This window comes from Haemophilus sp. THUN1690 (assembly GCF_059704375.1).
Genome location: NZ_AP046583.1, coordinates 288,357 through 346,027, shown reverse-complemented (window position 1 = coordinate 346,027; position 57,671 = coordinate 288,357). Strand labels below are relative to the sequence as shown.

The following is a 57,671-nucleotide window of genomic DNA, read 5'->3' as shown; positions in this document are numbered from 1 at the left end:
ACCCAGAAAATAAATATTCATTACCTTATGTTTACGGACTTACTGGTATTGAAGTTAATGCGGATGAGATTGATCCTAAAACCATCACCAGCTGGGCGGATTTATGGAAACCTGAATTTAAAGGTAAAGTTCTTATGACCAGTGATGCACGTGAAGTGTTCCACGTAGCATTATTACTTGATGGTAAATCGCCTAATACCACCAATGAAGAAGACATCAAAACAGCTTATGAGCGTTTAGAAAAACTTTTACCAAATGTGGCAACCTTTAACTCTGACTCACCAGAAGTCCCTTACGTACAAGGTGAAGCTGCAATTGGTATGATTTGGAATGGTTCTGCTTATTTAGCACATAAAGAAAATCCATCTCTTCAATTTGTGTATCCAAAAGAAGGCGCAATTTTCTGGATGGATAACTATGCGATTCCAACTACAGCAAAAAATGTTGAAGGCGCACATAAGTTCATTGACTTCTTACTTCGTCCAGAAAATGCCAAAGTTGTGGTAGAACGCATGGGCTTTTCTATGCCAAATGAAGGAGTAAAAGCATTACTCAGCCCTGAAGTTGCCAATGATCCTAAACTATTTCCACCAGCATCAGAAGTAGAAAAAGGGATTATGCAAGGAGATGTTGGTGAAGCGGTTGATATTTATGAAAAATATTGGGGCAAATTAAAAACCAATTAATTTCTCAATTTAGAAAACAAAAAAGTGCGGTGAAAATTCACCGCACTTCTTATATCAGAGAAGAAAATATTTAAAGAATAAAACGACTCAAATCCTCATTTTCAACCACTTCACCAAGTGCATCCGCAACATAAGCCGCATCAATATTGACTGTTTGACCATTCATGTCGCTTGCACTGAAAGAAATTTTATCCATTAAACGTTCCATTACCGTATGCAAACGGCGTGCACCGATGTTTTCCGTTTTTTCATTCACACGGAATGCAGCCTCAGCAATTTTCTTCACTGCGTCGGTTGTGAATTCAATATTCACCCCTTCTGTTGCCATCAATGCTTTGTATTGTTCGGTTAAAGAGGCATGTGGCTCCGTTAAAATACGCTCAAAATCAGCCGCACTTAATGCGGTAAGTTCAACACGAATCGGCAAACGCCCCTGTAACTCTGGAATTAAATCTGAAGGACGAGCAACTTGGAATGCACCCGATGCAATAAATAAGATATGATCAGTTTTAACCATTCCGTGTTTGGTGCTAACGGTCGAACCTTCTACTAACGGAAGTAAATCACGTTGCACACCTTCACGCGATACATCTGCACCGCTATATTCACCTTTCTTACAAATTTTGTCGATTTCATCGATAAAGACGATACCATTTTGTTCTACCGCATCAATCGCTTTTTGTTTAAGTTCTTCAGGGTTAATTAATTTCGCTGCTTCATCATCAATCAACGCTTTCAACGCATCTTTAATTTTCATTTTGCGTTTTTTCGTTTTATCTGAACCTAAATTTTGGAACAATGATTGCAGTTGATTTGTCATTTCTTCCATGCCTGGAGGAGCCATAATTTCAACGCCCATAGACACGCCTGCAGACACATCAATTTCGATTTCTTTATCATCTAATTGACCTTCACGTAATTTTTTACGGAACGCTTGGCGAGTACTGCTGTGGCTATCATGGCTTTCAACTTCGCCCCATTGATTTTTTGCTGGAGGAAGTAAAGCATCCAAGATACGCTCTTCAGCCGCGTCTTCAGCTCTTGCTCTGTTCTTCGCAATTTCCTGCTGGCGAACAAGCTTCATCGCGCTATCCGTTAAATCACGAATAATGGAATCCACCTCTTTCCCCACATAACCCACTTCGGTAAATTTCGTTGCTTCCACTTTGATAAATGGCGCGTTAGCTAATTTTGCCAAACGGCGCGCAATTTCAGTTTTACCCACACCAGTTGGACCAATCATTAAAATATTTTTTGGGGTCACTTCATGACGCAAAGGTTCTTGAAGCTGCATACGACGCCAACGGTTACGCAATGCAATCGCCACAGCACGTTTTGCATCGGCTTGACCAATAATATGTTGATCTAATTCAGAAACTATTTCGCGAGGAGTCATTTCAGACATGGCTTTTTCCTTAATTTGGTAATTCTTCAATAGTGAAATTGGTATTTGTGAACACACAAATATCACCAGCAATTTTCAAAGATTTTTCAACAATTTCACGAGCAGAAAGTTCGGTATTTTCCACCAATGCACGTGCTGCAGACAACGCATAGTTACCACCCGATCCGATTGCTAAAATTTGATCTTCTTCTGGTTGAACTACGTCGCCAATACCCGTGATGATTAAACTTTCTTTTTCATCCGCCACAATTAGCATCGCTTCTAACTTACGAAGTGCACGATCTGTACGCCAATCTTTTGCTAATTCCACCGCACTTTTTAGTAAGTGCCCTTGGTGCATTTCAAGTTTACGTTCAAATAATTCGAAAAGTGTAAATGCATCTGCAGTACCACCCGCAAAACCAGCAATCACTTTGCCATTATATAAACGACGCACTTTTCGTGCATTGCCTTTCATCACGGTATTACCCAAAGAAACTTGTCCATCACCACCTACGACGACTTGCCCATTGCGACGTACGCTTACAATCGTTGTCATTGTTCTGTCCTTTATAAAGTGAAAAGTTGTTCGTTATATGGCGGTAAATTAACAAAATTCAAGGGAAAATACTCTTTTGCCGATTTATTCGCCAAAAATAATCAAAAAATGTGAGCTTGATCATACTTCAAGATAGCAAACGTTTGCTTTAAATTGATATAAAGCATAAAATGTGTATGATACATGCATTCAATGACCATCCAACTAGGAGTTTTTTATGAAAAAGATGATCAAGCTATCTGTTGTAGCTTTATTAACCGCTGCAGCAATTCCAGCTATGGCAGGAAAAACTGAGCCTTATACTCAATCAGGTACAAATGCACGTGAAATGTTGCAAGAACAACCAATTCACTGGATCTCAGTAGATCAAATCAAAAAAGAATTAGAAGGCAAAGGCCCAATTAATGTCAGCTTTGATATTGATGATACCGTACTTTTCAGCAGCCCTTGTTTCCATTATGGTCAACAAAAATATTCTCCAGGTAAACAAGACTATTTGAAAAATCAAGATTTCTGGAATGAAGTTAACGCAGGTTGCGACAAATACTCAATTCCAAAACAGATCGGCGTTGATTTGATCAAAATGCACCAAGAACGTGGAGACCAAATTTATTTTATTACAGGCCGTACTGCAGGGAACGTGGATGGCGTAACTCCTGTATTACAAAAAGCGTTTGATATTAAAAATATGCACCCTGTTGAATTTATGGGCGGACGTGAACGCACAACTAAATACAACAAAACCCCAGGCATTATTGCACACAAAGTTACCATTCACTATGGCGACAGCGATGATGATGTATTAGCGGCTAAAGAAGCGGGTATTCGTGGTATTCGTTTAATGCGTGCAGCAAACTCAACTTATCAACCAATGCCAACTTTAGGTGGCTATGGTGAAGAAGTGTTAATCAATTCAAGCTATTAATTGACCGCACTTTAACAACAAAAAAGGCAAGTTAGGATTCCTAGCTTGCCTTTTGTTTTACCACTTAATTAGTGTTTAGTTTGACCTTCTTCAGATTTTTCTTCTGCATTTTCTGCTTGTTGACGATTCATATATTCAACAAACAATGCATCAAAGTTTACTGGAGATAAATTCAACGCAGGGAATGTGCCGCGATTGACTAGGTTAGACACTAATTCACGCGCATAAGGGAAAAGCATATTTGGGCATTGAGAGGTTAAACAATGCGCCATTTGAACATCTTCTAAACCGCTAATCGTGAACACGCCCGCTTGTTTTACTTCACAAATAAATGCGACATCACCACTATCTTCAAGTGTAGTTTCAACAGAAATGTTTAATACCACTTCATATAAGTCATCACCAACTTGGGTTGTTTCGGTGCTTAAATCAAAACCAAGTTTTGGTTTCCATTCTTGTTGGAAAATATGTGGCAGATTTGGTGCTTCAAAAGACACATCTTTCACATAAATACGTTGAATTTGGAGAACGGGTTGTTGTTCTTCTGTTGCTGCAACGTCTTGTTTTTGTTCTGACATTTTCGATTCCTTATTTATGTTTTTTAACTAAAGGTAAATTTGCCGCAGCCCATGCAGAAATGCCTTCTTTTAACACAAACACACGATTAAAACCTTGTTTCGCTAAAAGTGTAGCTGAAGCTGGTGCGGAAACACCGTTAATATCTACCAACACAATTGCTTTTTCTTTGTGTTGTTCAATTTTACCGATGTTTTGATTTTTAATTTCGCTTGGAAGTAAATTAATGCTATCAATGATATGACCACGTTGAAATTCTTCAATACTACGTAAATCCACCACAATAGCTTCATCCGCGTTGATTAAACGAATCATCTCATTGTGAGTAATTACTTTAAATTTACTCGTTGCGCCTTTATAGAAGGTATAAATTACCATCACGAAAATCGCAAACCAAGAAACCGCTAAAAGAGTATGTTTTTGAGCAAACTCTGTTGCCATTGGGATAAATTCTTGCATTGTTTTCTCTACTGATTAAGTACGTCAAAATAGGGCTCAAGTATAACCGCACTTGGATTATCTTTCAAAAAAATTATGCTTAAATTCCGTACTTGCATAAAGGTTATACAATCAACAAAAAATTATGTGATCGGGATCATAAATTTACTTTTTCATTATTCAGAATAGCTCAATTTAGTTAGATCATTAGAAAGGAATTTTTATTCATTAGGAGAAATCTATGAAATTAACTAAATTAGCCTTATGTACTTTATTTGGTCTAGGTGTTTCAATAGCAAATGCAGCTGACTTACCAAATATTACAATCTTGGCAACGGGTGGTACCATTGCAGGAAGCGGGCAAAGTTCGGTAAATTCTGCGTATAAATCTGGACAATTAAGTATTGATACTTTAATTGAAGCTGTACCAGAAATGAAAAATATTGCCAACATTAAAGGTGAGCAAATTGTAAAAATAGGCTCACAAGACATGAATGATGAAGTCTGGCTAAAACTTGCAAAAGCCATCAATGCTCAATGTAAAAGTACTGATGGATTTGTCATTACCCATGGTACAGATACCATGGAAGAGACGGCTTATTTCTTAGATTTAACCGTAAAATGTGAAAAACCGGTTGTTCTCGTAGGGGCAATGCGTCCTGCAACAGAAAAAAGTGCTGATGGTCCATTAAATCTTTACAATGCTGTCGTTGTCGCAGCAGACAAAAAATCGAGTGGCCGTGGCGTTTTAGTCGCAATGAATAATGAAGTACTAGGTGCTCGCGATGTCACAAAAACCAGTACGACCGCAGTGCAAACTTTCCATTCACCAAATTATGGCTCTCTAGGCTATATTCATAACAGCAAAGTGGACTATGAACGTTCCCCAGAAAGCAAACATACCATCAACACTCCGTTTAACGTAGAAAAATTAGATAGCCTACCAAAAGTGGGAATTATTTATGCTTATTCAAATGCACCAGTTGAACCACTAAACGCATTACTCAATGCTGGCTATCAAGGGATTGTATCTGCAGGAGTTGGCAATGGAAATATTAATGCTGCACACTTAGATCGCTTAGAAAAAGCCGCGAAAGATGGCGTCGTTGTAGTTCGTTCTTCTCGTGTACCAACTGGCTATACAACTCGTGATGCTGAAGTTGATGATAGTAAATATGGCTTTGTAGCATCAGGTACTTTAAATCCACAGAAAGCCCGCGTGCTGTTGCAATTATCTTTAACTCAAACTAAAGATCCAAAAGTAATTCAACAATATTTCGAAGACTTCTAAGATCAATTGTAATAAACAAAAGTGCCGTTATAAATAACCGCACTTTTGACCACAATTTATTGATCCATGTTATGGAATCGATACCTATTTGTTGCTATATTAGTCACTGTTTTAACAAATAAAACAAAGATGTTTTTTAATTAACTTAGGGGGCAGTATGTCTGCAATGTTCTTACTACAATTTGCCATCGTATTATTGTGTATCTTTGTGGGTGCACGTGTAGGTGGTATCGGGTTAGGTGTATTTGGTGGTTTAGGCCTTGCTATTCTTTCTTTTGGCTTTGGTCTAAAACCAGCAGGTTTACCTATTGATGTTATGTTTATGATTATGGCTGTAGTGGCAGCGGCAGCGGCAATGCAAGCAGCTGGCGGTTTAGACTACATGATCAAAATCGCAACCAAAATCTTACGTCGTAATCCTAAACACATTACGTTTATCGCTCCAGCAGTAACTTGGTTATTCACTTTCTTAGCGGGTACTGGCCATGTAGCATATTCTGTATTACCAGTTATCGCTGAAGTGAGCCGTCAAAATGGTATCCGTCCAGAACGTCCAATGTCAATGGCGGTAATCGCATCACAATTTGCTATCGTAGCAAGCCCTATTGCGGCAGCTGTTGTAGCGGTCGTAGCTTACCTTGAACCTCAAGGCATACATCTTGGCGACGTATTAATGGTAACTATTCCTTCAACCATCTTAGGTATTTTTATTGCTTGTTTATTTGTAAACAAAATGGGTAAAGAATTAAAAGATGATCCAGAATATCAACGTCGTTTAAATGATCCAAAATATGCAGATATTTTTGCTTCTACCACTTCAGTCAAAGAAGTAGAAGTGAGCAAAACAGCTAAAATTTCTGTTTCTTTATTCTTATTTGGTTCATTACTTGTTGTAATCATGGGTGCGGTTCCATCTTTACGTCCAGTATTTGATGGTAAACCAATGGGGATGGCACACACTATCGAAATCATTATGTTAGCGATTGGTGCGTTAATTATCTTAACTTGTAAACCAGATGGCACTGAAATCACTAAAGGTTCTGTATTCCACGCAGGTATGCGTGCAGTAATTGCAATCTTTGGTATTGCATGGTTAGGCGACACATTGATGCAAGCGCACATGACCGAAGTAAAAGAAATGGTGAAAGGCTTAGTTGAAACTGCACCATGGGCATTTGCTTTCGCGCTATTTGTGCTTTCAGTATTAGTAAACAGCCAAGGTGCAACAGTAGCGACATTGTTCCCACTTGGTATCGCATTAGGTATCCCAGCACCAGTATTAATCGGTGTATTTGTGGCAGTAAATGGTTACTTCTTTATCCCTAACTATGGCCCAATCATCGCATCTCTTGACTTCGATACCACTGGTACAACCAAAATCGGTAAATACATTTTAAACCACAGCTTTATGGTTCCTGGTTTATTAAGTATGCTTTTCTGCTTATTAATCGGTTTAGGTCTTTCTCACGTTATTCTTTAAAATGTGATTCGATAACAAAGAACGGTGCTGAAATAGCACCGTTTTTTATTTCCCAAATATAAACAGAAAAGAGATAAAAAAATACCGCACTTTACTATCTCAAAGTGCGGTAATTTTTAGCGATATTTTTAACTACACATCATAGGTGGTAGAGGCTGTATTCCCACCACGACCAGTCCAGTTAGTGTGGAAGAATTCACCGCGTGGTTTATCAGTACGCTCATAAGTGTGTGCACCGAAGTAGTCACGTTGTGCTTGCAATAAGTTTGCCGGTAAACGTGCTGAAGTATAACCATCTAAGAAGGTGATTGCAGACGCCATACAAGGCATTGGAATACCCACTTCGATAGATTTTGCCACCACTTTACGCCAGTCGCTTAATGCATTTTCTAAAATGCCTTTGAAGTAACTATCTGAACCCAAGAAGATTAAATCTGGGTTCGCTTCGTACGCATCGCGAATGTTACCTAAGAAACGGCTACGAATGATACAACCTTCACGCCATAATAACGCCGTTGCACCGTAGTTAATATCCCAACCAAATTGTTCAGAGGCTTCACGAATCAGCATAAAACCTTGTGCGTAAGAAATGATTTTTGACGCCAATAATGCTTTACGCACTGCTTCAATCCAAACTTTCTTATCACCTTCAACTGGAACAACTGTTTTATTGAATAATTGATTTGCTGCAACACGTTGATCTTTAAATGAAGAAACACAGCGTGCAAAGACGGATTCAGTGATTAAGGTTAATGGAATACCGAAATCTAATGCGTTGATACCAGTCCATTTACCGGTCCCTTTTTGACCAGCGGTATCTAAGATTTTTTCAACTAATGGCTCACCATCGGAATCTTTATAACCAAGAATGTCGGTGGTAATATCGATTAGATAACTATCAAGTTCAGTTTTTTTCCATTCTGCGAAGATGGCTTGCATTTCGTCATAGCTCAAGCCTAAACCTTCTTTTAAGAATTGGTAAGCTTCACAGATTAATTGCATATCGCCGTATTCGATACCATTGTGAACCATTTTCACAAAGTGGCCAGCGCCTTCACCACCAACCCAGTCACAGCAAGGTTCGCCTTGTTCTGTTTTAGCTGAGATTGCTTGGAAGATTGGTTTAACATATTGCCATGCTTCGTGGTTACCACCTGGCATAATAGATGGCCCATGACGCGCACCTTCTTCACCGCCAGAAACACCAGAACCAATAAAGCGAATGCCTTTTTCAGCCAATGCTTTTACACGACGATTTGTATCTGGATAGTTTGAGTTACCACCATCAATAATAATGTCGCCTTCTTCTAAGTGCGGTAATAATGCCTCAATGAATTGATCCACTACATCACCCGCACGCACCATTAACATCACTTTACGTGGTTTTTCTAATTTAGAAGCTAAATCTTCTAAAGAGTATGCACCGATAATATTCGTGCCTTTTGCCGCACCTTGTAAAAATTCATCCACTTTTGAAGTGGTACGGTTATATGCCACCACTTTAAAGCCATGATCATTCATATTTAAAATGAGGTTTTGCCCCATTACGGCTAAGCCGATAACACCGATGTCGCCTTTTACTGACATTGTTTTCTCCTGTTGTAGGGCAGGGATTATCCCACCGTTATTTTTAAATAGTTAATAGTGGGATAAATCCCACCTTAAGATATAAACTATTTATGTTTATTTTTTATAATATAATCAAAAACATCTCTATTAAAAAATCCAGAATTATAGCTATTTGTTCTTTCCCGCAAAGGAGTAATAATTCCTTCATTTATATATTCAGGTAAGTTTTCAATAAAAATCACATCTGAAGGATCTTTGTGGTATCCCAGATAAATTAAAATTTGAGCTTGTATGTCATTTATCTGAACTAGCTTTACTCTATCAAATTTATATTTTTGATAATCAATAGCGATAAGATAGCCAATAGCATCTAAATATTCTTCAAATTTTTCTTTGCAAAAAAAAGAATTGTGACAAAAGTCGTGTAAAAAGCTATTAGGAGTTTCTTCATAATTATCATCAATAATTTTTTTCGCATTTTGAAGCTGTGTTGTGGACATCAAGATTTCCTTTATACAATTAAATTAACTCTTCGTCCATGCACTCATATGCTGCGTAAATCCAATATGCGGATAATAATCCACGGCTTGTGGCGCCGATAACAGCACGATTTTGGCTTGTGGATGTAAGGCTTGTTTAGTATGTTCAATTAACTGTAAACCGATACCTTGTTTTTGATATTGTTCATCAACTGCTAAATCAGATAAATAACAGCAATAGGCAAAATCCGTCACCGAACGCGCCACACCCACTAATCGTTCACCATCCCAAGCGGTGACTAATAAATCCGCATGATGCAACATCGCTGCGATGCGTTTTTCATCCTCTAACGGACGGCGTGCTCCGAGCGTTGTTTTATTTAGCAATTCAATAAATTGTTTAACTGAAATCGGTTCATTCACTTTGTAGTCTATCATTTTGCAAGCCTGTAATATTTGATGCCAACCTGTTATAGCAATTTAGCCGCCGCTTTATCTAAATACCATTCCGTCACGCCGTTTTTCGCCTGAATTTTGGCAGCAGGATAAGGCAGTTTTTCTGATGTCGTGCTTTGGATTTCTTTTAAAATATCCGCTTTGCTTTCGCCGGTGACCAAGTAGGTGATGCGTTTGGCTTGTTCGATGAGTTTGGCTGTTTTAGAAATGCGGATTTGACCACTTTCAGGGTGTTTAGCAATGACAGCTAGGTTTTCATCATCAAAATTGGTTTGATGTGGGAAGAGAGACGCGGTATGACCGTCTGTTCCCATACCTAAAATAATCCAATCAAAAACACCGTTTGGAATGACCGCACTTAATTCTTCTTCGAAGCGTTTTAACTCAAAGTGCGGTTCATTTTCGCCACGAATTCGGTGAATATTTTCTGCTGGAATTTGAATATGATCGAATAAAAGTTTTTGCGCTTCACCATAGTTGCTTTCAGGATTAGATGGCGGAACCATACGATCATCTCCCCACCAAAAATGCAGATTTTTCCAGTTAATTTGTTCCGCATAAGGTGATTTGGCTAAAGTTTTAAATAACAACTTAGGTGTTGAACCACCAGAAAGGGAAATATGCACAGGATGATTTAATTGGCTATAAATCACAAATTCTTGTGCAATTTTATCGACTGCGTGTTGAGCCGTTGGGAAGCTGATATAGTTCATTGATTTTCCGCTGGGCTTTAGCCCACAATTTATTATGTTCGATATTAAGAGAGGTGGGCTAAAGCCCACCCTAGATTAGATGAATTAAACTTTTTTCTTCATTAATCCACTTGGTTTACGCCAAACCTTACCTTGTTTTGCGATTAATTTATCGGCAGCCACAGGGCCCCAAGTGCCAGCTTCATATTCATGAATACGACCACCATTCGCTTTGTAATCTAAAATCGGTTGCACAAATTTCCATGCAGCGTGAACAGCATCAGTACGCGCAAACAAAGTTGCATCGCCTTTCATCGCATCAAGCAATAAACGCTCGTAAGCGGTCAGCACTTGTGCGCCTGCTAAATCGGCATAACGGAAATCCATTGATACTTCTTTTGCTTCAAAACCTGCACCTGGTTTTTTCAAACCAAAACGCATTGAAATCGCTTCATCAGGTTGAATACGAATAATCAATTTATTCTCTGGTGCATTTTGACTGAATACAGGATGTGGCGTAGTTTTAAAATGGATCACAATTTCAGTTACGCGAGCAGGTAAGCGTTTACCCGTACGGACATAGAACGGCACACCAGCCCAACGCCAGTTTTCAATTTCACAACGTAATGCGATGTAGGTTTCAGTGCGAGAATCTGCTGGTACGCCTTTTTCTTCTAAATAGCCGTTTTCCATTTTGCCGTTAATTTCAGCCGCAGTGTATTGACCTAAAACAAGGTTATGCTCCATATCTTCGGCAGTTAATGGACGCAAACTATGCATCACTTTTGCTACTTCATCACGCATGGAGTTCGCATTAATAATCGCTGGCGGCTCCATTGCTACCATCGCTAATACTTGCAATAAATGGTTTTGGAACATATCGCGCATTGCGCCAGAACCATCATAATAGCCACCGCGCTCTTCCACGCCTATAGATTCTGCACCAGTAATTTCCACATAATCAATGAAATTACGGTTCCAAAGCGGTTCAAACCAACCATTTGAGAAACGTAATACGAGCAAGTTTTGAACGGTTTCTTTACCTAAATAATGGTCGATACGATAAATTTGGTGTTCTTCAAAGAAACGATGGATTTGTACGTCTAACGCTTGCGCTGTTTTTTCATCGTAACCAAAAGGTTTTTCAACAATAATACGTTTCCAGCCATATTCTTCCGTATTTAAACCATGTGCAGCCAAACACTCAGGAATCACGCCATAAAGACTTGGCGGAGTGGACATATAGTAAAGGGTGTTACCACAGGTTTGATATTTATCGTGAAGCTCATCCAAGCGTGGAACAAGTTTACCGTAATCTTGAGCATCCGAAGTATTCACAGCTTGGTAATAAAGATGAGAGCAGAAAGCATCTAAGGTTTCTGGTGTTGTTTCTTCATTATGGATTAAGGCCTCACGCATTTTTTCGCGGAAAGTTTCATCGTTCAATTCAGAGCGAGCAACACCTAGAACGGAAAAGTTTTCACTCAAACGCCCGATTTTGTAGAGATTATAAAGAGCTGGAATGAGTTTACGGTGAGTTAAGTCACCAGACGCGCCAAAGATGACGATACAGTTATTATCAGTTTGCATAATTATTCCTTATAAGATTCCGAGTAATGTCGAAAATAATGCCGTATTCTAGAGAAAAAAACCAATCGAACCAATCAATTAAATTGAAAGATAGAACGCCAATCGAGCGATTGATCGCCCACCATGACAAAATGCGGATTAATCAAGGTTTCACGTTGGTTATAGGTTAAAGGCTCAAAATGAGAATCAAAAATAGCACCGTGAGTTTCACCTAGCAGCACTTCAGCACCAGCGGTATCCCATTCGCCTGTTCGTCCTAAACGGACATAACAATCTACTGCACCTTCAGCCACTAAACCGCTTTTTAAGCTACTTGAACCCACCACAACAAATTCACTAGGAAAATCCTTCGGTAAAATCGATCTCACTTTTTCTTGTGAAGTGGTTGCACCTACCGCAATTCGTAAAGGGCGGTCAAAATTAATCGTGGTTTTAGTGAGTTTTTTTACCTGATCCACTTGTTTTTTAAATGCGCCAAAATCACGCATTGCATAATAAGTCGTCGATAAAATTGGTGCATGAATAACGCTTAATACTGGCTTATTTTTACGAACTAAGGTTATCAACACAGAAAATTGATCGGTACGATTAATAAATTGTTGTGTGCCATCAAGAGGATCGATCAACCAATATTCTTTCCAATTTTTACGTTCTTCAAAGGAAATATGACAATTTTCTTCCGAAAGAACAGGGACATTAGGGAAAAGTGCGGTTAATTTTTCTGTCAAAAATTGGCTCACAAAAAGATCCGCTTCCGTCACAGGCGTGTTGTCTTCTTTCAATTCAACATGAACCTGTTTTTGATAAAACTGTTGCAAATGCTTACCCGCTTGATAAGCAATCAGCAATACTTGGTTAAGTAAGTGTTCGTTTAGCATGAGCATAAAATTATTCTCTTGTTTTTGGCAGCAACCACGGCATCACAAATAGAGCATAAAACACCATTCCGCATGTGCTTATTAGCCCGAGGGATAATCCCCCTTCGGTCAACCATCCCCAAAAGGAAGTTTCTTGTTCGCCGAGCAATAACAAATAAAAATAAGATGCCATATTGCAGTAAACAAATGAAATGATCGATGAAACTAATACAATCGAAGCAATGTTATAACGTGTGTAACGGAATTTTACAGCTAAAAGTGCGGTTAAAAATGCGGGGATTGTGGCAAGAAGAAATGCTGTGAGAGCATAGCTAGAAAAAGGAACGATAACGCCACTTGAATCATCATCGAACCAAATCAAAAGTGCGGTGACGATTACTTGTAAAATTAGAGGGAAAAAAATAAGTGTTTTTAAGTAAGATTTCATAATAAAAAAATAGGCTATCCAAAAGGTAGCCTATTCTAAAATAAATTTAAGGATTAATCAGATTTTTTCGCACGTAATACGCGAGATGCAAAAATCACAATGCCCACGATAAATACGATTAAACCTAACCACTCGCCAATAGTATCCCAGTTTTCAAGATTTAAGGATAATGGCGCTTCAGAACCGCCAGTGGTAACAGAAGCCGCAATAATGAATGCTAAAATCACACCCATTAAGCTTTCACCTACAATTAAACCTGCAGAGAAAAGCGTACCGAAACGTTCTGCTTTAGCAGACACTTCTTTGTTACCAAGTTTTGCAATATGACGAGTCATGATCCATGCTAAGAATGCACCGACAATCACAGGCATATTAATTGATGGTGGTAAGTAAATACCAATCCCCACAGCAATAACTGGCAAGCCAAAGACTTTGTTGCTGACTTTTTTCAAGAATGCATCAATCGTAATTAACACCGCACCTAAGCCGACACCAGTTAAGATATAAGTCCATTCCAATTTATTTGTGAAAATACCTTGAGAAATGGTGGTCATTAATGTTGCTTGTGGTGCAGATAGGGCTTGTGAAGGATCCATATCTGGACGTGGTAATGCACCGCTGAAACCATACGCGTGATATAAGATTTCTAATACTGGCGCGATAACAAGCGCACCGACAAAGCAGCCGATAATTAATGCGACTTGTTGACGCCAAGGTGTCGCATCCACTAATAAGCCCGTTTTTAAATCTTGCAAGTTATCGTTAGAAATCGTTGCAGTGGTTAATACAATTGACGCAGTAAAGAGTGTAAGTGCGGTCAAAAATTTCTGACCATCCACGGTTTCAAATAAGCCAGATGCATTACCGATTGACACCAATACCAATGAAATCACGATAACAGAAATAATCCCGATACCAGAAATTGGGCTTGAAGATGAACCCACTAAACCTGCCATATAACCAGAAGCTGCAGCCACAAAGAAGCCGATAAATACCGCTAAGAAAGTACAAACTACAACTAATAAAATGGAAAGCTCAGGTGAAATCGGTGCAGCCGCGATAAAGTGGTGTAATGAAATAACAATTAACACAACAGTCGCGATTAAGATATAAATCATTGTTTTTGGAGAAAGGTCGATATCAACGCGGTGCTCAGATTCAGCTTGTCCACCTTTCAACATACGGAAAGAATGTACCATCCCTTCAATCATTGGTTTCATTAAAATAAGTAATGTCCAAATCGCTGCAATACCAATTGTACCTACACCAATAAAGCGAACTTTCGTTTTCCAAACCACCATTGCTGCATCAATTAAGCTTGCGTCTGCCGCGATATCACCTGACATCGTGAAATATGGCACAGCCACACCCCAAGTCAAAATAACACCGATCAACATCGCAATACCGCCTACGATACCAATTAAATAACCTGCACCAAGCAAGGCAAGTGAGAAGCCCATTGGTAATTGGAAAGCTGCTTTACCAGTTTGAACCCAAGCGCTAGCACCATCAGCCATCACGCGTAAACCGTTAGTTAAAAATGCAACTAATCCCGCTAAAACACCACCGTAAGCAATATCTTTTACACCGCTATCGCCATCTGCATGATTACCTGCTTTTAAGATTTCTGCTGCAGCTACGCCTTCAGGGTAAGGTAAATCACTATTAACCACCATCGCACGGCGTAATGGAATGGTGAATAACACGCCCAATGTACCACCCGCAGCACAAATCAGCATAGTTTGCCAGAATGGGAAGTCTTGCCAGTAACCCATCATTAATAAGCCTGGTAAGACGAAGATCACAGAAGAAAGTGTCCCCGCTGAAGATGCTTGTGTTTGCACCATGTTATTTTCGAGAATACTAGAATCTTTGAAAAATTTGAGTACCGCCATAGAAATGACGGCCGCTGGAATAGATGACGCGAATGTCATCCCTACTTTTAGACCGAGATACACATTGGATGCAGTGAAAATCACTGTAATCAATGCGCCGAGGATAATTCCTCGAACGGTTAATTCTTTTAAGTTTTCGTTATGCATAAAAATGTTCCTTGAGTAAAAAAAGAAAACACCTAAACATTGTCAAAAATCGAGTATTTTTTCAAGTTTTTTAAAGGGAAATTTGAGCTTGTTAGAAAATATTTAATAAAAAGGGGAATATTTGAATGATTTTTTATTTATAGATAAGCGAAAAAGGCTAACTCAGAGTGATGTTCATCTGGTTAGCCATGATTTTCCTCTTTTTAAAAAAGAGAAAATAAGAGAATGATATTCAATTAAGCCCATTATTTTTGGCTTAAATAATCTTTCAAAGAATAAAGTGCGGTTAAATTTCTAGCTTCATTGAAACTTGGGTCTGCAAGTAATTCATCAATTTTCGACAATGGAAAGCGAACAATTTCTAACGGTTCGGGCTCATCGCCTTCTAACTGGCAAGGATAAAAATCCTGAGCAACAAAAATATGCATAATGCTACGCATATAACTTGGATTGGTAATCACCGTGCGCAAGAAATCAATTTTATTGGCTCCCAGCCCCAACTCTTCCTTTAATTCGCGATTTGCTGCCTCTTTCGGTTCTTCATCTTTATCTACGCCGCCTTTAGGAAATCCTAATTCATAACGTTCTGTGCCAACTGAATACTCACGAATCAATAAAAGATCATCCCCATCAATGGGAACCATCATAACAGCCTGCTGATTACCGGGTTTGAAACGCTCATAAGTACGTAATTCCCCATTAGAAAACGCTAAATCAACAGACTGAATTTCAAATAAACGAGATTTAGCAACAACTTGTGCGGTAAGAATTTTAGGTAATTTTTTGGATGAATCGGATAACATAAGTTTTCCTTTATTTTGTGATAGGATTGGGACAAACTGTACCACAAAATAGCAAAAGAGAAATTCATAAATGGAAGAAAAAGAAGTCAGATTAGACAAATGGTTGTGGGCTGCGCGATTCTACAAAACACGTAGCATTGCTAAAGCGATGATTGAAAGTGGCAAAGTGCATTACAACAATCAACGTGCGAAAGTAAGTAAAATTGTGGAAGTAGGCGCAATGTTAAAACTTCGTCAGGGAAACGAAGAAAAAGAAATAAAAATTATCGCCTTAAGCGATCAACGCCGAGGTGCGCCAGAGGCACAATTACTCTATCAAGAAACCGAAAATAGCGTGAAAAAAAGAGAAGAAATCGCGTGGGCAAGAAAAAACAATTCACTTTCAATGCCCCATCCAGATCGTCGCCCAAACAAAAAAGAGCGGAGAGATTTATTGAAATTTAAACATCAGGATAAATTTGAATAAAAATTTCACCGCACTTTTCTATGTTCTTAAGGTTTAATATCTCGCAAAATTGGATTTTGCATTGAAATCAAGGTTTCAGTGGATTGAATTTCATCTATTAACTGAATCTTGGTCGCCAAAACAGAATGTAATTCTGCGATTGTGTGTGTCATCACCTTTAAGAAAATCGAGTAATTACCCGTTGTATAATAGGCTTCCACTACTTCATCAAAACTTTCTAACTTTTTGATCACTTTCTCATAATCTTTTGCGCTTTTTAGAATAATGCCGATAAAACAGCATACGTCATAACCTAATTTACGCTCATCAATAATCACCTTCGTGCCTTCAATAATGCCCGATTGGCGCATTTTTTCTACTCGCACATGAATCGTTCCTGGACTGACACCAAAATTTTTAGCCATTTCGGCATAGGGAGTTCTCGCATCTTTGGTGAGTACACGTAAGATTTGCTGATCTAAACTATCAATATTGTGCATAAAACCGCCTCCTTTAGATTTTATTTAATTTTTCTTTTCTGATTTAGATAATATTCAATTTAAAAAAGAAAGCAAACAAAATACTTGAAACAAAAGTAATATTTATTAAATAATACATAAAAATATCACCTATTGTTAAAAAGGGTTATCAAAATGAAAAAGACATTTATTTTACAACAACAAGAAATCAGTTTTGTGAAGAATACCTTCACCCAAAATCTTATTGAACAACTTGGCATTATTGAAGTACAAGGCCCTATCTTGAGCCAAGTAGGTAACGGAATGCAAGATAACTTATCTGGCATTGAAAAGGCAGTACAAGTTAATGTGAAATGTATTCCAAATGCGGTATTTGAAGTTGTACATTCTCTTGCTAAATGGAAACGCCATACTCTTGCTCGCTTCAACTTTAAAGAAGGCGAAGGCTTGTTTGTTCATATGAAAGCATTGCGCCCAGATGAAGATTCTCTTGATCCGACTCACTCTGTTTATGTGGATCAATGGGACTGGGAAAAAGTGATTCCTGAAGGTCGTCGTAATTTTGCATACTTAAAAGAAACAGTAAATTCTATTTATCGTGCTATTCGTTTAACAGAATTAGCCGTAGAAGCACGTTTTGATATTCCTTCAATTCTTCCAAAACACATTACCTTTGTGCACAGCGAAGATTTAGTAAAACGCTATCCAGATTTAAGCAGTAAAGAACGTGAAAACGCAATTTGTAAAGAATACGGCGCAGTATTCTTGATCGGGATTGGCGGCAAACTTTCAGATGGCAAACCTCATGATGGCCGTGCTCCTGACTATGATGACTGGACAACCGAATCTGAAAATGGCTACAAAGGCTTAAACGGCGATATTTTGGTATGGAACGACCAATTAGGTAAAGCCTTTGAACTTTCCTCAATGGGCATTCGCGTAGATGAAAGTGCATTGCGTTTACAAGTTAGCCTAACGGGTGATGAAGACCGTTTAAAAATGGATTGGCACCAAGATTTATTAAACGGAAAATTACCATTAACTATCGGCGGTGGTATCGGTCAATCTCGCTTAGCAATGCTTTTACTTCGTAAAAAACATATCGGTGAAGTCCAATCAAGCGTATGGCCAAAAGAAATGTTAGAAGAATTTTCAAATATTCTTTAAAAAACAATTCATTTGATAAAAGAAGTGCGGTGAATTTTCACCGCACTTTTTTGTTAGATAGGAAACTTACAGAATCGTTAATAGCTGGGCAAAATCATCAAACACCCAATCTGGATTGGATTTACTAATAGGGATATTGTAATTGTAGCCGTAAGTTAAACCAACAACTGCACAGCCCGCAGAGTGACCTGCGATAATATCATTTTTAGAATCACCTACGAAAAGCACTTGGCGTGGTTCAAAACCAAATTTTCCGCATAAATAATAAAGCGGGCCTGGATGTGGTTTAATGGAAGGTAAAGATTGGCCACCCAACATTTCACTAAATAAATGATCAATGCCAAATGCTGCCAACACAGGTTGAACATGTCTTGTGGGTTTATTGGTAACAACTGCTAGGACATAGCCTTTTTCTTTTAAGGTTTCTAATGTTTCTTTTACATTCGGATACAGGCGACTGACATTACATAAATTCTCGCCATAATAAAAATTAAAACGCTCCGTTACCTGCTTAATCTCTTCTTCAGTTAACTCTTTTCCTGTTTGTTTTTGCGCCCAATCTAACGCTCGTGCAATTAATACAGGCGCGCCATTACCGATCCAAGTTAACACTAATTCTTCTGGTGCTTGCGGTAAATCGAATTCAGCCAAGGCAGAATTTACGGATAGCGCTAAATCAGGCAGGCTATTTACCAACGTACCATCTAAATCAAAGCCAATAAGTTTAAATTGTGTATTCATTGTTTTTCTCTGTTCTATTGCATTTCATTAAAATGACAGTTATGCGCCCACACTCGCGAGCTGTGTACGCATTTGGTCAATAACTTGTTTATAATCTGGCTTACCAAAAATTGCAGAACCCGCCACAAACATATCTGCGCCCGCCGCAGCGATTTCTGCGATGTTATCAACCTTCACGCCACCATCCACTTCAAGACGAATGTCATAACCACTTTCATCAATGATCTTACGAGCCTGTTGTAATTTCTTCAACGTTGCTGGAATAAAAGATTGTCCGCCAAATCCAGGATTTACTGACATTAATAAAACCACATCCACTTTATCCAAAACGTAATCTAAATAGCTCAAGGGCGTCGCAGGATTAAAAACTAATCCAGATTTACAACCACAATCGCGAATAAGCTGTAAAGAGCGGTCAATATGTTCGCTAGATTCTGGGTGGAAAGTGATGTAGTTCGCACCTGCTTTAGCAAAATCGGGAATAATACGATCGACCGGCTTTACCATTAAATGCACATCAATCGGTGCAGTAATGCCATAATCACGTAAAGCTTGACATACCGCAGGCCCAAAAGTGAGATTAGGTACATAATGATTATCCATTACATCAAAATGAATAACATCTGCGCCTGCATTAAGTACATTTTGTACATCATCACCAAGACGAGCGAGATCGGCAGAAAGAATTGATGGGGCGATAAGATAAGGTTTCATAAAGGTTCTCCGTTGAGAAAATGAGTGCATTTAGTTTACTCACTTAAGTTCAAAAAACCAATAGTAATCCTTATATGAAATAACAAGATAAACAAAGAAAGGGCACTTTAGTGCCCTTTCAGTTATTAATATAAATAGACAAAAATTTACACGTCCAAATTTGCTCTTAACGCATTCAGCTCAATGAACTCACGGCGTGGCTCAACTTCATCTCCCATTAAGGTAGTGAATAATTGATCTGCTGCCACAGCATCTTTAATAGAAACTTTCAACATACGACGTGAATTTGGATCCATTGTGGTTTCCCACAGTTGATCTGCGTTCATTTCACCAAGTCCTTTATAACGTTGTACTTCAAGGCCTTTACGAGATTCTTTTACTAGCCATTCAACGGCTTGTTCAAAGCTGCGCACTGGTTGTACTTTTTCACCACGTGTGACATAAGCGCCTTCTTCTAATAAACCATTGAGCTGTTTATTAAGAGAAACAATTTTCGCGTATTCATTGCCGTGAACAAAATCAAAATTCAAGAAATAATCTGTATCAATACCGTGTTTACGAACAGTAATCACCGCTTCATACACTTGGCGTTCCGCATTAAATTGTGTACGCACTGAATATTGATGCGCTTCTGTTTCTTTTGCAGTCAGTTGTTCAACAAAAGATTTACCCCAATTTTCCACCGCACTTTCGTCTTTCATCACTTCAACAGAAATTGGTGACTGATAAATTAATCCTTGCAATACAGGGGTTGGATAATGGCGACTTAAGCGACCGATAAGTTTTTGTACGCTATTATATTCTGCCACTAATTTTTCAAATACAAGGGCATTCATTGCTGGTGCATTTGCGCTGATATGTAATTCTGCACCATCTAACGCAAGCGTTAATTCATATTGCTCCATTTCATCCGCATCTTTAATGTAGCGTTCTTGTTTTCCTTTTTTCACTTTGTAAAGTGGCGGCTGAGCAATGTAAACATAACCACGTTCAATAAGCTCAGGCATTTGACGATAGAAAAACGTTAAAAGCAACGTACGAATGTGAGAACCATCCACATCAGCATCGGTCATGATAATGATATGATGATAGCGTAATTTATCTGGGTTATATTCATCACGACCAATACCGCAACCTAAGGCAGTAATCAATGTTCCCACCTCTTGGGAAGACAACATTTTGTCAAAACGTGCTTTTTCTACGTTTAAGATTTTACCTTTCAATGGCAAAATTGCTTGAGTTTTACGATCACGACCAACTTTTGCAGAACCACCCGCGGAGTCCCCCTCCACCAAGTAAAGTTCAGAAAGTGCAGGATCTTTTTCTTGGCAGTCTGCAAGTTTACCCGGCAAACCTGCAATATCTAATGACCCTTTACGGCGCGTCATTTCACGAGCTTTACGTGCGGCTTCGCGCGCACGAGCAGCCATAATAATTTGGTTTACAATGATTTTTGCATCTGCAGGATTTTCCAATAAATATTCCTGCATTTTTTCATTCATCGCAGATTCCACCGCACTTTTAACTTCTGAAGACACGAGCTTGTCTTTAGTTTGCGATGAGAATTTTGGATCAGGCACTTTAACTGAAATAATAGCCACCAAACCTTCACGCGCATCATCGCCTGAAGTCGCCACTTTTTCTTTTTTCAGCATGCCTTCGTTTTCCATATAGCTATTTAAGCTACGGGTTAAAGCCCCACGGAAACCTGCTAGGTGAGTACCGCCATCACGTTGAGGAATATTATTAGTAAAGCAATACACATTTTCATTTACACCATCATTCCACTGCAATGCAACTTCTACACCGATGCCATCTTTCTCAGCTGTAAAATAAAATGGCTTTGGATGAATTGGGTTTTTATTTTTGTTCAAATATTCGACGAATGCTTGAATACCGCCTTCGTAATGGAAATGATCTTCAGACCCATCACGTTTATCAATTAAACGAATAGATACGCCAGAGTTCAAGAAAGAAAGCTCACGTAAGCGTTTTGCTAAGATTTTGTAATCAAAGATTGTGATAGCAAAAATATCTGAGCTTGGCCAGAAACGAACCGTTGTCCCCGTTGCCTCTGTGTCGCCAATCACTGTTAATGGCGCTTGTGGCTCACCTAAATGATAGAATTGCTCATGAACGTGACCTTGACGACGAATGGTTAACTGTAATTTATCAGAAAGCGCATTCACCACTGATACGCCCACACCGTGTAAACCGCCCGATACTTTATAAGAGTTATCGTCAAATTTACCGCCAGCGTGAAGCACTGTCATGATAACTTCTGCTGCAGAAACGCCTTCTTCTGGGTGAATATCCACAGGAATCCCGCGCCCATCATCTTGCACCGATACAGAATTATCATCATGAATTGTCACGATAATATCGGAACAATGGCCAGCGAGGGCTTCATCAATGGCATTATCCACCACTTCAAATACCATATGGTGCAAACCAGTACCGTCATCGGTATCACCGATATACATTCCCGGACGTTTACGTACCGCATCAAGGCCTTTTAATACTTTAATGCTCGATGCACCATAGTTATCATTGGTCGTTTCTGACATAATTTATCTCATTCTTTTGTAAATAAAAATTGGGCGGGATTATAGCAAAAAATCGCCGTTTTGGCGATGCTTTTCGGGAAAGGAAAGATATAAAAAAAGGGCGAGTAATCTCGCCCTATAACTTGTTATTTTTTCCAATTTTTTAGCGCATCAGCAAAGGCATTACCCATCGCATTATTACCTCTCGAACTCCGCTCCTCTCGTTGCGTATTTGCACGAGGTCTTGCTGATAAAGTGCGGTCAAATTTGCCGTCATTTTTGGCCGCACTTTCATCTAATCGCATCGTCAACGCAATACGTTTACGCGGCACATCCACTTCCAATACTTTCACTTTCACGATATCGCCAGTTTTCACCACTTGATGCGGATCTTCTACGAATTTATCGCTTAATGATGAAATATGCACTAAACCATCTTGGTGAACACCAATATCCACAAATGCGCCGAAGTTAGTCACATTGGTGACGGTACCTTCTAAAATCATACCTGGTTTTAAATCGGTGATTTCTTCCACGCCTTCTGCGAATACGGCAGTTTTAAATTCACCACGTGGATCGCGCCCTGGTTTTTCCAACTCTTTGAAAATATCTTGGACGGTCGGTAAACCAAATTGCTCATCAATAAATTGTTTTGCATCAAGCTGACGTACCACACTGGCATTACCCATTAAATCTTGAATAGATTGTGCGGTGGCTTGCAAGATTTTTTCGACCACAGGATAAGCTTCTGGGTGAACACCAGAGGCATCAAGTGGATTTTTACCTTCTGCAATACGCATAAAGCCCGCACATTGCTCAAAGGCTTTTGGCCCTAAACGTGGCACTTTTTTCAATTCGCTACGGCTTTCAAAACGACCATTTTCATCACGGTATTCCACAATGTTTTGCGCTAAGGTTTTTGTCATACCAGCTACACGAGCGAGCAATGGCGCGGATGCGGTATTTAAATCTACGCCTACCGCGTTTACACAGTCTTCCACCACCGCATCGAGTTTACGCGCAAGTTGGGTTTGGTTTACATCGTGTTGATATTGTCCTACACCAATGGCTTTCGGTTCGATTTTCACTAATTCCGCCAATGGATCTTGTAAACGACGCGCAATTGATACCGCGCCACGCAAAGATACATCTAAACTCGGGAATTCATTTGCGGCAAATTCAGAGGCAGAATAAACCGATGCGCCCGCTTCGCTCACCACAACGGTTTGTGGTTTATTTTCTTTAATTTCTTTAATCACTTCTTTCGCAAAACGCTCTGTTTCACGAGAAGCCGTACCGTTACCAATGGCAATTAACTCTACGTTATATTTGCGGATCAAGCTGAAAATCGCCACTTGCGCTTCAGCTTCACGCCCCGTGTGTGGATAAATGGTGGCGGTATCTAATAATTTACCTGTGTTATCCACCACTGCGACTTTAACCCCCGTACGCAAGCCAGGGTCTAAGCCCATGGTACTTTTCGCGCCAGCGGGTGCAGCCATTAAAAGTGCGGTCAGATTTCGAGCGAAAACATCAATGGCTTCTTCTTCCGCTTTTTCACGTAAACTTGCCATTAACTCCGTTTCTAAATGCAACGAAACTTTGATTTTCCACGTCCACGCAATCACTTGCTCACGCCATTTATCCGCAGGCTGACCAGTAAAACGTACATCTAAATAATCACGAATAATCTCTTCACAATAGCTTTGGCGACTTCCCTCTTCCGCATCAGGATCAGCATTTAAGCTTAATTGTAAAATGCCCTCATTACGTCCGCGGAACATGGCTAATGCACGGTGAGAAGGCACATTTTTCAATAATTCTTGGTGGTCGAAATAATCTTGGAATTTTGCGCCTTCCGTTTCCTTGCCTTCGATCACTTTGGATACAATGACGGCATTTTTCGCTAAATAATCACGGACTTTCGCTAATAAACCCGCATCTTCAGCAAAACGCTCCATTAAAATATAGCGTGCACCATCAAGCGCGACTTTAGTATCAGTTACGCCTTTCTCTACGTTAATAAATTCAGCCGCTGCTTTTTCTGGATCATTTTTAGGCTCATTCCAAAGTAAATTCGCCAATGGTTCAAGACCGGCTTCAATCGCAATTTGCCCTTTCGTACGGCGTTTAGGTTTGTACGGCAAATACAAATCTTCTAATTCGGTTTTGCTTTGTGTCGCATGGATTTTGTCACGCAGTTCATCGGTCAATTTTCCTTGCTCTTCAATAGATTTCAAAATGGTTTGACGACGATCTTCTAATTCACGTAAATAAATTAAACGGGTTTCAAAATGACGAAGTTGGGTGTCATCCAAGCCTCCAGTGGCTTCTTTACGATAACGGGCGATAAATGGAATGGTGTTGCCATCATCTAATAATTGAATAGCCGAGAGGATTTGTTGGGGTTGAACAGTTAATTCTGCCGCAATAATTTGGCTAATTTGTTGATTTAACATTGTCATACTTCTTTGTTATGAAGGGATTCGAGAAAAAACGGAGATAGAATACTGGTTTTAGGCTGTTGGCTCAAATATAATTCGAAAAACTTTCTTTTATTTTTATTATGGCAAAATCAAATTATATTACCCGTCAAGGCTGGAATGAGCTTGACCAAGAACTCAAGTTTTTGTGGAAAGAAGAACGTCCCAAAGTTACCCAAGCTGTTTCAGATGCCGCGGCGCTTGGTGACCGCAGTGAGAATGCAGAATATATTTACGGAAAACGTCGTTTACGTGAAATTGATCGCCGAGTACGTTTTTTAACTAAAAGATTGGAAGTGCTACAAATTGTCGATTACAACCCAAAGCAAGAGGGAAAAGTTTTCTTCGGTGCGTGGGTGGAATTAGAAAATGAAGAAGGAGAAACCAAGCAATACCGTATTGTCGGTTGTGATGAATTTGCCCCTGCGAAAAATTGGATATCCATTGATTCCCCAGTTGCTCGAGCTTTAATAGGAAAAACATTAGACGACGAAGTGCGGGTAGAAACGCCCTCAGGTTTTATTACACTTTATGTGAATAAAATTTGGTATGAGAAATAACTCGGAAAAATAAAAGATAGTGAATATCTAAGCACAAAGAGAAAACTAATAGGCTAGATATAAACTATCTTACTTACCTCTTTCCTTATTCGCTGCAAAATCAGCGCCTTTTGCAAGCATTCTCAACTGCAAAATCACTCGAGCTTTAAGTTGCTCACGTTCAGCTTTACTCATATCTAAAGCATTAGCCCCTGCGGTGAATACGATTGTTACGATGCCTTCCGCTTGAACATAAGCAACATATTGCGAATATTGATGTTTGTAGGAAATATATTCTGCTAACTCATCAACAAAATGCTTAATTTCACGTGCTGCCGCAGTACGAAAAGCTTGAGAAGTGCCTGAACTTTCGCGTAATAGCAAACGGAAAACGTTCGTACTGTTAGTGATAAATTCAAAAAATGTATCTACAGAAACTGAAATAACGCTACCGCCAGCATCAATACGTTTACGCGCTTGACGCATTAGTTGGCGCAACATCAAACCAGCTTCATCCACCATTTCTAAGCCGAGTTCATCCATATCGCTAAAATGGCGATAGAAAGATGTAGGCGCAATTCCAGCCTCGCGAGCAACTTCTCTCAAACTCAAATTAGAAAAACTTTTTTCTGCGCTAAGTTGATTAAATGCTGCATCCACTAAAGCGCGACGAGTCTTTTCTTTTTGAACAGCACGAACACCAGCCATTATTTCAACCCACCTAGAATAGATTTAACTTCATCGCTGACCGCACTTGCCACACGCTCATAGCGGTTACGTAATGGTGAACCAGGACGATAAACCAACGCAATGGTGCGTGATGGCTCAGGCGAATAACAAGGAATATATTTCACACCTTTGCGCGTACCTTCATTCAATACAGCCAATTCAGGCATAAAAGTAATACCTGCATTTGCTGCCACCATATTGCGCAAAGTTTCAAGACTAGTTGCTTGGAAATGGGAATTTTCTTTTGCGCCAGCAGTGAAGCAATAATCTAACGCTTGATTACGCAAACAATGACCATCATCAAGCATTAACATTTCTTGACCATTTAACTGGTTCATTGGAAGTTTACTTTCTTGAGCCCAAGGATGATGCTCAGATACGGCAAGTAACATTTTCTCGTTGAAAATAGGTACTTCAATAAAAGCCTCAGTTTCTGGAACAGTGGCAACGATAGCACAATCTAAACGCCCCGTTTCCAATTGTTCTAATAATTGATGCGTTTGCGCTTCATAAAGAAAAACTTCTAAATCAGGGAATGCCTCTTTTAACGTTGGTACAATATAAGGGAGCAAATAAGGGCCAAGTGTTGGGATTAAACCGATGTGTAATGGCCCGGTCATTTCTTTACCTTGATTGCTCGCCATTTCTTTCAATAATTTTACTTCTCGAAGAACTGTACGAGCTTGATCAACCAACAACATCCCAGATTGAGTAAACAACACCTTACGACTGGTGCGCTCTAACAAGATAATACCGAGCTCATCTTCTAATTTACGAATTTGACCACTTAATGTTGGTTGACTCACATTACAAGAATCGGCAGCACGACGGAAATGTTTATATTCAGATAAGGCAACAAGATATTCTAGATCACGGATATTCATGAGATTTTCCCTATAGAAAAATTCAATTAAAAGAATAGAATTAATTGATTATGACTATATCATAATTTTCCCTATAATACAGCGCGTAAAATTTAAATTAACAACCAATAGGAGAAAAAACAATGTCTAGTATGGAAGGAAAAAAAGTCCCTCAAGTGACATTCCGCACTCGTCAGGGTGATAAATGGGTTGATATAACTACCTCTGAATTATTTGATAACAAAACAGTGATCGTGTTCTCATTACCAGGCGCATTCACTCCAACTTGCTCATCATCACATTTACCGCGTTATAACGAATTAGCGCCAGTATTCAAAAAATACGGTGTAGACGATATTCTTGTTGTATCTGTAAATGATACTTTCGTAATGAACGCATGGAAAGAAGATGAAAAATCTGAAAACATCACTTTCATTCCAGATGGTAATGGTGAATTTACCGAAGGCATGGGTATGTTAGTTGGTAAAGAAGATTTAGGCTTCGGCAAACGTTCATGGCGTTATTCTATGCTTGTGAAAAACGGCGTAGTTGAAAAAATGTTTATCGAACCAAACGAACCAGGCGATCCGTTCAAAGTATCCGATGCTGACACTATGTTGAAATACCTTGCGCCACAACACCAAGTGCAAGAGTCTATTTCAATCTTCACAAAACCTGGCTGTCCTTTCTGTGCAAAAGCAAAACAACTTTTACACGATAAAGGCTTAAGCTTCGAAGAAATCGTATTAGGTCACGATGCAACAATCGTGAGCGTACGTGCAGTTTCAGGTCGTACTACTGTTCCACAAGTGTTTATCGGTGGTAAACACATTGGCGGTAGCGACGATTTGGAAAAATACTTTGCATAAGCAGACAAGTATTTAGCTGATTATTTGGGAATGTAATTCAAAGGGCGCATTAAGCGCCCTTTTCATTTGTACTAATTTATTGCAGAAATTAATAATGGGGCGGTGGCGTTTCTTCAGATTGGCTTGCAATGTTATAGGGTTGAAAATCTTTTAATTTATTTGCCATATAACGCAGTTGGACTTGCATTTTATCAATATCAAATTGCTGTTGAACTAAAGCGTGATTTAATTCATCTAATAACTGTTCCTGAAATGCAATTTTCGTTTCAAGTTCTTCGATGCGATTTTCTAACATTTGTTGAATTTGCATAAATTTTCTCTAAATTCTAAAAAAAAGTTGAGAATAGATAGAAAGCCATTTAATCTATTCCTCGTATTATTCCATTCATTATAAAGGATTAACTCATATGTTAAAAATTCAAAAATTATCTATCGCAGCATTAATGGTAAGTGCGGTGATTTCTGGCCAAGTTTTTGCAGAAGATAGCGCATTCGATGAGAAAGCAGCATCTTATGCCGTGGGTACGCTCATGGGCGGTCAAATGAAAGATCTTGTAGATTCACACAAAGAAGTCATCAAATATGATAATGCGCGTATTTTAGATGGTTTAAAAGATGCCTTAGAAGGTAAAGTGGATGTTCGTAAAGATGAAAAAATCCAAAAAACCTTAGAATCTATTGAAACAAAATTAATGGCTGCATCAAAAGCAAAAGCAGAATCTATTGCTAAACAAGCAAAAGAAGAAGGTGATAAATTCCGTGCTGAATTTGCTAAAGGTAAAGATGTAAAAACTACACAATCTGGTTTAATGTACAAAATTGAAAACCCTGGTAAAGGCGATGCAATCAAAGCAACAGATACAGTTAAAGTACATTACACGGGTAAATTACCAAATGGAAAAGTGTTTGATAGCTCCGTAGAACGCGGTCAACCTGTAGAATTCCAACTTGATCAAGTAATTAAAGGCTGGACTGAAGGTCTTCAATTAGTGAAAAAAGGCGGAAAAATTCAATTAGTTATCGCACCTGAATTAGGCTATGGCGAACAAGGTGCTGGCGCATCTATTCCACCAAATTCAACATTAATTTTTGATGTGGAAGTATTAGACGTCAATCCAAAAGCTACAAAATAATTAATAAGTTTAATAGCGCGCGTTCTTTAACGCGTGCTTTTTATTATAAAAACGAGCGAAATTTTTACCGCACTTTTAACCTAACACCATGACTTTAAACGACAAATATCCTTTCACCGACGAAGATTGCACTATCATAAACTCCTACAAAGCGGTCGTTGATGGTGTAAGCGCGCTGATTGGCGAACACTGCGAAATCGTGCTTCATTCTCTAGAAGATATTGAACATTCTGCTATTTGTATTGCTAACGGACATAACACTAATCGACAAGTTGGTTCGCCAATCACCGATCTTGCCTTACGTTCGCTACGAAATATGCAAAGCGAAAGTGTTTCAAAGCCTTATTTTACACGAGCAAAAGGCAATGTACTGATGAAATCAGTCACCATTGCCATTCGTAATAAAACTCAACGTATTATTGGTTTGCTTTGTATCAATATCAATTTAGATGTACCCGTGTCTCAATTTTTGCAATGCTTTATGCCAACGGAGCATACGAATGAAACATCTTCAGTGAACTTTGCGAGTTCAGTTGAAGACTTGGTTGCGCAGACTATTGAAAAAACAATAGAAGAAGTCAATGCGGATCGCTCTGTTGCCAATAATACTAAAAACCGACAAATCGTCCTTTCTCTTTACGAAAAAGGCATTTTTGATATTAAAGATGCGATTAATTTAGTCGCAGAACGCTTAGATATTTCCCGACATACGGTTTACCTCTACATCCGCCAAATCAAACAAGAGCAAGAATAATGCGCTATGTTATCGCCGTCAAAAGCCCTATTTACGGAAAGCAAGGGGCATTTTTAGCTTATCAATTTGCAGACGCCTTAATCAAAAAAGGCCACGAAATCTCACAGATTTTTTTCTTTCAAGATGGAGTAAGTAACGGAAATGCATTAGTGTATCCAGCTAATGATGAAGTTAATTTACAAAAACATTGGCAAATGTTTTCCATCACCCACAATGTTCCTTTGCATTTATGTGTTGCAGCATCTCAACGACGAGGTGTTGTTGATAACTTAACGACATCAACCACAGATCACTACAATCTTGCAGAAGGATTCATAATTGCAGGCCTTGGTGAGTTTATGACAGCAAGTTTAAAAGCAGATCGAGTAATAACCCTATGAAAATAGCCTTTTTATTTCGCACATCCCCACATGGCACATCCATTTCACAAGAAGGCTTAGATGCAATTCTTGCCGCAACAGCTTTTTGTGAGCCAGATGATATTGGCGTATTTTTTATAGATGATGGTGTACTAAATCTTATTAATCATCAACAACCTGAACTCATTCAACAGAAAGACTTCATTAGAACCTTTAAATTATTAGATTTATATGATGTAGAACAACGCTTTATATGCACAGAGTCTTTACAGAAATTTAAGCTAGAGGATAAGCAACTCATCCTATCTTGTGAAAAAATTGACCGCTCTTTATTGATAGAAAAGCTTAGTCAAGCAGAAAAATTGTTCACTTTCTAAGGAATATTATGCTTTATACATTTTCTCAATCAGATTATCCTAAAAATGAACTAGATAACTATTTTTCATATATTACAGAAAAAGATGCGGTAGTATTATGGCAAGATGGTGTGTTATTGGCAGTAAAATACCCTGATTATTTTGCTAGATGTAAGGCGAATTATATGATGTTAGAACAAGATGTTTTAGCAAGAAATCTCACCGCACTTTTACCTCAAATCAGTAAGATAAAATTAATTTCAATAGAAGAACTTGTTGGAATCACTGAAAATTATTCACCACAGCTATCACTATAAAAATCAAATAATTTAGTAAATACTCAACGAAGTATCAGATATGGAATAAACAAAAAGTGCGGAGAATTTCCCCGCACTTTCTTTTGTCTTCTTTCTGTATTTAAGACATTCAAGAATACATCAATTATTTGATGATTTTCGCAACAACGCCAGCGCCTACTGTACGGCCACCTTCACGGATAGCGAAACGTAAACCTTGGTCCATCGCGATTGGGTGGATTAAGCTTACTGTCATCTTGATGTTATCACCAGGCATTACCATTTCCACGCCTTCTGGTAATTCGATAGTACCGGTTACGTCAGTTGTACGGAAATAGAATTGTGGACGGTAACCTTTGAAGAATGGAGTATGACGACCACCTTCTTCTTTTGATAATACGTACACTTCTGATTCGAAGTCAGTGTGTGGTGTGATTGAACCTGGTTTCGCTAATACTTGACCACGTTCGATTTCTTCACGTTTTGTACCACGTAATAATGCACCGATGTTTTCACCTGCACGACCTTCGTCAAGTAATTTACGGAACATTTCAACACCCGTTACAGTAGTTTTCGCTGTATCTTTGATACCTACGATTTCTACTTCATCACCAGTACGGATGATACCACGTTCTACACGACCAGTTACTACTGTACCACGACCTGAGATTGAGAACACATCTTCGATTGGAAGAAGGAACGGTTGGTCAATCGCACGCTCTGGCTCAGGAATATAAGTGTCTAAGTGGTTTGCTAACTCAAGGATTTTTTCTTCCCATTCTGCTACGCCGTTTAATGCTTGTAATGCAGAACCACGTACGATTGGAGTATCGTCACCTGGGAAGTCATATTGAGAAAGAAGTTCACGAACTTCCATTTCTACTAATTCTAATAACTCTTCGTCATCTACCATGTCGCATTTATTTAAGAATACGATGATGTAAGGTACACCTACTTGGCGACCTAATAAGATGTGCTCACGAGTTTGTGGCATAGGGCCATCAGTTGCTGCTACTACTAAGATAGCACCATCCATTTGTGCCGCACCAGTAATCATGTTTTTAACATAGTCGGCGTGTCCTGGACAGTCAACGTGTGCATAGTGACGAGTTGCTGTATCGTATTCAACGTGTGAAGTGTTGATGGTGATACCACGCGCTTTTTCTTCTGGCGCGTTATCGATTTGGTCAAATGCGCGAGCTGCACCACCGTAGTGTTTAGATAATACGGTTGTGATTGCTGCTGTTAAAGTTGTTTTACCGTGGTCAACGTGGCCGATTGTACCCACGTTTACGTGCGGTTTTGTACGTTCAAATTTTTCTTTAGACATTTAAAGAGTCCCTCTAAATAGACACGGTTATCGATGGGTAAATAAAACCACATTAACCAATAAAATTGTTTATTCTAAATGAAGGAAAGAGAATTGAAGGATGGTGCTGATAGGCGGATTTGAACCGCCGACCTCACCCTTACCAAGGGTGCGCTCTACCAACTGAGCTATATCAGCGTTTGGAGCGGGCAGCGGGAATCGAACCCGCATCATTAGCTTGGAAGGCTAAGGTAATAGCCATTATACGATGCCCGCAAGTCCTAAATTCGTCTGTCCCATCAGGATTCATCTAAAAGATGGTGGAGGGAGAAGGATTCGAACCTTCGAAGGCTGAGCCAACAGATTTACAGTCTGCCCCCTTTGGCCGCTCGGGAACCCCTCCACGCTAAATGAATACTTGTGTACGAAAGAATGGTGCCGACTATCGGAATCGAACTGATGACCTACTGATTACAAGTCAGTTGCTCTACCTACTGAGCTAAGTCGGCGTGTCGTAAGCAAGTGAGGCGTATTATATGGAAAAAACTTTTCGTGACAAGTTTTTTTTCTAAAAAAATTATTTTTTTTGCGTGTTCGTTTAAATCACAAGCAAAAATGTGAATTTTTAACCAAATCTTATTAAATTTACTGAAAAATAAATGCGAACATGCTGGTTATAGAGTATATTTTTCTTCGTTTATTTAGCTATCAAATAAAATTATTGTGGAATTTTCAACTCAGCAAACACCTTTTTTAAGCTTTAATCGTGAACAATGGGCGGAATTACGTAAATCCGTTCCATTAAAATTGACAGAACAGGATCTCAAACCACTTTTAGGTTTTAATGAAGACCTTTCATTAGATGAAGTAAGTACGATTTACCTACCGTTAACTCGTCTTATTAACTATTACATTGATGAAAATTTACATCGCCAAACGGTACTACATCGTTTTTTAGGCAGAAATAATGTCAAAACACCTTACATAATTAGTATTGCTGGCAGTGTTGCCGTGGGAAAAAGTACTTCTGCACGTATTCTACAATCTCTACTTTCTCATTGGCCGACTGAAAGAAAAGTTGATCTCATCACAACAGACGGGTTTCTTTATCCATTAGAAAAACTTAAACAAGAGAATCTTTTACAAAAGAAAGGTTTTCCCGTTTCTTATGACACGCCTAAACTCATTCGCTTTTTAGCAGATGTAAAATCAGGTAAAAGTAATGTTACAGTACCGATCTACTCTCATCTAACATACGATATTATTCCCGATGAATTTGATGTGGTAGATAAACCCGACATTCTCATTTTAGAAGGATTAAATGTTCTTCAAACAGGCAATAACAAAACCAATCAAACCTTTGTGTCAGATTTTGTTGATTTCTCTATTTATGTCGATGCAGAAGAAAAATTGCTGAAAGAATGGTACATCAAACGTTTTTTAAAATTCCGAGAAAGTGCATTTAATGATCCTAATTCTTACTTTAAACATTACGCAAGTTTATCAAAAGAAGAGGCCATTACGACGGCAAGTAAAATTTGGGATGAAATTAACGGGTTAAATCTCAATCAAAACATTCTTCCAACCCGTGAGCGAGCAAATTTAATTATAAAAAAAGGTGAAAACCATCAGGTAGAGTTAGTTAAATTGAGAAAATAGCTCAAAAGCGCAGTAAAAAAATAATCTACCTCCCAAAAGTTAGGCTGTTATTTAAAGGATTGTTTTCGATATTGTATCAGACTCAATCCTTTTAATTTTAGTTGAATCCATCGGTGACTATACTAACCCAGGCTGCATCAACTATCTCCTCTCTACCTTTATTTGACGATAAGCCACAATTTGTTCTGTGCCAGCCTTGGTTTAAATATAAAATGACACAACGGGCTTTATTTAATCAGAATATTTCTTTTTAATGGCAGCTTTAAGAGCTTTATCTAGCTTAATTTGAAATTGGGAAAAGAAAATACTACGAACTAATCATACAAAGCTTAATTGCTATTTTAATGGATAAGACGTTCTTAACATTTGGATAATTTCCGTTGCTCGGCTTCCTCTTGAAGCCTGCGTCTTCTCAACGCATTTAGATAAAGCTCTTCCTATTCAAGCTACAAAATTCTCAAACATAAGCGGTCTTTTTCCCCTTTTCATTGCACTTTCTTCGTTAAAGTTGCTGAATATCCAATGCCATTTGGTCTAACATTTCATAACGTTTACGATACATAGAACGTTTTTTACTTGCGATATCTTCTAACTGTTTGCGTTCAATATCTAAAGGCAATTGCCAATAATTATTGCTATATTCCCCTTGATTCTCTTGCCAGAACTCATCGTAATTAAACAAAATCTTACTGCGCGCAGAAAGACGATATTTTCCCTGTGCTTTGTGCGGAATGCCCACTAGCTCACATTGCCATTTTTCAGTGAGCATTTTGAATGCATTGACTAACAGAAACATTGGACGCATACCGTGCAATGCTTTCGTAGCCTGTTTTACAAGTTCTTGAGCATTGCCACTTGAGGGGCCTTGAATCGAGGCGATAAGCAATTTATTCGGGCTCAAAAAAGTGAAAGAAGCATCATATACTCGCTCATTATGTTGATTACGAATATTAATAGAAAAATACCCTTCAAAGGGATCGATATGATTGATACTTAAAGATAAACGCAAATCATCAGTTAATTGTGTTAACACGATATTTTGCTGATCCAATAATTGTTGGCAAAGCGAACGTCCCATTTTTTCTTCTGCCAAACGTAAATTCTCCGTAATCGCCGTTAAACGTCCTGAAGCAGAAAAGCGTTTATCGCAAAAAGTAGTAAGAATTGTATTTATACGATAATAATCTTGTGTAAATAAAGGCTGCCATTGAGTTTCTGTATTAAGAAAATCCACTAATTGGCTACATTGCTTTTGATAGAGCCATTTATAGCCATAATAACGTAATTTTTCCCGCACTTGTTTGAGAAAAGGGCGATCCTTGGAGTAAGGATACATTTGAACGTAAGTGGGGAAAATAAAATTATTTTTCGGGAACATAACTCAATATTTTGTGAAATTTAATAAAATTGTCAGTTATTTTAGCGATTATCACTTCATTTGCCAAAATTCTTTTTTGTTTAAAACCCACTTTACAACTCAGATTTTGTTATAATCTTTTCCTTGAATTCCTTTTTCCCTACCCCAATATTTACCCAAATTATCGGAAAGAATTAAGAGAGATAAATTATGGCGAAGAATACCCAACGTACGATGCCCGTATTGCCATTACGCGATGTCGTCGTTTTCCCTTATATGGTGATGCCACTTTTTGTAGGGCGTGCAAAATCAATTAATGCCCTTGAAGAAGCGATGAACGATGATAAACAGCTTCTTTTAGTATCTCAAAGAGAGGCGGATTTGGAAGAACCAACCCCTGAAGATTTATTTGATGTGGGTACCATTGCTAACATTATTCAATTACTAAAATTACCTGATGGCACAGTAAAAGTGCTAGTTGAAGGTCAAAATCGCGCGAAAATTAACAGCCTTGAAGATGGCGAAAAGTGCTTTTCCGCAAAAATTACCCCTATCGAAACCACTTATGGTGATGAGAAAGAGTTAGATGTTGCGAAAAAAGCGGTACTTTCTGAATTCGAAAATTATCTCAACTTAAATAAAAAAATCCCTGCAGATGTATTAAATGCACTTCATCGCCTTGGTGATGCTGATCGTTTATCAGACACAATGGCGGCTCATTTACCGGTAAGTGTTCGCCATAAACAAAGCGTATTGGAACTTGCTAACGTGCAAGACCGCCTAGAATATCTGCTTGGCATGATGGAATCAGAAGCGGACATTCTTCAAGTTGAAAAACGCATTCGCGGCCGCGTAAAAAAACAAATGGAGAAAAGCCAACGTAACTATTATCTAAGCGAGCAAATTAAAGCTATTCGTAAAGAAATGGATAGTGGCGAAAATGAAGACACGATTGATGAAGTTGAGCAACTTCGTCAAAAGGTTGAAGCGGCAGGTATGCCAGCAGATGTGCGTGACAAAGTGGAAAGTGAGTTACAAAAACTCAAAATGATGTCAGCTATGTCTTCTGAAGCGACCGTTGTTCGTAGCTATATTGAATGGATGATCCAAGTGCCTTGGCATCAACGTTCTAAAGTGAAAAAAGACATTTCAAAAGCACAACAAGTATTAGATGCCGATCACTATGGCTTAGAACGAGTGAAAGAACGTATTCTTGAATATCTTGCAGTACAAGCACGTTTAAACAAAGTGAAAGGACCCATTCTTTGCTTAGTCGGCCCTCCAGGCGTAGGTAAAACCTCTCTTGGTCAATCTATTGCCAATGCCACTGGTCGTAAATATGTGCGCATGGCATTAGGCGGTGTTCGCGATGAGGCTGAAATCCGTGGTCACCGTAAAACCTATATTGGTGCATTGCCAGGTAAATTAATTCAAAAGATGGCAAAAGTGGGGGTGAAAAATCCATTATTCTTGCTTGATGAAATTGACAAAATGGCATCCGATATGCGAGGTGATCCAGCATCAGCATTGCTTGAAGTACTCGACCCTGAGCAAAACACCACCTTTAACGATCACTATTTAGAAGTGGATTATGATCTTTCTGATGTAATGTTTGTCGCAACATCAAACTCTATGAATATTCCAGGTCCATTATTGGATCGTATGGAAGTTATTCGTCTTTCTGGTTACACAGAAGATGAAAAACTTAATATCGCGATGCGTCATTTGTTAGCGAAACAAATTGAACGTAATGGTTTAAAGAAAGGCGAGCTTACTGTCGAAGAAAGTGCAATTTTAGATATTATTCGCTATTACACTCGTGAAGCGGGTGTTCGTGGATTAGAACGTGAAATTTCAAAAATCTGCCGTAAAGCAGTGAAAAATTTATTAGTAAATCCAAAACTTGGATCTATCACGGTAAATTCAGATAATCTGCACGATTATCTTGGTGTCAAACGCTTTGAATTTGGCAAAGCCGACACACAAAATCGCATTGGTGAAGTGACAGGTCTAGCTTGGACAGAAGTGGGTGGCGATTTACTCACTATTGAAACCGCCTCCGTTGTCGGTAAAGGAAAACTCACTTTCACAGGTTCATTAGGCGATGTGATGAAAGAATCCATCCAAGCAGCTATGACCGTTGTGCGCGCTCGTGCGGATAAACTTGGTATTAATTCTGAGTTCCATGAAAAACGCGACATTCACATTCACGTACCAGATGGTGCGACACCAAAAGATGGTCCGAGTGCCGGTATTGCAATGTGTACTGCATTAGTTTCTTGTTTAACAGGTAATCCTGTGCGTGCGGATGTAGCCATGACAGGTGAAATCAGTTTACGCGGTAAAGTACTACCAATCGGTGGATTAAAAGAAAAACTTCTTGCGGCACATCGAGGTGGAATTAAAACCGTATTAATTCCAAAAGAGAACGTTAAAGATCTCGAAGAAATTCCAGAAAACGTAAAACAAAATCTTGCGATTCATGCAGTAGAAACCATTGATGAAGTACTTGGCCTTGCCTTGGAAAATCCGCCTGAAGGCATTGAGTTTGTCAAAGTTGAAGCTAAAGCGGCAAAATCACCACGCCGTAAAGCGACCACTAAGGCAACAAGAGCGGTCAATTAATTGAACGTTTTAGGGCTTGTGAAAACAGGCCCTTTTTATCAATCTTCGCTATACGATTTAATCTTTACACAACATTGATTTGTACTTTTTCTAACTGTTCTCACATTTAAAACTTGTAAATAACAGCATGCTCAAACTTCCTCCACTTTCCCTTTATATACACATTCCATGGTGCGTTCAAAAATGCCCTTATTGTGATTTTAATTCGCACGCACAAAAAGGCGATATACCAGAACAAGGCTATATTCATCACCTTTTGCAAGATCTGCAGACCGATTTACATCGCTTTAACGATTCTATTCAACAACGAAAACTCCATTCAATTTTTATTGGTGGCGGTACGCCAAGTTTGTTCTCGGCAGAAAGTATTGAGTATCTCTTAAAAGAAATAAAAAAGCAGATTGATTTTGAAGATAATATTGAAATCACATTAGAGGCTAATCCTGGCACAGTAGAATCTGAACGCTTTGAAGGTTATGTATCAGCAGGCATTACGCGAATTTCTATGGGAATTCAAAGTTTCAATGATGACAAATTACAGCGTCTTGGGCGGATTCATAATGCAGCAGAGGCAAAAAGTGCGGTCAATTTAGCGAAAGTTTCTGGGCTAAAAAGTTTCAATTTAGATTTAATGCATGGTTTGCCGAACCAAACGTTAGAAGAGGCCTTAGATGATCTTCGCCAAGCTATTGAGCTATCTCCTCCTCACCTTTCTTGGTATCAGCTTACTATTGAGCCAAATACGATGTTTGCTTACCGCCCACCTAAATTACCAGATGATGATGAACTTTGGGATATTTTTGAGCAAGGCCACCAACTTTTAACCACAGCGGGCTACCAGCAATATGAAACATCCGCCTATGTAAAAGCTGGTTTTCAATGTAAACATAATTTGAATTATTGGCGGTTTGGGGATTATTTAGCCATTGGCTGTGGCGCACATGGGAAACTGACCTTCCCTAATGGCGAAATTACCCGCTTTTCTAAAACCAAGCACCCGAAAGGTTATTTGCGTGGCGAATATCTTTACGAAGAAAAAAACGTGCCAGAAATTGACCGCCCTTTTGAGTTTTTTATGAATCGCTTTCGTTTGTTAGAAGCGGTACCCAAACAAGAATTTGAAGATTACACAGGTTTATCGAAAAGTGCGGTAAAAAATCAAATTGATTTTGCCATTCAACAAAACTATATTGTGGAAAACGCTGATTCTTGGCAAATCACTGAGCATGGCAAGTTATTTCTCAATGAACTATTGGCATTATTTTTAACGGAATCATAGTTCATCCGTTAAACCTCTCATTGCTGAAAAATTACACTTGTTTATTCAATACTCTCGTAATAAAGTAATGCAATCGTTTACTTATTAAAATAAGGAAAAGAAATGAATCAATTAGAAATGAAAAGACTCGCTGCACAAGCCGCATTACAATATGTAAAAGCAGATACGATTGTTGGGGTGGGAAGCGGCTCCACGGTGAACTGCTTTATTGAGGCTTTGGGTACAATCAAAGATAAAATTCAAGGCGCCGTTGCAGCTTCAAAAGCATCAGAAGAATTATTACGTAAACAAGGTATCGAAGTATTTAATGCAAATGATGTCTCGAGCTTAGATATTTATGTGGATGGTGCAGATGAAATCAATCCACAAAAAATGATGATTAAAGGTGGCGGTGCAGCGCTCACTCGTGAAAAAATCGTCGCTGCATTAGCAAAAAAATTTATTTGTATTGTGGATTCGAGTAAACAAGTGGATGTATTGGGTTCAACCTTCCCATTACCAGTTGAAGTTATTCCAATGGCTCGTTCACAAGTAGGCAGAAAATTAGCCGCACTTGGTGGTGCGCCTGAATATCGTGAAGGCGTGGTGACTGACAACGGCAATGTGATTTTAGATGTGCACAACTTCACTATTTTAAATCCAGTCGAAATGGAAAAAGAATTAAACAACGTTGCAGGTGTCGTCACTAACGGGATATTCGCGTTACGTGGCGCAGACGTTGTGATCGTCGGGACGCCTGAAGGCGCAAAAATTATTGACTAATTCATAATAAAAATCATAAGGAAGCAAACATGACAAACAAAGTCTCTCTAGACAAATCAAAAATCAAATTTGTATTGTTTGAAGGTGTGCATCAAAGCGCACTTGATACGCTCCATGCAGCAGGCTATACCAATATTGATTACTATAAAAAAGCGCTAGATGGTGATGAATTAAAAGAGGCCATTAAAGATGCACACTTTATCGGCTTGCGTTCTCGCACCCATTTAACGGCAGAAATGATTGAGGCCGCACCCAAATTAATCGCAGTGGGATGTTTCTGTATTGGTACCAACCAAGTGGATTTAAACGCAGCAAAAGCGCGTGGAATCCCTGTATTTAATGCCCCATTCTCAAACACTCGCTCCGTTGCAGAACTTGTATTAGGTGAGATTTTATTACTTATGCGCAATGTGCCACAGGCTAATGCCGAAGTACATCGTGGCGTCTGGAATAAATCAGCGACGGGATCTCATGAAGTGCGGGGTAAAAAATTGGGCATTATTGGTTACGGCCACATTGGTTCACAATTAAGTATTATTGCGGAATCATTAGGTATGGATGTACATTTCTACGATATCGAAAATAAACTTCCGCTCGGTAATGCCAAACAGGTTCGTAGCCTTGAGGAATTACTCAGTTCTTGCGATGTAGTTTCATTACATGTTCCAGAGTTACCATCTACCAAAAACTTAATGAACGCTGAGCGTATCGCACAATTAAAACAAGGTGCAATTTTGATCAATGCCGCGCGGGGCACAGTGGTAGATATTGATGCGCTCGCTCAAGCCTTAAAAGACGGGAAAATTCACGGTGCCGCCATTGATGTATTCCCAATTGAACCTGCGTCAATTAATGAAGAATTTGTCTCACCGCTACGCGAATTTGATAATGTGATTTTAACTCCACATATCGGCGGTTCAACAGCAGAAGCACAGGAAAATATCGGTTTTGAAGTAGCAGGCAAATTTGTTAAATATTCAGACAATGGTTCAACGCTTTCTTCCGTCAACTTCCCTGAAGTATCTTTACCAGAGCATGAAGGAACAAAACGCTTATTGCATATTCACGAAAATCGTCCTGGTATATTGAATAAACTGAACCAAATTTTCGTCGAAGCCAACCTCAATATTGCCGCGCAATATTTACAAACTGACCCGAAAATTGGTTATGTTGTCGTAGATGTAGAAACGAATGATGCATCGCCATTACTGGCGAAATTGAAGGAAATCGATGGCACAATTCGTGCGCGAGTACTTTATTAGATAGAAAAAAGATCAGGTTAATACCTGATCTTTTTTACTTTATTATTCAGTAATCGAATAAGGTAATTGCACTCGCTCTAACAATATTTCACTATTCGGCAATCTAAATTGTTGTTCCGAATCAATGTCGTTATTCATCACAACTTGCAACCATAAAACACCGTCTAAATTGACCGCACTTGTAATCGCGCCTGTTTTTCGCCAATTTGATTCAATCTGCATTTCAATTTCACTACCAATTTCCACTTCCTGCTGGGTTTGTACTTTAAAGACAAACGTTGCGCGTTTATTCGCACCACGATATTTCGCACGAGCTACCGTTTCTTGTCCAATATAGCAACCTTTAGTAAAAGAAATGGCTTGCTCAATAGCCTGTAAATTTAGCGCCTGTGGAATAAATTCATTTTGCGTTTGTGGGCTTAAATTTGGCAATCCCGCTTGAATATCGGCTACATCCCAAATTTTTTCATCGCCATTAAAATTCACGGGCAATTCGGTTTCATTCAATAAAATTGAACGCTGTCCATCAATTTCCCATGAAAAATGCGGTGTGATTTTTCCACATTTTTCACCTATCACGCCAATGATTTGCCAATCACGTAAATCAAAACTGACTTTTGAAAATACCGCATATTTTTTCAAAGCATCCAGCCCACTTGGCAAAAGATCTTTCTTAATGAGCAAAAAGAATTGTTCGCTACTTACTTTAAACAAACGGTAAATTGCATTCATTTTACCTTTTGGATCGCAGTGAGCAGTAAGTGTTGTTGCTCCACTTGCTAATCGCACAACATCCGTCGTTAACTGCCCTTGCAAATATTTTTCTGCATCCGCACCATGTGCCTCAATCAGTTGATATTGAGTAAGAGAAATAAATTGAGACATTCTACTTTCCTATTCTAAATTCTGGATTTGCTCACGCATTTGTTCAATAAGCACTTTCAGCTCAACTGCAGAAGCCGTGATATCCGCATTAATGGATTTAGATGCAAGCGTATTCGATTCACGATTCAACTCTTGCATCATAAAATCTAATTTACGGCCAACTGCACCACCTTTTTTCAAAATATTAGTGGTTTCTTTCACGTGCATTTGTAAACGATCGAGCTCTTCCGCCACATCAACGCGTTGAGCGAGTAAAATCATTTCTTGTTCCACACGTTGCGGATCAAGATTAATTTGAGCATCTTCAAAACGTTGCAATAAACGTTCACGTTGCCATTGTAAAACTGCCGGCATTTGTGACCGTACTTTATCCGCTTCCACAGCAATGGCATCCAAGCGTTGTTGAATAATATCGTTAAGTTTTTCGCCTTCACGACCACGCATTGCAATAAAATCTGTCAGTAAATTATCAAAGGCCGTCAATAAATCTTGACTAATCGCATCTAAGTCTTGCTCTTGCGCTTCCACCACACCGGGATAACGCAACACGTCTGTCAAATTAATTTCACCTTCTCCAGCTTGAGTTTTAATCCATTGCAAAGACTTAATCACTTGATTCGCAAGCTCTTTATTTAAATTCAATTCAGCATTTGTTTGTTTTTTTGTTTCAATGCGCAAAGAACATTCAATTTTACCGCGAGTAAGACTTTGACGAAGTTTCTCACGTAACGTGTTTTCTAATCCTCGAAATTGCTCTGGCAAACGGAAAAAGTTTTCTAAATAACGTTGGTTAACGGAACGAATTTCCCATACTGCATCGCCCCAATCTTTTTTCACTTCAAGGCGTGCAAAAGCGGTCATACTGTAAATCATAAGCTCTCCTATTTTGTCTTAGTTGATTCGCTAAGTATTGTAACGAGATGAACACAGAAAGGGAAAAGAAAAGTGCGGTAAATAATAAAGATATTTTGTATTCTGTTGTTTACACACTGTAAATTTTAAAATACAATCACCGTAAATTTATTATTACACAATAAGGAAGCAAACATGAACAAAACTGTAGGCAGCACACTTCTCGTTGCCGGTACGATGATTGGCGCGGGAATGTTGGCAATGCCACTCACTTCCGCTGGTATCGGATTCGGCTTTACTTTAGTCTTATTATTAGGGCTTTGGGCATTATTAACTTTTAGCGCTCTTTTATTCGTTGAACTCTATCAAACTGCGGAAAGTGATGCGGGCATCGGCACACTCGCTGAGCAATATTTTGGTAAAGCAGGACGCATTATTGCCACGGCAGTACTAATTATTTTCTTATACGCATTAATTGCCGCTTATATCAGCGGTGGCGGTTCACTACTAAAAGATTTATTACCAGAAAGTTTTGGTGATAAAGTTAGCATCTTATTATTTACCGTAATTTTCGGTTCATTTATCGTCATCGGTACACATAGCGTAGATAAAATTAATCGTGTGTTATTTTTTGTGATGCTTGCGGCCTTTGCCGTGGTGTTAAGCTTAATGTTGCCAGAAATCAAATTTGATAACTTAATGGCGACGCCAATTGATAACGCTTTAATTATCTCTGCAAGCCCTGTCTTTTTCACGGCATTTGGTTTCCACGGTTCTATTCCAAGTTTAAATAAATACTTAGGCGGTAACGTAAAAGCATTACGCATTTCTATTCTGGCGGGTTCAGCAATTACCCTTTTCGCTTATATTTTATGGCAAATGTCGACGCACGGCTTGCTCACACAAAATGAGTTCTTACAAATTTTAAAAGAAGATGCCACCTTAAATGGCTTAGTAAAAGCAACGCTTGCTATCACTGGCAGTAACATGATCGCAGGTGCGGTAAAATTATTCTCAACTTTGGCGCTGGTTACTTCTTTCTTGGGCGTAGGGCTTGGATTGTTGGAATGTATCGAAGATTTATTAAAACGATCTTTTAATATTTCTGCAGGGCGCATCTCACTTGGCTTAATGACGTTCATTCCACCACTCGTCTTTGCGCTTTTCTATCCTGAAGGTTTTATTTTAGCGCTAGGCTACGCAGGTCAAATGTTTGCATTCTATGCCGTAGTATTGCCAGTTAGCCTTGTTTGGAAAGCTCGTCGAACTCACACCAATTTGCCATACAAAGTATGGGGAGGAAATATGACTTTAATTATCGTATTGGTATTAGGCGTAATCATTACATCCATTCCATTTGCGATTCGTGCCGGTTACTTGCCATTTGTGGTGGGCTAATAATATAAAAACACCGTTCAATTTTGAACGGTGTTTTTTTAACGCCAAATCATATTTAGTTTACGATGATTTATTGCGCAATCTTTTAAATAAGCATTAATTAAAGTTTGATAAGGAATACCTACCTCTTTAGATAATGCCTTAAAGTAATCAACCGCATCATCGTCTAAACGAATTGTCACCATTTTTTTTGCTTTCAATTGTCCCGCATAAGGGTTACGAATCCCCTGAGAAAAATCATATTCATCTTTCATCATAAATTCTCCTTATATTGTTTGCTTTCATAAATAGTTGCTAAGCGAGCTGAAATAATCCGAATATTCTCATCTCGTTCACAATGAACAACCACAAGTGTATTATTTTTTTCACTACGTCCTAACAATAAAAAACGTTCTTCATAAAAAGAATGCTCTGGATCGGGTATTAACAATGCATAATCATCATAAAATACTGTCATCGCCTTCTTCAAAGCTTATTACCATGTTTAATTTTATTGAGTTATGCTTTATTACGATCCCATTCAAACCCATTTAGCATAAGTATTATTCAATATTAAAATGTCAATATATTATATTTATAATTTGATGGAAAAACAAACAACATATAAGTTATCATTACCAAACATTAACAAAAAAACGCTAAGATTTTTATTTTTAGTGCCTTAAAAAATGCGGTAAATTTTTAATGCGTTTTATGGCTTGTGCTATACAAAATTTTGTCCGTATAAGCCAAAGCAATTGCCGACACCAAAAAGCCTAAATGCAATAATAACTGCCACATCATCGTTTTTTCTGGCGTATTGCTCGCGTTCACAAAGGTTTGCAGCATATGGATAGATGAAATGCCGATAATAGACATAGAAAGTTTAACTTTCAACACAGTTGCATTTACATGGCTCATCCATTCAGGCTGATCGGGGTGATTACGCGTACGCAATTTGGATACAAAAATTTCATAGCCACCGATAGTCACCATCACAAGCAAGTTTGCGATCATCACGACATCAATCAAATTCAACACGCCTAACATAATTGTGTTGGAATCCATATCATTTACATTAATCACTAACTCCCATAAGCCTTTGATAAATTTATAAGAGTAGATTGCAAGGGTTACAATCAAGCCCAAATAAATCGGCACTTGCAACCAGCGACTAGCAAAAATTATTTTCGCGATAATATTCGATTGTTCGTTATATTTCGCATAAGGATCAACAGGTTTGTTTTCTTCCATTCGATTTTATTCCTAAATTAAATAGTGGGTTAAATAAACAAAAAAACCGCAAGAAAATAGCAGTTTTTTTGAAAATAGCAATAAAGAAATCGAGTTATTCTTATTTTATTTATACATTTGAAGGGGAAGAAATTGATTCTCTCAAAATACAGGTCGGCTCTAACACTAAAGTGCGGTAATTTTCATTGGGTTCTTGTATACGTTGCAATAAAGTCTCAACAGCAAGCTTACCTAATTCAGCTTTAGGTTGACTGATTGTAGATAAAGAAGGGAAAAGATAACGAGCTAATTCAATATCATCGTATCCCATGATAGAAATATCTTGCGGAATACGTAAACCTTGATTCTGAATTGCCTGATAGGCGCCAATAGCAATAGTATCGCTACAACAGAAAATAGCCGTCGGTCTATCTGATAACGAAAGCAGTTTTTGCGCCCCAACTATCCCACCTTCAAAATCAAAATGACTTTCTACAATCCAATCAGGATTTAAAACTATATTAGCTTCAGACAAAGCTTTCTTATATCCCTGCAAACGATTTTTAGCTACTGACTTTCTGAGATTACCCGTAATAATGCCAATTTTCTGGTGTCCCGCATCAACCATAGATTTCGTTGCAAGATAACCACCACGTTCTGAGTTCTCTAAAATCTTGTCTGCATTTAACTCGGTAAACCACCAATCCATCACAACTAAAGGCAAAGATACTGTAAGCTCCATATCTGCTTGAAAACGACTATCTCCGCACATCAGTAATATACCATCTACTTGTTTACGTATTAAGGTTTGTAGATTTTGCTGTAAACGCTTGGCATCCCCACCCGTTGTAGCAATAATAAGATTATATTGATTTTTCTGACAATATTGCTCCACTCCAGCCATAACTTCAGAGAAAAAAGGATTATTAGTCGCTGTAACAAGCAACCCTATCGTTTTTGTCGTTTTTACCTTTAAACTACGAGCTATATAAGAAGGCGTATAATTAAGTTCAACAACTATACGCATTACCTTCTGTCGAATTTCGTCACTGACAAAACGAGATCCATTAATCACATGAGAAACAGTAGACGTAGATACTTGTGCCAATCGAGCAATATCTTTCATTGTTGCCATAAAATACCTAAAAAATTGACTGCACTTTAAACATGAGCCAGAAATTCTAATGTTTCTTGACGAGTAGGAATAGATGGTTGAGCTCCTTTACGTGTTACACTAATCGCTGCAGCGGCCTGACCAAATCTAACGGCATTTTCAAAGGATTGCCCCTCTAGCAAGGCTGTAACAAATCCACCATTAAATGTGTCACCAGCAGCCGTTGTATCTACCGCTTTTACACGGAAACCGTTAATTATACGAGTTTCACCATTTTGGCTAACAAACACACCTTTCTCACCTAATGTAATCATGACGCAATCAATTCCTTTTTTATGGAAAACTTGCGCAGCTTCCACCGCACTTTGTTCATCACTCACTCGTACACCAGTAAGGATTTCAGCTTCTGTTTCATTTGGTGTAATGATATCAATCATACTTAATAATGTATCCGATAAATCTCTCGCAGGAGCAGGATTTAGTACGACTTTCACACCATTTTCTTGAGCAATTTTTGCAGCAAGCTCCACACCTGAAATAGGCGTTTCTAACTGCATTAATAAATAATTAGATTGAGCAATTTTTGCTTCACTATGTTGCACCAATTTTTCATCTAAATGTGCATTTGCTCCACGAGCTAATACAATGCTATTTTCACCTGATTGAGCTACTTGAATAAATGCCATTCCCGTCATTTCTTGAGAAATAGAATGAATATTTGTCGTATCAATCCCCTCTTGTGAAAATGCATTTTTCATTGTTTCGCCTATAACATCGGAGCCAACACATCCAATAAACTCTACATTTGCCCCTAACCGAGCAGCAGCCACCGCCTGATTTGCACCTTTTCCACCATAGACAAGCTGGTAATTATCACCAGTTAATGTTTCACCAGGCTTAGAAAAATAAGGAACAGAAATCACATGATCAGCATTAATACTGCCAAGAACGATGAGTTTTTTGTTCATGTTAAACTCCTTGAACAATTAAAATTTGTCTTTATAAATTAAAAGAGACATGGTTCTGAAGAAACTGGAACTCCCCCTGCCATTAATGTAGTCTGTCGCATATAAGAAAGGGGGAGATAAAAGTGATGCAATAACTATTCACTAATTACTTTTAAATCTACTGGGATTTTTGATTCCACTTTTTCGCCTTTTAAGATTTTATCAGCTGTAACAACCCCCAATGAACCAATAAGATCAGGTTGTTGTGCAATAGTTGCAGCCATTTTTCCACCTTTCACCGCTTTAACACCATCATCTGTACCATCAAATCCCACAACAAGGACTTTTTTGTTAGATGCTTTAATTGCACGTAATGCACCTAATGCCATCTCATCATTTTGAGCAAAAATAGCCTGTACATCTCCTTTTGAGGCAAGTAAATTTTCCGTTACATTCAAACCTTTTGTACGATCAAAATCCGCAGGCTGACTAGCTAATACATTAAACTTATGTGCAGTTATGGCTTGTTTAAAACCTTCACCTCGTTCACGCGCTGCAGATGTACCCGCAATACCTTCAAGTTGGATAACCTTAGCTCCATCACCTAATTTTTGCGCAATGAAATCCCCAGCCATTTTTCCGCCTGCTATATTGTCAGATGCGATATGGCTTACTACTTTTCCTTTAGCTGCACCACGATCTAATGTAATAACTGGAATATGATTACGGTTTGCAATCGCCACTGCATTGCCAACAGCTTCAGAATCAGTTGGATTGATCAATAGCACTTTTGCACCACGCACTGTTAAATCTTCAACATTAGCAAGTTCTTTAGCTGGGTCATTTTGTGAATCAAGCACGACTAATTTATAACCTAATTCATCAGCCTTTTTCTGGGCACCATCTTTCAATGTGACAAAAAATGGATTATCTAATGTCGACACGACTAAAGCGATCGTGTCTTGTGCAGATGCTGAACCAGTAACAGCCAAACCTAATAATACAGCAGAAGTAAGAGCGGTTAGTTTTTTCATAATTTCTCCTTGAAGTGAATTACAGTTTTTTCGTACCAAGATAGTTATCGGCTAAAACGGCAACCAAAATAACCAACGCTTTTGCTATCATCTGATAGTAAGATGAAATATCTAATAAATTTAATGCATTGTTTAAAAATCCAATGATTAATGCACCGATGAGAGTTCCCATTACACGACCTTTTCCCCCCATCAAACTGGTTCCCCCTACAACAACAGCAGCAATAGCATCCAATTCATAAGATACACCAGCAGTCGGTTGTGCTGAAGATAAACGTGAAGTAACAATTAAACCTGCTAATGCAGAAAGAAAACCACTGACAGCAAAAACAAATACTTTGATTTTATTGACGTTAATACCAGAAAGTTGGGTCGCAGCCTCATTTCCACCTAAAGCATAAATATAGCGACCGATTGGTGTGTGTTTCAAAATATACCAAGCCACTGCAAACACAGCGCTCATAATCCAAATTGGTACTGGAATACCTAAGAAATATCCAGTACCAATACCAGCAAATATATCCGCATTATCAGAAAAACCTGTCGTAATAGGACGACCATCTGTATAAACCATTGTTATACCTCGCAGTAAGGTCATAGTGACTAAGGTAGCAATAAAAGCCTGAACTTTTCCTTTTGCAACAATTACGCCACTTACACCACCAAGAAGTGTTCCAATCAATAAAACAACAGGAATGACTAAAAAAATAGGCAATTCAATACTTACCATTGAGGCTGCAATAGCGCCAGTCAATGCCAATACAGATCCAACAGAAAGATCTATTCCCGCAATTAAGATAACAAAGGTCATCCCAACAGCAATAATCGCATTAACTGAAGTTTGACGTAAAATATTCAAAATATTATCTACGCTAAAAAAATCAGGATTAATCACTGATACAATTGCAATAAGAATAATCAACGCAATAAAAGAACGCTGTTCAACCAAAAATCTTCCTATTTGAAAATTAGATGTTTCATTTTTCATCATACTTACCTACTCTTATTTACCAATAGCTGCTGCTAATAACTTTTCTTGTGTAGCCTCTTCACGAGAAAATTCTGCACTAATTTTACCTTCACGCATTACCAACACTCGATCACTCATACCAAGCACCTCAGGCATATCCGATGAAATCATCAAAATACTCAAACCATCCTTCTTAAACTCATTAATAAGTTGGTAAATTTCCTTCTTAGCACCAACATCTACACCACGAGTAGGTTCATCTAAAATCAACACATTTGGGCGAGTCATTAATCCACGAGCAATTGCCACTTTTTGTTGATTTCCACCAGACAGTAAACCCACCTGTTGATCACGACTAGGAGTCTTAATATTAAACATCAAAATAAAATCATCTACTGCCATTTTTTCTGCTTGATGACGAATATTGCCTCTGTTAGAAAAATGATCGAGAGATGTCAGCGACATATTTTCTTTTACCGACATTCCTAAAATTAAACCATCACCTTTACGATCTTCGGATATATACACAATGCCATTATCTAAACCATCTTGAGGAGTGTGATTCTCAATATCCTGATTTTTTAACCGCACTTTACCGATTGTTTTTGGTAATGCGCCGTAAAGTAACTTTCCAAGCTCAGTTCTTCCTGCGCCCATTAAACCGGAAACGCCCACAATCTCGCCAGCAGAAAGCGTAAATGAAACATCATCAATACCACTACCACTCAGATGCTCCACACTCAACACACATTCACCTTTTTTTCGTGCCAAGTGTGGATATTGTTCATCTAAGCGACGCCCTACCATCATTTCAATTAAATCGTCTTCAACAATATCAGCTACTATACGCTCACCAATGAATTGCCCATCTCTCAGAACCGTTACATCATCGCAAATCTGAAAAATTTCTTTTAAACGATGGGAAATATAAACAATGCCACGATTTTCAGCTTTAAGTTCACGAATAACATTAAATAAAGACTCTGTTTCAGTATCGGTTAATGCATCCGTTGGTTCATCCATAATGATTACTTGAGATTCAAAACTTAGTGCTTTTGCAATCTCAACCATCTGCTGTTCACCAATAGAAAGTTCTGAGCATAATTTTTTACTACTATGGGTTACACCTAAACGAGCTAACAGTTTATCTGCCTCTGTATACATTTTTTGCCAATTAATTGCCCCCCACGAGGTTTTAAATTCACGACCAAGGAAAATGTTTTCAGCAATAGTGAGATTGCCGACCAAATTCAGCTCTTGGTGAATAATACTAATACCCGCCTCTTGTGATTCTTTTGGGCCTTTAAAGGTCACTTCCTTACTGAGATACTCAATGGTGCCAGCATCTTTAGAATAAATACCAGTAAGCACCTTCATCAAAGTCGATTTACCTGCACCATTTTCCCCCATCAATGCCATAACTCGACCAGAATAAACTGATAAACAGGCATTACTTAAAGCCTTCACGCCAGGGAAAGATTTATCAATACCAGAAATTTTAAGTAAGGTTTCCATAATTTCACCTAAATCAAAATGGCACACCAGAATATAAAATTATATTGGCATAAGGAGAACACTCACCACTTCGAACAACCGCTTTGCTTTGGTGTGTATATTTTTTAAAAGTTTCATGTGATACAAACTCTATCTGAAGCTTATTACCTTGATTAGTCTCAATTTGACTAAGTTTAGATAAAAGTGCGGTAAAAATTTCAGGATTTTTTTCTTTAATTTCTTCAGCAATCACTACTCGCTCGACATACATCTCAGTGATCACGGTATCTAAAGTTTGTAAAAAACTTGGCACTCCCGCAGTTAAGGCCAGATCTATACGTTCCACGCTTAATGGAATAGGAAGCCCCGCATCACAAATCGTCAAACTTTCTGTGTGACCAAGGGAAGCGATACAACGAGAAAGTTGTGCATTTAATAACATCGTTTTTTTCATATATTTCCTCTTTCCACCCTTATCGAAACGTTTCGATAAGATAAATATAAAGAACAAAAACAGAAAAACAACTGAGAAATTTCAAATTTGAGATATTAATCACAAAATTTTTTGTTTAGATAAAATAAAAAATTCTCCGACCAAATTCACATTCAATCGGAGAATAAATTATTTGAAATTATCTTAGTTCAACGTATCCAACCTAGCCAAATCAATCTGATTATTCAATAACTCCACTTCTGGCATAGTTTTATTCGCTTTTGCGGAAAGGGTTTTAAATCGTTCTACTTTGCCAACTAAACCTTGTTGGCCAACAAGTGCGGTGACTGTGTGGTTGTATTGGTTGCTGACGGTAGAAAGCGTATTACCGAGCTTACTTAAACGTTCTGCGACCAAGCAAATTTGGTTATAAATTTCACCCGCTTTTTCAGCGATTTCTTTTGCCTCAGCATTACCTCGTTCGATGCGCCAGAGGTTTGCTACGGTACGTAAAATCGGCATTAACGTAGTGTGAGAAACCATAATGACATTACGTTCATAACCGTAATTAAATAAAGCAGGATCAGATTTTAAAGCCTCAATATACGCCGGTTCCACTGCAATAAACATGAGAACAAAATTCGGGCTACGTATGCCAATAAGGTTACTGTAATCTTTTTTATGCAGATCATTAATATGACTTTTCAATGCGGATATATGTTCTTTTAGTAAACGCTCACGTTCAAAATCATCGTCAGAATTCACCGCACTTTCGTAAGCCACCAACGACATTTTGCTATCGATAATTAAGTGTTTTTCATCAGGTAGATTCAACACAAAATCAGGGTAATTACGTCCGCCTTGTTCATCTTTAAAATGTGCTTGAGCACGATAATGCACATTTTCTTCAAGTCCAGCCAGTTGCAACGCTCGTTCTAATTGCACTTCGCCCCAGTTGCCTAACGTTTTCTTTTCGCCTTTCAACGCAGAAGTTAAATTACTCGCCTCTTGCGACATATTCAGACCAATTTCCAGCACTTTTTTGATTTCAGCTTCCAATCCTGCATTACCTTTCACGGATTCGGAGTGAATTTCATTGACACGTTTTTGAAAACCTTCAATTTGCTCACGGAAAGGCTTGAGCAACGTTTCCAAAGCAGTTTGATTTGATTGACTAAATGAGCGACTTTTTTCATCCAAAATCCGATTGGCTAGATTTTGAAATTCCACGCCCAACTGTTGCTTAGATTGTTCAAAGTTCTGTTGTTGCTCTGAAAAATGTTTTTCTTTCTCAGCTAACGTTGTTTTTAATCCTGTTAATTCTTGAGAAAGTGCGGTCAATTTTTCGGTTAAATGTTGTTGTTCCTGTTCTTTACGAGATAACTGGCTTTGGCTATGTTGAAGCTGTGCATTCAAACTTTCTGCTTGCGCAGAAGCGATCCCGAAGCGTTCTTTTAATGCAGTAATTTGCTCCGCGATGGCTGAATGGCGAGCCTGCTCCTCATCTAATTCTTGGGTAAGATAGTGGATTTTTTCATCACGCTCATTGAGTCGAACTAACAAACCTTGGCTTTCTGTTTGAGCTTTGATGGTTTGCTGCTCTAGCTGATTTTTGATGATGGTAAGTTCATCAAATTTACTAGCAAGTTCATTATAATCTTGAGTCGTTTTCGATAATTCTTGATGAAGATGTGTATATTTTTGCTGGCGTAGAATAAGCAATAAAATTAACAAAATAACGACGGCTAACAAGCTAAAAAGCCACAAATTCTCTGACATATATCCCCCTTAACATGATGCCGTAAATTGTAACATAGAAATGTGAGTTAAATTTTAGCTTTAAGTGCAGTGAAATTATCTTACTCACCGCCCTTATCATAGGCTGCATCAGTCAACGTTTTCAAAAATGCTTCCAACGCATCAATTTCCGCATCAGTAAGCGGTTTACCTTTAAGATCGCTATGGCTTATCGTTGGAGCATATTCTGCTACCGCCCAAGGTTTACCCGTTTCGGGATTTATCTTACGCTCAGGATTGTTATGGCTATCCAAAAATAATAATACGGTACGCAGCTCTTTAAATACACCGTTATGCATATAAGGCGCAGTCACGGCGACATTGCGCAATGTCGGCACTTTAAATTTGCCTTTTTGAGCAATATCACCTTTCACCATTGGATTATCTAATAATCCATTATCCACCCAGTCCTCGCCTAATTTATTGTGAGCAATCAATGCCTCATTTTTCGGCACGCCGAGATTGAAATAACGATAATTTGTAAAAGTTTCTTCACGGTGATCTTTATCATTCAGCTGATGACAATTACTGCAAGTTGTTTTTTCTTTATCAAAAAATAACGCCTTGCCTAATGCTTCTTGCTCAGTAAATTTATCTTGCCCTGCCAAAGTGCGGTCATATTTAGAACTGAATTGAGCAAACAAATCTAATTGCTGAAATGCAGCAAGTGCTTGTTCCATAATGACATAAATTTTCTCATCATCTTGCCAAATTTCCTCGCCCCAATGCTTGGTAACGTAGTCTTTCACTGCCTGATTTTCGGCAATACGTTTTACCACGCTAGCTTTGTCTTTCATGCCCATTTCGACAGGATTGAGAGGAGGCCCCCCCGCCTGCTCAGCTAAATGTTTTGCTCGCCCATCCCAGAATTGGCCGCCAACATAATCCTTAATTTTTTCATCGAAATGAAAATCTGGGGAATATTTTGCATAAATGGCCGTTGGTGTGTTGCGATTACCAAACTTTGTCGGATCATCACCTTGCGAAACCATTTTATCGATATCATTTTCACGTAAATCCGCAAAAGCCGCTGCAGGCATATGGCAAGTAGAACAACTCTGTGTTTTATTGTGTGAAAGTGATTTATCAAAAAAGAAAACCTGACCTAATCCAAGTAATGCGGGATTTATGGGTTCTTCTTGAGCGAAACAAAAAATAGGTAAGGCAAATAATGACAAGAAATATTTTTTCATTCTAACTCCACGGGCATAAAAAATAACTGCACTTAGTCAAAGTAAATCCATCATTATAAATTTAGACTGTGCATAAATAACTTAAACATTGATATCTTACACTAAACTCAAATTTTTAAACCTTTTCTTACATACTTAAACTTAATAGTAGAAAAGCAATACTTTTGGGAATTGAAAAACTGTTAAAACATTTTTTAACTGCGCTTTTTTGATGATCTCAATCACAATAACCTACTATTTTAGTCAATTACTTTATTATAGGTATTATTTTAGCACCACAATACCCGATATAATTAGTCAGGTATTTTACTTTATGTAAAATATTTACCTATGATTTTAAATAGGAAGTTAATTTTTCAATAACCTAGGAGTGATAAAATGGGACAGTATAAAAAGTTCTGGTACCTATTAGTCGCCGTATTAATTGGAGCATTCTCTATTCTCGGTTACTATGGGTTCGAAGTTTATCGTGAAGCACCACCAATTCCGCAACAATATGTTTCGGAATCAGGTGAAAAAGTGATTACTCACGATGAAATTTTACATGGTCAAACCGCTTGGCAAACCACTGGTGGTATGCAAGTGGGTTCTGTTTGGGGGCACGGTGCATACCAAGCGCCTGACTGGACGGCAGATTGGCTTCACCGTGAATTAACTAACTGGTTGGATATTACAGCGAATCAAGAATTTGGTAAAAACTTCTCTGATTTAAATGATGAGCAACAAACTTTATTAAAAGCGCGTTTAACCAAAGAATATCGTGGTAGCAAAGTTGAAAACGGTACTGTTGTGCTTTCAAACACCCGTTTAGCGGCAATGGAAAAAACTGCACAATACTACATTTCTTTATACGGCGATGATCCTGCTACTAAAGTCACTCGTGAACACTTTGCTATGAAGGATAATACCCTTCCAGACTTACAAGCGCGTAAAGACTTAACAAAATTCTTCTTCTGGACTGCATGGACTGCCTCTGCAGAACGTCCAAATACAAATGCAAGTTATACCAACAACTGGCCACATGAGCCATTAATCAATAACGTGCCAACACCAGAAAATGTGGTTTGGTCTATTGCGAGCGTGGTATTCCTCATTGCAGGTATTGGTTTTGTAGTATGGATTTGGTCATTCAAAAAACGTGAAGATGAAAAAGAACCACCAACACCTGAGTTCGATCCACTTACAAAATTACAACTAACCCCCTCTCAACGCGCATTAGGCAAATATCTCTTTACTGTGCTTGCATTATTCTTACTACAAGTAAACTTAGGGGCGATTGTTGCTCACTATACCGTTGAAGGTCAAGAATTCTATGGTATTGATATTTCTCAATACTTCCCTTATTCATTAGTGCGTACATGGCATATTCAAGCGGCATTATTCTGGATTGCAATGGCATTCTTAGCTGGCGGTTTATTCCTTGCACCAATCATCAATGGCGGTAAAGATCCTAAATTCCAAAAATTGGGTGTGGATGTTTTATTCTGGGCATTAGTGGTATTAGTCGTCGGTTCATTCACTGGTAGCTATTTAGCGATTGCACATATTCTTCCAGAAGAATGGAGCTTCATGTTCGGTCACCAAGGCTATGAGTTCATTGACTTAGGTCGTTTCTGGCAAGCGGTGAAATTCGCAGGTATCTTATTCTGGTTAGTCTTAATGCTCCGCGGTACAGTGAACGCATTCAAACAACCAGGAGACAAAAACTTATTAGCGTTATTCTTCGCTTCTGTCATTGCAATTGGCTTATTCTATGGCCCAGCACTATTCTACGGCGAGCACACTCACATTTCAGTGATGGAATACTGGCGTTGGTGGGTAGTTCACCTATGGGTAGAAGGCTTCTTCGAAGTATTCTCTGTAGCGGCGCTTTCATTCATCTTCGTAAGTTTAGGGTTAGTTTCACGTCGTACTGCGACTGTGGCAACCATTACTGAAGCGGCATTGTTCTTAATCGGCGGTATTCCTGGTACGTTCCACCACCTATACTTCGCAGGTGCAACCACCCCAATTATCGCGGTAGGTGCATCATTCTCTGCACTTGAAGTGGTTCCATTAGTGTTATTAGGTCATGAAGCTTGGGAACACTGGGCAATGCAACAAAAAACACCTTGGATGGACCGTTTAAAATGGCCTCTTTACTGCTTCGTTGCCGTTGCATTCTGGAATATGTTAGGTGCAGGTGTATTTGGTTTCTTAATCAATCCACCAATTTCACTCTACTATGTTCAAGGCTTAAACACGACTGCCGTTCACGCGCACGCTGCATTATTCGGTGTGTATGGCTTCTTAGCATTAGGCTTCGTATTCTTAATCTCTCGTTATTTACGTCCAGATACACCATTTAACGATAAGTTAATGAAATGGGGCTTCTGGTTATTAAACGGCGGTTTAGTACTCATGATCGTATCAAGCTTACTACCTATCGGTGTTATTCAAGGATATGCAAGTATCTCTGAAGGCTTATGGTATGCACGTAGTGAAGAATTTATGCAACAACCATTATTCGATACCTTACGTTGGGTTCGTTTAGGTGGTGACGTAGTATTCATCTTCGGTGCACTCGCCTTCTTCTGGCAAATCTTTACGATGATTTTCTTCAGACCTAAACATACTTAGTTAGGTTATCGCCCAAAGCGACTTATGTGAAAGTAGGTCGCTTTTTTATTCTTATCTACCATATCTTATATAAGCTTACAAAGTTTTTCACATAAAATTAACATTACATAAATATTAAAAATATTAGAGGACGAAGTAGATTAGCAATTATGTTAATCTGCTTCAGCCCCTTAAATAATATCGAATAATGCTTGTTAATAATCTACACCTTAATCAATTGGTTATTTAGTCCAAATTTGGGGGACAGATCAAAGTGCGGTCAAATTTATGATTATTCTTCTTTTGGTAATCGAATCAGGGCGTAAACCAATCCACCCCATACCAAAGCGAGAGACACGATCATCATAATAATTGCACCAGTACTCATTTTATTCTCCTTTAGTTTCATCAATCGTTAATTTGGTTTCGCTTTTCCATTTTAAGCGAGAAAGGAAAAATGCCACGACAAGTAAGCTAATAGACATTCCCCAACCAAAGGTGTTTACGAACCAGTTTGGATAACCTTCGTAACCTTCAGAGAAGACTTTTGCCCCTTCGCTGAAAAGCATGAATGCTAAAACACCACTCGTTAATACAATGCATAAACGCCAGAAGAAACCCACTTTGAAAGATGACGTTTCGTTTAAGTGATTACCCAATAAACCGAGTTTTTCATTTGCCACAATCGCAATTAAAGAAGCGAATGCTACAGCAACAATACCGAAATAGTTTACGAATTTATC

Annotated in this window: 58 protein-coding genes and 4 tRNA genes (2 of these 62 cut by a window edge); 20 read left to right on the top strand and 42 right to left on the bottom strand. The window is 38.5% G+C overall.

Features of this window, described 5'->3' with window-relative positions; translation table 11 throughout:
- Positions 1-686 carry the 3' portion of an extracellular solute-binding protein gene (locus tag AC6H22_RS08105; RefSeq protein ID WP_497515611.1) on the top strand. The gene continues 367 nt to the left of window position 1, outside the view, so 686 of the gene's 1,053 nt are visible here — the last part of the coding sequence; its start codon lies off the left edge, out of view; it ends in the stop codon at positions 684-686.
- A gap of 70 nt (positions 687-756) precedes the next feature.
- Here AC6H22_RS08105 and hslU read toward each other — a convergent pair whose 3' ends face one another.
- Complete coding sequence (gene hslU / locus AC6H22_RS08100) at positions 757-2,091, bottom strand: ATP-dependent protease ATPase subunit HslU (protein WP_005644461.1); 1,335 nt, start codon at positions 2,089-2,091, stop codon at positions 757-759.
- A gap of 10 nt (positions 2,092-2,101) precedes the next feature.
- The gene (hslV, locus tag AC6H22_RS08095; RefSeq protein ID WP_005629407.1) at positions 2,102-2,629 is read right to left on the bottom strand and encodes an ATP-dependent protease subunit HslV; all 528 of its coding nucleotides are present in this window, start codon (positions 2,627-2,629) and stop codon (positions 2,102-2,104) included.
- Positions 2,630-2,846: 217 nt separating this feature from the next.
- Between hslV and aphA the strand changes: the two genes are divergently transcribed.
- Positions 2,847-3,554: an acid phosphatase AphA gene (aphA, locus tag AC6H22_RS08090; protein WP_046953408.1), complete on the top strand. Its 708-nt coding sequence runs from the start codon at positions 2,847-2,849 to the stop codon at positions 3,552-3,554.
- A 68-nt stretch (positions 3,555-3,622) separates the two neighbouring features.
- On the opposite strand, the gene secB is transcribed toward aphA, so the two are convergent.
- A complete protein-coding gene (gene secB / locus AC6H22_RS08085) occupies positions 3,623-4,132 on the bottom strand; it encodes a protein-export chaperone SecB (RefSeq protein WP_005629412.1) in 510 nt (169 codons plus the stop codon).
- 10 nt (positions 4,133-4,142) lie between these two features.
- Entirely contained in the window at positions 4,143-4,589 is a 447-nt protein-coding gene (locus AC6H22_RS08080; RefSeq protein ID WP_497515610.1) for a rhodanese-like domain-containing protein, read from the bottom strand.
- A gap of 220 nt (positions 4,590-4,809) precedes the next feature.
- Between AC6H22_RS08080 and ansB the strand changes: the two genes are divergently transcribed.
- Positions 4,810-5,859 (top strand): L-asparaginase 2, encoded by a 1,050-nt coding sequence (gene ansB / locus AC6H22_RS08075; protein ID WP_118817381.1) that lies wholly within the window; start codon positions 4,810-4,812, stop codon positions 5,857-5,859.
- 157 nt (positions 5,860-6,016) lie between these two features.
- Positions 6,017-7,339, top strand: coding sequence for an anaerobic C4-dicarboxylate transporter (locus AC6H22_RS08070; protein WP_497515609.1), 1,323 nt, complete (start codon positions 6,017-6,019; stop codon positions 7,337-7,339).
- Positions 7,340-7,471: 132 nt separating this feature from the next.
- On the opposite strand, the gene gnd is transcribed toward AC6H22_RS08070, so the two are convergent.
- The 9 genes from gnd to nudE form a co-directional block, all read right to left on the bottom strand.
- Positions 7,472-8,926, bottom strand: coding sequence for a decarboxylating NADP(+)-dependent phosphogluconate dehydrogenase (gnd, locus tag AC6H22_RS08065; RefSeq protein WP_497515607.1), 1,455 nt, complete (start codon positions 8,924-8,926; stop codon positions 7,472-7,474).
- A gap of 86 nt (positions 8,927-9,012) precedes the next feature.
- On the bottom strand, positions 9,013-9,408 hold the full coding sequence (locus tag AC6H22_RS08060) for a hypothetical protein (protein ID WP_497515606.1): 396 nt from the start codon (positions 9,406-9,408) through the stop codon (positions 9,013-9,015).
- A 24-nt stretch (positions 9,409-9,432) separates the two neighbouring features.
- Complete coding sequence (locus tag AC6H22_RS08055; protein WP_497515604.1) at positions 9,433-9,825, bottom strand: GNAT family N-acetyltransferase; 393 nt, start codon at positions 9,823-9,825, stop codon at positions 9,433-9,435.
- A 32-nt stretch (positions 9,826-9,857) separates the two neighbouring features.
- Positions 9,858-10,556 (bottom strand): 6-phosphogluconolactonase, encoded by a 699-nt coding sequence (gene pgl, locus AC6H22_RS08050; protein ID WP_497515603.1) that lies wholly within the window; start codon positions 10,554-10,556, stop codon positions 9,858-9,860.
- A gap of 84 nt (positions 10,557-10,640) precedes the next feature.
- The gene (gene zwf / locus AC6H22_RS08045) at positions 10,641-12,125 is read right to left on the bottom strand and encodes a glucose-6-phosphate dehydrogenase (protein WP_118817387.1); all 1,485 of its coding nucleotides are present in this window, start codon (positions 12,123-12,125) and stop codon (positions 10,641-10,643) included.
- Between the two features lie 74 nt (positions 12,126-12,199).
- Positions 12,200-13,009: a 3'(2'),5'-bisphosphate nucleotidase CysQ gene (cysQ, locus tag AC6H22_RS08040; protein ID WP_118817388.1), complete on the bottom strand. Its 810-nt coding sequence runs from the start codon at positions 13,007-13,009 to the stop codon at positions 12,200-12,202.
- Positions 13,010-13,013: 4 nt separating this feature from the next.
- Positions 13,014-13,430 carry an HI_0559 family membrane protein gene (locus tag AC6H22_RS08035; protein WP_118817389.1) on the bottom strand — a complete coding sequence of 139 codons (417 nt, stop codon included), beginning with the start codon at positions 13,428-13,430 and terminating at the stop codon, positions 13,014-13,016.
- Between the two features lie 53 nt (positions 13,431-13,483).
- On the bottom strand, positions 13,484-15,472 hold the full coding sequence (locus AC6H22_RS08030) for an OPT family oligopeptide transporter (protein WP_118817390.1): 1,989 nt from the start codon (positions 15,470-15,472) through the stop codon (positions 13,484-13,486).
- 245 nt (positions 15,473-15,717) lie between these two features.
- On the bottom strand, positions 15,718-16,275 hold the full coding sequence (nudE, locus tag AC6H22_RS08025; RefSeq protein WP_005626657.1) for an ADP compounds hydrolase NudE: 558 nt from the start codon (positions 16,273-16,275) through the stop codon (positions 15,718-15,720).
- A gap of 70 nt (positions 16,276-16,345) precedes the next feature.
- Here nudE and hslR point away from each other — a divergent pair, with 70 nt between their 5' ends.
- Entirely contained in the window at positions 16,346-16,741 is a 396-nt protein-coding gene (gene hslR, locus AC6H22_RS08020) for a ribosome-associated heat shock protein Hsp15 (protein ID WP_005626656.1), read from the top strand.
- Positions 16,742-16,767: 26 nt separating this feature from the next.
- Here the strand turns inward: hslR and asnC are convergent, their stop codons facing one another.
- The gene (gene asnC / locus AC6H22_RS08015) at positions 16,768-17,220 is read right to left on the bottom strand and encodes a transcriptional regulator AsnC (RefSeq protein WP_005635654.1); all 453 of its coding nucleotides are present in this window, start codon (positions 17,218-17,220) and stop codon (positions 16,768-16,770) included.
- Positions 17,221-17,373: 153 nt separating this feature from the next.
- Between asnC and asnA the strand changes: the two genes are divergently transcribed.
- On the top strand, positions 17,374-18,366 hold the full coding sequence (gene asnA, locus AC6H22_RS08010; RefSeq protein WP_046942916.1) for an aspartate--ammonia ligase: 993 nt from the start codon (positions 17,374-17,376) through the stop codon (positions 18,364-18,366).
- 66 nt (positions 18,367-18,432) lie between these two features.
- Here asnA and AC6H22_RS08005 read toward each other — a convergent pair whose 3' ends face one another.
- The 4 genes from AC6H22_RS08005 to AC6H22_RS07990 all read right to left on the bottom strand — a co-directional run bounded on the left by AC6H22_RS08005 (position 18,433) and on the right by AC6H22_RS07990 (position 24,826).
- Positions 18,433-19,107, bottom strand: coding sequence for a phosphoglycolate phosphatase (locus tag AC6H22_RS08005; RefSeq protein ID WP_005629679.1), 675 nt, complete (start codon positions 19,105-19,107; stop codon positions 18,433-18,435).
- A 39-nt stretch (positions 19,108-19,146) separates the two neighbouring features.
- Positions 19,147-19,821 carry a ribulose-phosphate 3-epimerase gene (rpe, locus tag AC6H22_RS08000; RefSeq protein ID WP_005629677.1) on the bottom strand — a complete coding sequence of 225 codons (675 nt, stop codon included), beginning with the start codon at positions 19,819-19,821 and terminating at the stop codon, positions 19,147-19,149.
- Between the two features lie 146 nt (positions 19,822-19,967).
- Positions 19,968-22,388, bottom strand: coding sequence for a DNA topoisomerase (ATP-hydrolyzing) subunit B (gene gyrB, locus AC6H22_RS07995; RefSeq protein WP_118817391.1), 2,421 nt, complete (start codon positions 22,386-22,388; stop codon positions 19,968-19,970).
- A 125-nt stretch (positions 22,389-22,513) separates the two neighbouring features.
- Positions 22,514-24,826 (bottom strand): Tex family protein, encoded by a 2,313-nt coding sequence (locus AC6H22_RS07990; protein ID WP_118817392.1) that lies wholly within the window; start codon positions 24,824-24,826, stop codon positions 22,514-22,516.
- Between the two features lie 107 nt (positions 24,827-24,933).
- Here AC6H22_RS07990 and greB point away from each other — a divergent pair, with 107 nt between their 5' ends.
- The gene (gene greB / locus AC6H22_RS07985) at positions 24,934-25,410 is read left to right on the top strand and encodes a transcription elongation factor GreB (protein WP_005629671.1); all 477 of its coding nucleotides are present in this window, start codon (positions 24,934-24,936) and stop codon (positions 25,408-25,410) included.
- A gap of 69 nt (positions 25,411-25,479) precedes the next feature.
- Here greB and fabR read toward each other — a convergent pair whose 3' ends face one another.
- Together fabR and oxyR are read right to left on the bottom strand one after the other, a co-directional pair.
- Entirely contained in the window at positions 25,480-26,097 is a 618-nt protein-coding gene (gene fabR, locus AC6H22_RS07980) for an HTH-type transcriptional repressor FabR (protein WP_005629669.1), read from the bottom strand.
- Positions 26,097-27,002, bottom strand: a complete 906-nt coding sequence (gene oxyR, locus AC6H22_RS07975) for a DNA-binding transcriptional regulator OxyR (RefSeq protein ID WP_005629667.1) — start codon at positions 27,000-27,002, stop codon at positions 26,097-26,099. The genes fabR and oxyR overlap by 1 nt, the downstream gene beginning before the upstream one ends.
- A gap of 122 nt (positions 27,003-27,124) precedes the next feature.
- On the opposite strand from oxyR, the gene pgdx reads away from it, so the two are divergent.
- Complete coding sequence (pgdx, locus tag AC6H22_RS07970) at positions 27,125-27,850, top strand: hybrid peroxiredoxin PGdx (RefSeq protein ID WP_118817393.1); 726 nt, start codon at positions 27,125-27,127, stop codon at positions 27,848-27,850.
- 88 nt (positions 27,851-27,938) lie between these two features.
- On the opposite strand, the gene AC6H22_RS07965 is transcribed toward pgdx, so the two are convergent.
- Entirely contained in the window at positions 27,939-28,160 is a 222-nt protein-coding gene (locus tag AC6H22_RS07965; RefSeq protein WP_005629663.1) for a SlyX family protein, read from the bottom strand.
- 97 nt (positions 28,161-28,257) lie between these two features.
- Here AC6H22_RS07965 and fkpA point away from each other — a divergent pair, with 97 nt between their 5' ends.
- The 5 genes from fkpA to AC6H22_RS07940 all read left to right on the top strand — a co-directional run bounded on the left by fkpA (position 28,258) and on the right by AC6H22_RS07940 (position 30,769).
- Positions 28,258-28,983, top strand: coding sequence for an FKBP-type peptidyl-prolyl cis-trans isomerase (gene fkpA / locus AC6H22_RS07960; protein ID WP_005629661.1), 726 nt, complete (start codon positions 28,258-28,260; stop codon positions 28,981-28,983).
- 88 nt (positions 28,984-29,071) lie between these two features.
- Complete coding sequence (locus tag AC6H22_RS07955; RefSeq protein WP_005629659.1) at positions 29,072-29,737, top strand: helix-turn-helix transcriptional regulator; 666 nt, start codon at positions 29,072-29,074, stop codon at positions 29,735-29,737.
- Positions 29,737-30,117 (top strand): sulfurtransferase complex subunit TusD, encoded by a 381-nt coding sequence (tusD, locus tag AC6H22_RS07950; protein WP_118817394.1) that lies wholly within the window; start codon positions 29,737-29,739, stop codon positions 30,115-30,117. The genes AC6H22_RS07955 and tusD overlap by 1 nt, the downstream gene beginning before the upstream one ends.
- Complete coding sequence (tusC, locus tag AC6H22_RS07945) at positions 30,114-30,473, top strand: sulfurtransferase complex subunit TusC (RefSeq protein WP_005629655.1); 360 nt, start codon at positions 30,114-30,116, stop codon at positions 30,471-30,473. The genes tusD and tusC overlap by 4 nt, the downstream gene beginning before the upstream one ends.
- Positions 30,474-30,481: 8 nt before the next feature.
- Positions 30,482-30,769, top strand: a complete 288-nt coding sequence (locus AC6H22_RS07940) for a DsrH/TusB family sulfur relay protein (protein ID WP_005629652.1) — start codon at positions 30,482-30,484, stop codon at positions 30,767-30,769.
- Between the two features lie 124 nt (positions 30,770-30,893).
- Here AC6H22_RS07940 and tuf read toward each other — a convergent pair whose 3' ends face one another.
- The 5 genes from tuf to AC6H22_RS07915 form a co-directional block, all read right to left on the bottom strand.
- On the bottom strand, positions 30,894-32,078 hold the full coding sequence (gene tuf / locus AC6H22_RS07935; RefSeq protein ID WP_005646706.1) for an elongation factor Tu: 1,185 nt from the start codon (positions 32,076-32,078) through the stop codon (positions 30,894-30,896).
- Between the two features lie 101 nt (positions 32,079-32,179).
- Positions 32,180-32,255: transfer RNA gene (locus tag AC6H22_RS07930), tRNA-Thr, on the bottom strand.
- 3 nt (positions 32,256-32,258) lie between these two features.
- Positions 32,259-32,333 (bottom strand) — tRNA-Gly (locus AC6H22_RS07925).
- A 42-nt stretch (positions 32,334-32,375) separates the two neighbouring features.
- A tRNA-Tyr gene (locus AC6H22_RS07920) sits at positions 32,376-32,460 on the bottom strand.
- A 30-nt stretch (positions 32,461-32,490) separates the two neighbouring features.
- Positions 32,491-32,566: transfer RNA gene (locus AC6H22_RS07915), tRNA-Thr, on the bottom strand.
- Between the two features lie 214 nt (positions 32,567-32,780).
- Here AC6H22_RS07915 and coaA point away from each other — a divergent pair.
- Complete coding sequence (coaA, locus tag AC6H22_RS07910) at positions 32,781-33,716, top strand: type I pantothenate kinase (RefSeq protein WP_118817533.1); 936 nt, start codon at positions 32,781-32,783, stop codon at positions 33,714-33,716.
- Between the two features lie 502 nt (positions 33,717-34,218).
- On the opposite strand, the gene AC6H22_RS07905 is transcribed toward coaA, so the two are convergent.
- The gene (locus AC6H22_RS07905; protein ID WP_118817534.1) at positions 34,219-35,094 is read right to left on the bottom strand and encodes a VirK/YbjX family protein; all 876 of its coding nucleotides are present in this window, start codon (positions 35,092-35,094) and stop codon (positions 34,219-34,221) included.
- A 189-nt stretch (positions 35,095-35,283) separates the two neighbouring features.
- Here AC6H22_RS07905 and lon point away from each other — a divergent pair, with 189 nt between their 5' ends.
- The 4 genes from lon to serA all read left to right on the top strand — a co-directional run bounded on the left by lon (position 35,284) and on the right by serA (position 41,001).
- The gene (gene lon, locus AC6H22_RS07900; RefSeq protein WP_118817535.1) at positions 35,284-37,698 is read left to right on the top strand and encodes an endopeptidase La; all 2,415 of its coding nucleotides are present in this window, start codon (positions 35,284-35,286) and stop codon (positions 37,696-37,698) included.
- Positions 37,699-37,825: 127 nt separating this feature from the next.
- A complete protein-coding gene (gene hemW / locus AC6H22_RS07895; protein ID WP_118817536.1) occupies positions 37,826-38,977 on the top strand; it encodes a radical SAM family heme chaperone HemW in 1,152 nt (383 codons plus the stop codon).
- Between the two features lie 102 nt (positions 38,978-39,079).
- Positions 39,080-39,739, top strand: coding sequence for a ribose-5-phosphate isomerase RpiA (gene rpiA, locus AC6H22_RS07890; protein WP_114892478.1), 660 nt, complete (start codon positions 39,080-39,082; stop codon positions 39,737-39,739).
- A gap of 29 nt (positions 39,740-39,768) precedes the next feature.
- Positions 39,769-41,001 carry a phosphoglycerate dehydrogenase gene (gene serA, locus AC6H22_RS07885; protein WP_005627097.1) on the top strand — a complete coding sequence of 411 codons (1,233 nt, stop codon included), beginning with the start codon at positions 39,769-39,771 and terminating at the stop codon, positions 40,999-41,001.
- Between the two features lie 42 nt (positions 41,002-41,043).
- On the opposite strand, the gene ygfZ is transcribed toward serA, so the two are convergent.
- Together ygfZ and AC6H22_RS07875 are read right to left on the bottom strand one after the other, a co-directional pair.
- The gene (ygfZ, locus tag AC6H22_RS07880) at positions 41,044-41,886 is read right to left on the bottom strand and encodes a CAF17-like 4Fe-4S cluster assembly/insertion protein YgfZ (RefSeq protein WP_005627094.1); all 843 of its coding nucleotides are present in this window, start codon (positions 41,884-41,886) and stop codon (positions 41,044-41,046) included.
- A 9-nt stretch (positions 41,887-41,895) separates the two neighbouring features.
- Positions 41,896-42,759, bottom strand: coding sequence for a YicC/YloC family endoribonuclease (locus AC6H22_RS07875; RefSeq protein WP_046953394.1), 864 nt, complete (start codon positions 42,757-42,759; stop codon positions 41,896-41,898).
- 174 nt (positions 42,760-42,933) lie between these two features.
- Here AC6H22_RS07875 and AC6H22_RS07870 point away from each other — a divergent pair, with 174 nt between their 5' ends.
- Complete coding sequence (locus AC6H22_RS07870) at positions 42,934-44,136, top strand: aromatic amino acid transporter (RefSeq protein WP_046953393.1); 1,203 nt, start codon at positions 42,934-42,936, stop codon at positions 44,134-44,136.
- A 38-nt stretch (positions 44,137-44,174) separates the two neighbouring features.
- Here the strand turns inward: AC6H22_RS07870 and AC6H22_RS07865 are convergent, their stop codons facing one another.
- The 11 genes from AC6H22_RS07865 to AC6H22_RS07815 all read right to left on the bottom strand — a co-directional run bounded on the left by AC6H22_RS07865 (position 44,175) and on the right by AC6H22_RS07815 (position 54,330).
- The gene (locus AC6H22_RS07865) at positions 44,175-44,390 is read right to left on the bottom strand and encodes a BrnA antitoxin family protein (RefSeq protein ID WP_118790889.1); all 216 of its coding nucleotides are present in this window, start codon (positions 44,388-44,390) and stop codon (positions 44,175-44,177) included.
- The gene (locus AC6H22_RS07860; protein WP_239994384.1) at positions 44,390-44,593 is read right to left on the bottom strand and encodes a BrnT family toxin; all 204 of its coding nucleotides are present in this window, start codon (positions 44,591-44,593) and stop codon (positions 44,390-44,392) included. Before AC6H22_RS07860 ends, AC6H22_RS07865 begins: the two co-directional genes overlap by 1 nt.
- 224 nt (positions 44,594-44,817) lie before the next feature.
- Positions 44,818-45,369, bottom strand: coding sequence for a TIGR00645 family protein (locus AC6H22_RS07855; protein ID WP_118775729.1), 552 nt, complete (start codon positions 45,367-45,369; stop codon positions 44,818-44,820).
- Positions 45,370-45,478: 109 nt separating this feature from the next.
- Positions 45,479-46,483: a substrate-binding domain-containing protein gene (locus tag AC6H22_RS07850; protein ID WP_118817537.1), complete on the bottom strand. Its 1,005-nt coding sequence runs from the start codon at positions 46,481-46,483 to the stop codon at positions 45,479-45,481.
- A gap of 26 nt (positions 46,484-46,509) precedes the next feature.
- Positions 46,510-47,430, bottom strand: coding sequence for a ribokinase (gene rbsK, locus AC6H22_RS07845; protein ID WP_118817538.1), 921 nt, complete (start codon positions 47,428-47,430; stop codon positions 46,510-46,512).
- A 134-nt stretch (positions 47,431-47,564) separates the two neighbouring features.
- Complete coding sequence (gene rbsB, locus AC6H22_RS07840) at positions 47,565-48,443, bottom strand: ribose ABC transporter substrate-binding protein RbsB (protein WP_118817539.1); 879 nt, start codon at positions 48,441-48,443, stop codon at positions 47,565-47,567.
- 19 nt (positions 48,444-48,462) lie between these two features.
- Positions 48,463-49,431, bottom strand: a complete 969-nt coding sequence (rbsC, locus tag AC6H22_RS07835) for a ribose ABC transporter permease (RefSeq protein ID WP_005629198.1) — start codon at positions 49,429-49,431, stop codon at positions 48,463-48,465.
- A 15-nt stretch (positions 49,432-49,446) separates the two neighbouring features.
- Positions 49,447-50,928 (bottom strand): ribose ABC transporter ATP-binding protein RbsA, encoded by a 1,482-nt coding sequence (rbsA, locus tag AC6H22_RS07830; protein WP_032825794.1) that lies wholly within the window; start codon positions 50,926-50,928, stop codon positions 49,447-49,449.
- Positions 50,929-50,941: 13 nt separating this feature from the next.
- Entirely contained in the window at positions 50,942-51,361 is a 420-nt protein-coding gene (gene rbsD / locus AC6H22_RS07825; protein ID WP_005629201.1) for a D-ribose pyranase, read from the bottom strand.
- 183 nt (positions 51,362-51,544) lie between these two features.
- Positions 51,545-53,119: a DNA recombination protein RmuC gene (locus AC6H22_RS07820; RefSeq protein WP_005629203.1), complete on the bottom strand. Its 1,575-nt coding sequence runs from the start codon at positions 53,117-53,119 to the stop codon at positions 51,545-51,547.
- 80 nt (positions 53,120-53,199) lie between these two features.
- Entirely contained in the window at positions 53,200-54,330 is a 1,131-nt protein-coding gene (locus tag AC6H22_RS07815) for a cytochrome-c peroxidase (RefSeq protein ID WP_005629206.1), read from the bottom strand.
- A gap of 378 nt (positions 54,331-54,708) precedes the next feature.
- On the opposite strand from AC6H22_RS07815, the gene AC6H22_RS07810 reads away from it, so the two are divergent.
- Positions 54,709-56,949 (top strand): nitric-oxide reductase large subunit, encoded by a 2,241-nt coding sequence (locus AC6H22_RS07810; RefSeq protein WP_005629208.1) that lies wholly within the window; start codon positions 54,709-54,711, stop codon positions 56,947-56,949.
- A gap of 271 nt (positions 56,950-57,220) precedes the next feature.
- On the opposite strand, the gene AC6H22_RS07805 is transcribed toward AC6H22_RS07810, so the two are convergent.
- Complete coding sequence (locus AC6H22_RS07805; RefSeq protein WP_005629210.1) at positions 57,221-57,316, bottom strand: methionine/alanine import family NSS transporter small subunit; 96 nt, start codon at positions 57,314-57,316, stop codon at positions 57,221-57,223.
- Between the two features lies 1 nt (position 57,317).
- On the bottom strand, positions 57,318-57,671 hold the 3' end of the coding sequence (locus AC6H22_RS07800) for a sodium-dependent transporter (RefSeq protein ID WP_118817541.1). The gene runs 1,173 nt beyond the window's last position; 354 of the gene's 1,527 nt are visible here — the last part of the coding sequence; its start codon lies off the right edge, out of view — the gene reads right to left on this strand; it ends in the stop codon at positions 57,318-57,320.

What these genes read in the sequence shown, in the direction of transcription:
- hslU (WP_005644461.1), bottom strand. Translation starts at nt 2,091, where the DNA reads ATGTCTGAAATGACTCCTCGCGAAATAGTTTCTGAATTAGATCAACAT.
- hslV (WP_005629407.1), bottom strand. Translation starts at nt 2,629, where the DNA reads ATGACAACGATTGTAAGCGTACGTCGCAATGGGCAAGTCGTCGTAGGT.
- aphA (WP_046953408.1), top strand. Translation starts at nt 2,847, where the DNA reads ATGAAAAAGATGATCAAGCTATCTGTTGTAGCTTTATTAACCGCTGCA.
- secB (WP_005629412.1), bottom strand. Translation starts at nt 4,132, where the DNA reads ATGTCAGAACAAAAACAAGACGTTGCAGCAACAGAAGAACAACAACCC.
- AC6H22_RS08080 (WP_497515610.1), bottom strand. Translation starts at nt 4,589, where the DNA reads ATGCAAGAATTTATCCCAATGGCAACAGAGTTTGCTCAAAAACATACT.
- ansB (WP_118817381.1), top strand. Translation starts at nt 4,810, where the DNA reads ATGAAATTAACTAAATTAGCCTTATGTACTTTATTTGGTCTAGGTGTT.
- AC6H22_RS08070 (WP_497515609.1), top strand. Translation starts at nt 6,017, where the DNA reads ATGTCTGCAATGTTCTTACTACAATTTGCCATCGTATTATTGTGTATC.
- gnd (WP_497515607.1), bottom strand. Translation starts at nt 8,926, where the DNA reads ATGTCAGTAAAAGGCGACATCGGTGTTATCGGCTTAGCCGTAATGGGG.
- AC6H22_RS08060 (WP_497515606.1), bottom strand. Translation starts at nt 9,408, where the DNA reads ATGTCCACAACACAGCTTCAAAATGCGAAAAAAATTATTGATGATAAT.
- AC6H22_RS08055 (WP_497515604.1), bottom strand. Translation starts at nt 9,825, where the DNA reads ATGATAGACTACAAAGTGAATGAACCGATTTCAGTTAAACAATTTATT.
- pgl (WP_497515603.1), bottom strand. Translation starts at nt 10,556, where the DNA reads ATGAACTATATCAGCTTCCCAACGGCTCAACACGCAGTCGATAAAATT.
- zwf (WP_118817387.1), bottom strand. Translation starts at nt 12,125, where the DNA reads ATGCAAACTGATAATAACTGTATCGTCATCTTTGGCGCGTCTGGTGAC.
- cysQ (WP_118817388.1), bottom strand. Translation starts at nt 13,009, where the DNA reads ATGCTCATGCTAAACGAACACTTACTTAACCAAGTATTGCTGATTGCT.
- AC6H22_RS08035 (WP_118817389.1), bottom strand. Translation starts at nt 13,430, where the DNA reads ATGAAATCTTACTTAAAAACACTTATTTTTTTCCCTCTAATTTTACAA.
- AC6H22_RS08030 (WP_118817390.1), bottom strand. Translation starts at nt 15,472, where the DNA reads ATGCATAACGAAAACTTAAAAGAATTAACCGTTCGAGGAATTATCCTC.
- nudE (WP_005626657.1), bottom strand. Translation starts at nt 16,275, where the DNA reads ATGTTATCCGATTCATCCAAAAAATTACCTAAAATTCTTACCGCACAA.
- hslR (WP_005626656.1), top strand. Translation starts at nt 16,346, where the DNA reads ATGGAAGAAAAAGAAGTCAGATTAGACAAATGGTTGTGGGCTGCGCGA.
- asnC (WP_005635654.1), bottom strand. Translation starts at nt 17,220, where the DNA reads ATGCACAATATTGATAGTTTAGATCAGCAAATCTTACGTGTACTCACC.
- asnA (WP_046942916.1), top strand. Translation starts at nt 17,374, where the DNA reads ATGAAAAAGACATTTATTTTACAACAACAAGAAATCAGTTTTGTGAAG.
- AC6H22_RS08005 (WP_005629679.1), bottom strand. Translation starts at nt 19,107, where the DNA reads ATGAATACACAATTTAAACTTATTGGCTTTGATTTAGATGGTACGTTG.
- rpe (WP_005629677.1), bottom strand. Translation starts at nt 19,821, where the DNA reads ATGAAACCTTATCTTATCGCCCCATCAATTCTTTCTGCCGATCTCGCT.
- gyrB (WP_118817391.1), bottom strand. Translation starts at nt 22,388, where the DNA reads ATGTCAGAAACGACCAATGATAACTATGGTGCATCGAGCATTAAAGTA.
- AC6H22_RS07990 (WP_118817392.1), bottom strand. Translation starts at nt 24,826, where the DNA reads ATGTTAAATCAACAAATTAGCCAAATTATTGCGGCAGAATTAACTGTT.
- greB (WP_005629671.1), top strand. Translation starts at nt 24,934, where the DNA reads ATGGCAAAATCAAATTATATTACCCGTCAAGGCTGGAATGAGCTTGAC.
- fabR (WP_005629669.1), bottom strand. Translation starts at nt 26,097, where the DNA reads ATGGCTGGTGTTCGTGCTGTTCAAAAAGAAAAGACTCGTCGCGCTTTA.
- oxyR (WP_005629667.1), bottom strand. Translation starts at nt 27,002, where the DNA reads ATGAATATCCGTGATCTAGAATATCTTGTTGCCTTATCTGAATATAAA.
- pgdx (WP_118817393.1), top strand. Translation starts at nt 27,125, where the DNA reads ATGTCTAGTATGGAAGGAAAAAAAGTCCCTCAAGTGACATTCCGCACT.
- AC6H22_RS07965 (WP_005629663.1), bottom strand. Translation starts at nt 28,160, where the DNA reads ATGCAAATTCAACAAATGTTAGAAAATCGCATCGAAGAACTTGAAACG.
- fkpA (WP_005629661.1), top strand. Translation starts at nt 28,258, where the DNA reads ATGTTAAAAATTCAAAAATTATCTATCGCAGCATTAATGGTAAGTGCG.
- AC6H22_RS07955 (WP_005629659.1), top strand. Translation starts at nt 29,072, where the DNA reads ATGACTTTAAACGACAAATATCCTTTCACCGACGAAGATTGCACTATC.
- tusD (WP_118817394.1), top strand. Translation starts at nt 29,737, where the DNA reads ATGCGCTATGTTATCGCCGTCAAAAGCCCTATTTACGGAAAGCAAGGG.
- tusC (WP_005629655.1), top strand. Translation starts at nt 30,114, where the DNA reads ATGAAAATAGCCTTTTTATTTCGCACATCCCCACATGGCACATCCATT.
- AC6H22_RS07940 (WP_005629652.1), top strand. Translation starts at nt 30,482, where the DNA reads ATGCTTTATACATTTTCTCAATCAGATTATCCTAAAAATGAACTAGAT.
- tuf (WP_005646706.1), bottom strand. Translation starts at nt 32,078, where the DNA reads ATGTCTAAAGAAAAATTTGAACGTACAAAACCGCACGTAAACGTGGGT.
- AC6H22_RS07905 (WP_118817534.1), bottom strand. Translation starts at nt 35,094, where the DNA reads ATGTTCCCGAAAAATAATTTTATTTTCCCCACTTACGTTCAAATGTAT.
- lon (WP_118817535.1), top strand. Translation starts at nt 35,284, where the DNA reads ATGGCGAAGAATACCCAACGTACGATGCCCGTATTGCCATTACGCGAT.
- hemW (WP_118817536.1), top strand. Translation starts at nt 37,826, where the DNA reads ATGCTCAAACTTCCTCCACTTTCCCTTTATATACACATTCCATGGTGC.
- rpiA (WP_114892478.1), top strand. Translation starts at nt 39,080, where the DNA reads ATGAATCAATTAGAAATGAAAAGACTCGCTGCACAAGCCGCATTACAA.
- serA (WP_005627097.1), top strand. Translation starts at nt 39,769, where the DNA reads ATGACAAACAAAGTCTCTCTAGACAAATCAAAAATCAAATTTGTATTG.
- ygfZ (WP_005627094.1), bottom strand. Translation starts at nt 41,886, where the DNA reads ATGTCTCAATTTATTTCTCTTACTCAATATCAACTGATTGAGGCACAT.
- AC6H22_RS07875 (WP_046953394.1), bottom strand. Translation starts at nt 42,759, where the DNA reads ATGATTTACAGTATGACCGCTTTTGCACGCCTTGAAGTGAAAAAAGAT.
- AC6H22_RS07870 (WP_046953393.1), top strand. Translation starts at nt 42,934, where the DNA reads ATGAACAAAACTGTAGGCAGCACACTTCTCGTTGCCGGTACGATGATT.
- AC6H22_RS07865 (WP_118790889.1), bottom strand. Translation starts at nt 44,390, where the DNA reads ATGAAAGATGAATATGATTTTTCTCAGGGGATTCGTAACCCTTATGCG.
- AC6H22_RS07860 (WP_239994384.1), bottom strand. Translation starts at nt 44,593, where the DNA reads ATGACAGTATTTTATGATGATTATGCATTGTTAATACCCGATCCAGAG.
- AC6H22_RS07855 (WP_118775729.1), bottom strand. Translation starts at nt 45,369, where the DNA reads ATGGAAGAAAACAAACCTGTTGATCCTTATGCGAAATATAACGAACAA.
- AC6H22_RS07850 (WP_118817537.1), bottom strand. Translation starts at nt 46,483, where the DNA reads ATGGCAACAATGAAAGATATTGCTCGATTGGCACAAGTATCTACGTCT.
- rbsK (WP_118817538.1), bottom strand. Translation starts at nt 47,430, where the DNA reads ATGAACAAAAAACTCATCGTTCTTGGCAGTATTAATGCTGATCATGTG.
- rbsB (WP_118817539.1), bottom strand. Translation starts at nt 48,443, where the DNA reads ATGAAAAAACTAACCGCTCTTACTTCTGCTGTATTATTAGGTTTGGCT.
- rbsC (WP_005629198.1), bottom strand. Translation starts at nt 49,431, where the DNA reads ATGAAAAATGAAACATCTAATTTTCAAATAGGAAGATTTTTGGTTGAA.
- rbsA (WP_032825794.1), bottom strand. Translation starts at nt 50,928, where the DNA reads ATGGAAACCTTACTTAAAATTTCTGGTATTGATAAATCTTTCCCTGGC.
- rbsD (WP_005629201.1), bottom strand. Translation starts at nt 51,361, where the DNA reads ATGAAAAAAACGATGTTATTAAATGCACAACTTTCTCGTTGTATCGCT.
- AC6H22_RS07820 (WP_005629203.1), bottom strand. Translation starts at nt 53,119, where the DNA reads ATGTCAGAGAATTTGTGGCTTTTTAGCTTGTTAGCCGTCGTTATTTTG.
- AC6H22_RS07815 (WP_005629206.1), bottom strand. Translation starts at nt 54,330, where the DNA reads ATGAAAAAATATTTCTTGTCATTATTTGCCTTACCTATTTTTTGTTTC.
- AC6H22_RS07810 (WP_005629208.1), top strand. Translation starts at nt 54,709, where the DNA reads ATGGGACAGTATAAAAAGTTCTGGTACCTATTAGTCGCCGTATTAATT.
- AC6H22_RS07805 (WP_005629210.1), bottom strand. Translation starts at nt 57,316, where the DNA reads ATGAGTACTGGTGCAATTATTATGATGATCGTGTCTCTCGCTTTGGTA.